39 protein-coding genes and 1 pseudogene (1 of these 40 running past the window's edge) are annotated in these 44,076 nt (G+C 38.6%); 17 read left to right on the forward strand and 23 right to left on the reverse strand.

Translation table 11 applies throughout. From position 1 onward, the window contains the following. Positions 1-17 carry the start of a hypothetical protein gene (locus tag FJR11_RS05475; RefSeq protein ID WP_168502701.1) on the reverse strand. The gene continues 415 nt to the left of window position 1, outside the view, so 17 of the gene's 432 nt are visible here — the first part of the coding sequence; its start codon is at positions 15-17; the stop codon falls past the left edge of the window. Positions 18-468: 451 nt separating this feature from the next. Here FJR11_RS05475 and FJR11_RS05480 point away from each other — a divergent pair, with 451 nt between their 5' ends. Beyond that, on the forward strand, positions 469-1,653 hold the full coding sequence (locus FJR11_RS05480) for an NAD(P)H-quinone oxidoreductase subunit H (RefSeq protein WP_168502702.1): 1,185 nt from the start codon (positions 469-471) through the stop codon (positions 1,651-1,653). A 186-nt stretch (positions 1,654-1,839) separates the two neighbouring features. Here the strand turns inward: FJR11_RS05480 and FJR11_RS05485 are convergent, their stop codons facing one another. From FJR11_RS05485 to FJR11_RS05495, 3 genes are all read right to left on the reverse strand, one after another. Beyond that, complete coding sequence (locus FJR11_RS05485) at positions 1,840-2,121, reverse strand: antibiotic biosynthesis monooxygenase (protein ID WP_168502703.1); 282 nt, start codon at positions 2,119-2,121, stop codon at positions 1,840-1,842. A gap of 107 nt (positions 2,122-2,228) precedes the next feature. Then, on the reverse strand, positions 2,229-2,483 hold the full coding sequence (locus tag FJR11_RS05490; protein ID WP_217358212.1) for an excisionase family DNA-binding protein: 255 nt from the start codon (positions 2,481-2,483) through the stop codon (positions 2,229-2,231). Between the two features lie 44 nt (positions 2,484-2,527). After that, the gene (locus tag FJR11_RS05495) at positions 2,528-2,728 is read right to left on the reverse strand and encodes a type II toxin-antitoxin system PrlF family antitoxin (protein WP_168502704.1); all 201 of its coding nucleotides are present in this window, start codon (positions 2,726-2,728) and stop codon (positions 2,528-2,530) included. A 177-nt stretch (positions 2,729-2,905) separates the two neighbouring features. On the opposite strand from FJR11_RS05495, the gene FJR11_RS05500 reads away from it, so the two are divergent. The 3 genes from FJR11_RS05500 to FJR11_RS05510 all read left to right on the forward strand — a co-directional run bounded on the left by FJR11_RS05500 (position 2,906) and on the right by FJR11_RS05510 (position 5,962). Further along, positions 2,906-4,285 (forward strand): AAA family ATPase, encoded by a 1,380-nt coding sequence (locus tag FJR11_RS05500; RefSeq protein WP_168502705.1) that lies wholly within the window; start codon positions 2,906-2,908, stop codon positions 4,283-4,285. After that, the gene (locus FJR11_RS05505) at positions 4,275-4,838 is read left to right on the forward strand and encodes a hypothetical protein (RefSeq protein ID WP_168502706.1); all 564 of its coding nucleotides are present in this window, start codon (positions 4,275-4,277) and stop codon (positions 4,836-4,838) included. Before FJR11_RS05500 ends, FJR11_RS05505 begins: the two co-directional genes overlap by 11 nt. Before the next feature lie 161 nt (positions 4,839-4,999). Then, the gene (locus FJR11_RS05510) at positions 5,000-5,962 is read left to right on the forward strand and encodes a DUF4365 domain-containing protein (RefSeq protein WP_168502707.1); all 963 of its coding nucleotides are present in this window, start codon (positions 5,000-5,002) and stop codon (positions 5,960-5,962) included. Between the two features lie 170 nt (positions 5,963-6,132). Here the strand turns inward: FJR11_RS05510 and leuS are convergent, their stop codons facing one another. The 4 genes and pseudogenes from leuS to FJR11_RS05535 all read right to left on the reverse strand — a co-directional run bounded on the left by leuS (position 6,133) and on the right by FJR11_RS05535 (position 12,297). Beyond that, a complete protein-coding gene (leuS, locus tag FJR11_RS05515; RefSeq protein WP_168502708.1) occupies positions 6,133-8,712 on the reverse strand; it encodes a leucine--tRNA ligase in 2,580 nt (859 codons plus the stop codon). Between the two features lie 218 nt (positions 8,713-8,930). Beyond that, positions 8,931-9,818, reverse strand: coding sequence for a DUF4351 domain-containing protein (locus FJR11_RS05520; RefSeq protein WP_168502709.1), 888 nt, complete (start codon positions 9,816-9,818; stop codon positions 8,931-8,933). Between the two features lie 20 nt (positions 9,819-9,838). Then, positions 9,839-10,393 (reverse strand): annotated as a pseudogene (locus FJR11_RS05525) (DnaJ C-terminal domain-containing protein); the annotation flags it as partial. 764 nt (positions 10,394-11,157) lie between these two features. Then, complete coding sequence (locus tag FJR11_RS05535; RefSeq protein WP_168502710.1) at positions 11,158-12,297, reverse strand: TRAP transporter substrate-binding protein; 1,140 nt, start codon at positions 12,295-12,297, stop codon at positions 11,158-11,160. A gap of 104 nt (positions 12,298-12,401) precedes the next feature. Here FJR11_RS05535 and FJR11_RS05540 point away from each other — a divergent pair, with 104 nt between their 5' ends. Continuing rightward, positions 12,402-13,025: a TRAP transporter small permease subunit gene (locus tag FJR11_RS05540; RefSeq protein WP_174762923.1), complete on the forward strand. Its 624-nt coding sequence runs from the start codon at positions 12,402-12,404 to the stop codon at positions 13,023-13,025. Positions 13,026-13,033: 8 nt separating this feature from the next. After that, on the forward strand, positions 13,034-14,377 hold the full coding sequence (locus tag FJR11_RS05545; protein ID WP_168502711.1) for a TRAP transporter large permease subunit: 1,344 nt from the start codon (positions 13,034-13,036) through the stop codon (positions 14,375-14,377). Between the two features lie 254 nt (positions 14,378-14,631). On the opposite strand, the gene FJR11_RS05550 is transcribed toward FJR11_RS05545, so the two are convergent. Next, the gene (locus FJR11_RS05550; RefSeq protein WP_254444688.1) at positions 14,632-15,111 is read right to left on the reverse strand and encodes an anti-sigma factor; all 480 of its coding nucleotides are present in this window, start codon (positions 15,109-15,111) and stop codon (positions 14,632-14,634) included. Positions 15,112-15,212: 101 nt separating this feature from the next. After that, positions 15,213-15,869: a sigma-70 family RNA polymerase sigma factor gene (locus FJR11_RS05555; protein WP_168502712.1), complete on the reverse strand. Its 657-nt coding sequence runs from the start codon at positions 15,867-15,869 to the stop codon at positions 15,213-15,215. Between the two features lie 345 nt (positions 15,870-16,214). On the opposite strand from FJR11_RS05555, the gene FJR11_RS05560 reads away from it, so the two are divergent. Beyond that, the gene (locus tag FJR11_RS05560) at positions 16,215-16,907 is read left to right on the forward strand and encodes a L,D-transpeptidase (RefSeq protein ID WP_168502713.1); all 693 of its coding nucleotides are present in this window, start codon (positions 16,215-16,217) and stop codon (positions 16,905-16,907) included. Positions 16,908-16,951: 44 nt separating this feature from the next. Here the strand turns inward: FJR11_RS05560 and FJR11_RS05565 are convergent, their stop codons facing one another. The 7 genes from FJR11_RS05565 to hemL all read right to left on the reverse strand — a co-directional run bounded on the left by FJR11_RS05565 (position 16,952) and on the right by hemL (position 26,177). Next, positions 16,952-17,488: a late competence development ComFB family protein gene (locus FJR11_RS05565; protein ID WP_168502714.1), complete on the reverse strand. Its 537-nt coding sequence runs from the start codon at positions 17,486-17,488 to the stop codon at positions 16,952-16,954. A 237-nt stretch (positions 17,489-17,725) separates the two neighbouring features. Further along, entirely contained in the window at positions 17,726-18,646 is a 921-nt protein-coding gene (locus tag FJR11_RS05570) for a M23 family metallopeptidase (RefSeq protein WP_168502715.1), read from the reverse strand. An 81-nt stretch (positions 18,647-18,727) separates the two neighbouring features. Further along, on the reverse strand, positions 18,728-19,693 hold the full coding sequence (locus tag FJR11_RS05575; RefSeq protein WP_168502716.1) for an AEC family transporter: 966 nt from the start codon (positions 19,691-19,693) through the stop codon (positions 18,728-18,730). 167 nt (positions 19,694-19,860) lie between these two features. Beyond that, positions 19,861-21,036 carry an ABC transporter permease DevC gene (devC, locus tag FJR11_RS05580; protein ID WP_174762924.1) on the reverse strand — a complete coding sequence of 392 codons (1,176 nt, stop codon included), beginning with the start codon at positions 21,034-21,036 and terminating at the stop codon, positions 19,861-19,863. 142 nt (positions 21,037-21,178) lie between these two features. Further along, positions 21,179-22,375 carry an ABC exporter membrane fusion protein gene (locus tag FJR11_RS05585; protein WP_168502717.1) on the reverse strand — a complete coding sequence of 399 codons (1,197 nt, stop codon included), beginning with the start codon at positions 22,373-22,375 and terminating at the stop codon, positions 21,179-21,181. A gap of 383 nt (positions 22,376-22,758) precedes the next feature. Then, positions 22,759-24,354 (reverse strand): serine/threonine-protein kinase, encoded by a 1,596-nt coding sequence (locus FJR11_RS05590; RefSeq protein WP_168502718.1) that lies wholly within the window; start codon positions 24,352-24,354, stop codon positions 22,759-22,761. Between the two features lie 524 nt (positions 24,355-24,878). Next, positions 24,879-26,177 carry a glutamate-1-semialdehyde 2,1-aminomutase gene (gene hemL, locus FJR11_RS05595; RefSeq protein ID WP_168502719.1) on the reverse strand — a complete coding sequence of 433 codons (1,299 nt, stop codon included), beginning with the start codon at positions 26,175-26,177 and terminating at the stop codon, positions 24,879-24,881. Between the two features lie 145 nt (positions 26,178-26,322). Between hemL and hisIE the strand changes: the two genes are divergently transcribed. Further along, positions 26,323-26,973, forward strand: a complete 651-nt coding sequence (gene hisIE / locus FJR11_RS05600; RefSeq protein ID WP_168502720.1) for a bifunctional phosphoribosyl-AMP cyclohydrolase/phosphoribosyl-ATP diphosphatase HisIE — start codon at positions 26,323-26,325, stop codon at positions 26,971-26,973. A gap of 356 nt (positions 26,974-27,329) precedes the next feature. On the opposite strand, the gene FJR11_RS05605 is transcribed toward hisIE, so the two are convergent. The 3 genes from FJR11_RS05605 to FJR11_RS05615 form a co-directional block, all read right to left on the reverse strand. After that, on the reverse strand, positions 27,330-29,159 hold the full coding sequence (locus FJR11_RS05605; RefSeq protein ID WP_168502721.1) for an iron uptake porin: 1,830 nt from the start codon (positions 29,157-29,159) through the stop codon (positions 27,330-27,332). A 311-nt stretch (positions 29,160-29,470) separates the two neighbouring features. Continuing rightward, positions 29,471-29,929 (reverse strand): hypothetical protein, encoded by a 459-nt coding sequence (locus FJR11_RS05610; protein ID WP_168502722.1) that lies wholly within the window; start codon positions 29,927-29,929, stop codon positions 29,471-29,473. A gap of 66 nt (positions 29,930-29,995) precedes the next feature. Continuing rightward, positions 29,996-30,688: a hypothetical protein gene (locus FJR11_RS05615; RefSeq protein WP_174762925.1), complete on the reverse strand. Its 693-nt coding sequence runs from the start codon at positions 30,686-30,688 to the stop codon at positions 29,996-29,998. A 272-nt stretch (positions 30,689-30,960) separates the two neighbouring features. On the opposite strand from FJR11_RS05615, the gene acs reads away from it, so the two are divergent. Genes acs through FJR11_RS05635 form a run of 4 tightly spaced genes read left to right on the forward strand, consistent with a single transcriptional unit; the run spans position 30,961 to position 34,496 of the window. After that, the gene (acs, locus tag FJR11_RS05620) at positions 30,961-32,931 is read left to right on the forward strand and encodes an acetate--CoA ligase (RefSeq protein ID WP_168502723.1); all 1,971 of its coding nucleotides are present in this window, start codon (positions 30,961-30,963) and stop codon (positions 32,929-32,931) included. A gap of 47 nt (positions 32,932-32,978) precedes the next feature. Beyond that, complete coding sequence (locus tag FJR11_RS05625; RefSeq protein WP_371417461.1) at positions 32,979-33,539, forward strand: DUF4365 domain-containing protein; 561 nt, start codon at positions 32,979-32,981, stop codon at positions 33,537-33,539. 4 nt (positions 33,540-33,543) lie between these two features. After that, positions 33,544-34,218 carry a DUF4365 domain-containing protein gene (locus FJR11_RS05630; RefSeq protein ID WP_168502724.1) on the forward strand — a complete coding sequence of 225 codons (675 nt, stop codon included), beginning with the start codon at positions 33,544-33,546 and terminating at the stop codon, positions 34,216-34,218. Continuing rightward, positions 34,215-34,496: a hypothetical protein gene (locus FJR11_RS05635; protein ID WP_168502725.1), complete on the forward strand. Its 282-nt coding sequence runs from the start codon at positions 34,215-34,217 to the stop codon at positions 34,494-34,496. Before FJR11_RS05630 ends, FJR11_RS05635 begins: the two co-directional genes overlap by 4 nt. 444 nt (positions 34,497-34,940) lie before the next feature. On the opposite strand, the gene FJR11_RS05640 is transcribed toward FJR11_RS05635, so the two are convergent. Then, positions 34,941-36,245 (reverse strand): serine/threonine-protein kinase, encoded by a 1,305-nt coding sequence (locus FJR11_RS05640; RefSeq protein WP_168502726.1) that lies wholly within the window; start codon positions 36,243-36,245, stop codon positions 34,941-34,943. 925 nt (positions 36,246-37,170) lie between these two features. Between FJR11_RS05640 and FJR11_RS05645 the strand changes: the two genes are divergently transcribed. Next, positions 37,171-37,962: an SDR family oxidoreductase gene (locus FJR11_RS05645; RefSeq protein ID WP_168502727.1), complete on the forward strand. Its 792-nt coding sequence runs from the start codon at positions 37,171-37,173 to the stop codon at positions 37,960-37,962. 64 nt (positions 37,963-38,026) lie between these two features. Here FJR11_RS05645 and FJR11_RS05650 read toward each other — a convergent pair whose 3' ends face one another. Both FJR11_RS05650 and crcB read right to left on the reverse strand, forming a co-directional pair. Then, the gene (locus FJR11_RS05650) at positions 38,027-39,427 is read right to left on the reverse strand and encodes a Rieske 2Fe-2S domain-containing protein (RefSeq protein ID WP_168502728.1); all 1,401 of its coding nucleotides are present in this window, start codon (positions 39,425-39,427) and stop codon (positions 38,027-38,029) included. 29 nt (positions 39,428-39,456) lie between these two features. Then, complete coding sequence (gene crcB, locus FJR11_RS05655) at positions 39,457-39,855, reverse strand: fluoride efflux transporter CrcB (RefSeq protein WP_168502729.1); 399 nt, start codon at positions 39,853-39,855, stop codon at positions 39,457-39,459. A 170-nt stretch (positions 39,856-40,025) separates the two neighbouring features. Here crcB and FJR11_RS05660 point away from each other — a divergent pair, with 170 nt between their 5' ends. The 4 genes from FJR11_RS05660 to FJR11_RS05675 all read left to right on the forward strand — a co-directional run. Continuing rightward, positions 40,026-40,889, forward strand: coding sequence for a zinc metalloprotease HtpX (locus FJR11_RS05660; protein WP_168502730.1), 864 nt, complete (start codon positions 40,026-40,028; stop codon positions 40,887-40,889). 119 nt (positions 40,890-41,008) lie between these two features. Further along, positions 41,009-41,389 (forward strand): hypothetical protein, encoded by a 381-nt coding sequence (locus FJR11_RS05665; protein ID WP_168502731.1) that lies wholly within the window; start codon positions 41,009-41,011, stop codon positions 41,387-41,389. A gap of 417 nt (positions 41,390-41,806) precedes the next feature. Then, positions 41,807-43,594 (forward strand): aspartate--tRNA ligase, encoded by a 1,788-nt coding sequence (gene aspS, locus FJR11_RS05670; protein ID WP_168502732.1) that lies wholly within the window; start codon positions 41,807-41,809, stop codon positions 43,592-43,594. A gap of 130 nt (positions 43,595-43,724) precedes the next feature. Beyond that, positions 43,725-44,076: winged helix-turn-helix domain-containing protein (locus FJR11_RS05675; protein ID WP_305765050.1), on the forward strand; the 352-nt coding region annotated here is incomplete at its 3' end.

The following is a 44,076-nucleotide window of genomic DNA, read 5'->3' on the forward strand; positions in this document are numbered from 1 at the left end:
TTTTGCAGATAATTCATAAATTAATCATATCCATTCAAAAACTCTGTTTCTCTTCCTCCGTGCCTCTGCGCCTCTGCGTGAGCTAAGATTTAACTATAGATATTAATTAGAGTAATTATAAATTAAATCTATCTTAACTACCAGCAAAATCACCAAGACATTGATACAATTTTAGTTTAGTCATCCGCACCACGCAGATTTCTCCCCATTCCCACACCCCCAGGTACATGAAAAAAATCCAGATTCTCAATCCCTGATATATCAAGCTTCCCTATAATAATTGAAGTAGCGGCACAAAATAAAACATCAAGTACAAAACCGACTCTGCTATTCTCTCTCCAACGTCACCCTGTAGAGATAATCTGGATATTATCCCTATCAGCTAAATTTTGGCAGACAATAACAATCGTGGCAAGTTAATCTTAGCGGGTCAATTCACAACATCCACAACGGGAGAACAGCAAATCTATGAGTAGAATCGAAACCCGCACTGAACCGATGGTGCTAAATATGGGGCCTCACCACCCATCAATGCACGGGGTTTTGCGTTTAATTATGACCCTAGATGGTGAAGATGTCGTTGACTGTGAACCAGTCATAGGCTACCTGCACCGGGGAATGGAGAAAATTGCCGAAAACCGTTCTACAATCATGTACGTCCCCTACGTTAGCCGTTGGGACTACGCTGCGGGGATGTTTAACGAAGCGGTAACAGTCAACGCACCGGAAAAATTAGCAGGTATCACTGTTCCCAAACGCGCCAGCTATATCCGGGTGATTATGCTGGAACTAAACCGTATTGCAAACCACCTCTTATGGTTTGGTCCGTTCCTCGCTGACGTGGGCGCACAAACACCCTTCTTTTATCAATTCCGGGAACGGGAAATGATTTATGATCTGTGGGAAGCCGCCACTGGCTACCGCATGGTTAATCATAACTATTTCCGTGTGGGTGGTGTCGCTGCGGATTTACCCTATGGTTGGGTAGATAAGTGTTTAGATTTCTGCGACTATTTTATCCCTAAAGTTGATGAATATGAACGCCTAGTTACCAATAACCCGATTTTCCGCCGCCGCATTGAAGGCTTGGGAACTATTACCCGTGAAGAAGCTATTAACTGGGGACTTTCTGGTCCAATGTTACGCGCTTCTGGGGTGAAATGGGATTTGCGGAAAGTTGACCACTACGAATGTTACGATGATTTCGATTGGGATGTCCAGTGGGAAACCGTTGGCGATTGTCTTGCCCGTTACATGGTACGGATGCGAGAAATGCGCGAATCTGTAAAAATCATTCGTCAAGCGATTGCTGGATTACCCGGTGGCCCCTACGAAAACCTAGAAGCCAAGCGGATAATGGCTGGGAAAAAATCTGAATGGGATGCTTTTGATTATCAATACGTTGCTAAAAAAGTTTCTCCTACTTTCAAAGTTCCTAAAGGTGAAATTTACTCCCGCGTTGAAAGCGGAAAAGGAGAATTGGGAATTTATTTAGTAGGTGATAATAATGTTTTCCCTTGGCGTTGGAAAATCCGCGCCGCAGATTTCAACAATTTGCAAATTCTTCCTCATTTACTGCGGGGAATGAAGGTTGCAGATATCGTTGTTATTCTCGGTAGTATTGACGTAATCATGGGTTCTGTTGATAGATAATTATCTTTCAATTTCAACAGTTTGTTGGGTTGACGCAAGGAAACCCAACATTAATCACCAATAATATATCTTTTTGGTTGCACTTTGTTTAACCCAACTTTGTATGTTGAAAGGATATACAATTTATAGCCATTTGCTAGAAATATATCAAAATCTCAAACGATTACAACGGAAATTAGTAATTACTTATAAAGTACCCAACTCCAGTTGATCTAAATATATAAAATCGGGAGATTTGACTCCAGCTTCTTGTCTAATTCTCACGAGTTGAGGAGATTCAAAAAACTGCTTTGCATCTTCTATTGATGTCCATGAGGAAAAATGCACTATTTTATTGGGATTATTTTCGTATTTTAAAACCTGATATGCTATTTCTCCAGCTTGCTTACGGATATCGGTAGCATTATCAAAAACCTTTTTCCATGATTCATAGTCTTCAACTTCATGGATAATCAATACATATTTCATGATTTTTCATGAGAAATAACCGTTGTTTGGACATTGGTATCAACATTTAACTTTTTCCGCAAAACATTAAAAATTGCGGTCAAATTATCCATTATCGGATTACCTTTTTAATATCCCATATTTAATTTTTGAGCTTGATTGGCTAATTCTGCTAAAGTTTCTCTACGTTTAGCATCAATTATATTTTTATACTCCATCAAATCTTGATAGAATATTTTGCGAAGATTTCCCACTTTATGACAAAGAATTTCACCAGAGTCTAATAATTGAATCAAATAAGGATGGGAAACATTGAGAATTTTAGCTGCTTCTTGAGTTGTTAATTGATCGGAAGTAGCAAGATTTTTCTTTCTGGTTTGCATTTTATTAACCTAACCTACAAATTTTAACGTCCACCCATTAACATTCATACAAATATCAAATCCTCTGGGAACTCTTCATCAAGATCAACTTCCATACCTTCAGTCAATATAGAAGCACAATGATACATATCTTCTGTAAGTGGTTCAGTAGTGCTAGGATTTTTTTTGATATCTCTAGCAAGAAAATCTAAGAACGCCTTTACAAAATAGTGCTTTTCCATAGTTGGGGACAATATTCTATTCATTCTTAGTGTTTCTCCCTTGTTGTGATAAACTATTACATAAATTTACCAGTAGTGATATATAACAAAGCAATAAACTTTGTTAATTACCCACACAAGTAAATATGGCTGCACCACGCAACCTATCAGAAATCACAGAGTATTATTATAATATAAACTGAAATTAGGGAAAGTCGAATTATGAATCAATCTGATTCCAATAATGGCAAACAAAACAAAAATGTCAGAGGAATTACAAAAATTTCTGTCAGTGGTTATAAGTCACTTTATGATGAATGCAGTATTGAAGTACGCCCGTTAACAATTCTTGCAGGTGCTAATAGTTCGGGAAAATCTAGCATCATGCAACCTTTATTGTTGATGAAACAAACTCTAGAAGCAACTTATGATCCTGGTGCATTATTACTTAATGGACCTAATGTTAAGTTTACTTCAGCAACACAATTATTTTCTAAAATATCTGGAATCAAACCTAATAATAAGTTTACCGTTGGTATTGGTATAGAGAATGATCAAATTATTAGTAATGTATTTACAACACATAAAAAAGAAGCCATAGAAATTGTTGAAATGATATATAAAGGAAATGAACAAGAGTTTTCCCTTTTACCAGATATGTTGCCAGGAGATGTAATGAATGTTTTACCAAAGCCATATATAGAAATATATAATGCCATTCAACATACAGAAGCATTAAAAAATAAAATGGCATGGGTTGTTGATAGAAATCGGTGTTTTTTAGAGTTTTCCTTATCAGCAAGTGAAAAATATATTATTTCTCAGAATCCATTCTTTAACTTCTTATATTCCAGTCCTTGGGAAGTTTTTGGTAATTATATCCGCCAAATAATCCATGTACCTGGATTAAGGGGAAATCCTGAACGAAATTATAAAATTACAGCTATAGGTGATGAATTTCCAGGTACATTTGAAAATTACGTTGCTAGTGTGATCAATTATTGGCAAAAAGGTAAAAATAATAAAACTATTAAAGAATTATGTGCTGCATTAGAAACACTAGGATTAACTTGTAAAGTACAAGCAAGACAAGTTAATGATACACAAGTAGAATTAATAGTAGGTCGTCTGCCAACACATTCTAAGTCTAAAGATGATATGGTGAATATTGCCGATGTTGGTTTTGGAGTTTCCCAAACCTTACCTGTTTTAGTTGCTTTATTAGTAGCAAAACCAGGACAATTAGTATATATTGAACAACCAGAAATTCACCTGCACCCCCGCGCTCAAATTGCTATGGCAGAAATATTATCTAATGCAGCAAAAAGGGGTGTTAAAGTAGTTGTAGAGACTCATAGTGATAGGTTAATTTTAGCAATTCAATCTTTAGTCGCCGAAGGTAATCTATCACCAGATTTAGTAAAACTGCACTGGTTTACACGCCAAGAAAATGGGATAACAAATGTCAATAGTGCTGATTTAGATGAAACTGGCGCTTTTGGAGATTGGCCAGAAGATTTTGGTGATTTATCTCTACAATTAGAAAACCGTTATTTAAGTGCTGCGGAAGCTCGTTTAATGCAGGGTGTACATGGTGGCTAAAGTAAATCTTCAACGTTTGGTAATTGATGCTTCTGTAGCTCGTTCTGCTGGTGATAAAAATGCTACTTATCCCCAGTCGGTTCACTGTCGTGAATTTCTATTAGCAGTTTTGAATACTTGTCATCAAATTGTGATGACACCAGCTATAAGAGCAGAATGGGATAAACATCAATCATCCTATGCCAGAAAATGGCGAATTCAAATGATATCCAGGAAAAAATGGAACTCTCCGAACATATCCATAAATGATAGTTTATGGAGTCAAGTAGAAAGTATTGCTGCCGATGTTAGTAATAAAAGAATTGCGGAAATGACCAAAGATTTATGTTTAATAGAAGCAGCACTAGCAACAGATAAAATTGTTATATCCTTGGATGATAATACTGCTAGGAAGTTTTTTAGTGAAGCATCTATTAAAATTGATGAACTCAAAAATATTGTATGGGTAAATCCAGATAAAGTAGAAGAAGAACAACCTATTGAATGGTTAAGAAATGGAGCTAAAGTAGAGAGCGATCGCCTACTAATGAATTATTCTGACAAAAAAATATAAAATCTGTAGGTTGGTTTGACGTAAGGAAACCCAACATTAATCAACAATAAATGGTTTAAATAGGATTAAATTTAATCCAATTAAAAAAATAAACATAAATCAATGCCATAATATTTAAAGCATAATAGGGATATAGTTTATCTGCATTTAGGAGTTTGCTTGTGGTTGATTCAACCATACAGGACTATAGAGGTGTTTCTCATGTTCACACAATTGTCCGAGTTGATTGGCATTCAAAGTGGGAAGAAATTGATCGCCTTAATGATGATGCGATTGACGGATTAATTTTTCTAAAACGTGGTCGAAAACCAACATCAGCTATTGTAGCTGTTCAAATAAAATGCGGACCAGGTTATAGAAAGGATGCGAAGATTAGACCAAATTATGTTGGAGTTCAAGTAGGCAAGTCCTATATAGAAGATCACCGCCCTAGATGGAATGCCTTGCCCTTTCCAGTAGTTTTAATATATGTAGATCCTTCAGAAAATCCTAAAGAACCTGATGCTTGGTGGACAGATTTGAGATCGCCTGAATCTTATACGGATGCTAATCAAAACATTATTCTTTTACCGCAAATACAAAAATTTGGACCCCATTCTAAAGGTGACTTCTTCAAGCTTTGTGGTCCAAAAGTTAACTACGAAAATTTTTATAATAAATTAAGTTTAAAACCGAATGATCTTAAACTGGGTTCATTTAGTGAAAGCTTAAAGAGTATTGCTCGTAAATATTATAGTGATTGGGGGAAGAGTTCTGCTGCAAATCGCACTAATCCAGACTTAGGTGAAGTCATCGTCAACCGTGTTGGGTGGCGACATATTACTCGTAGAGAACGACAATCTTTAGCTATTTCTCAATCCCTACAACTACTTCCAGTTGCATCTCGCATCATTCAGGAAGTAACTCCTGCAAAAACTTTACGCGCTTGGTCAGAAAAATTAGTGGATGGAAAGAGGGTTTTTGATGATCTTATTCGACTGGAGGCTAGAGTATACTTTCCCCATCGGCAGTCTACAGTAGTGCGTGTTGTGTTACAACGTAGACGCACATTCTGCGATTTAACTGGAGTAGGAGAATCTAGAATTTGGTTTCTATCAGTATTTGAGATTCATAGAACTTGGTAGGCAGGTACACACGCACGACGGTGTAGACCGAACGCTTTTCCAAAAGGCGCGCCAAAATTCCCACTATGTCGGCGTTACACCTACCCCCTTAATTATATCTTATCCTTCCATATTTTTCAACGAATATGTAGCGATCGCTTGATAATCAAGACAGTCGCTACAAACAAAAACTATCCCAAAACGAAATTCACCAACTTACCAGGAACAACAATCACTTTCTTGATTTCCTTCCCTTCAATATAACGTTGTCCAACTTCCGACTCACGCGCATATTTTTCCAACTCAGCTTTATCAGCTTGGGAAGGAACTTGAATAGAACCACGAGTTTTACCCATAATTTGAATCACCAAAGTAATTTCATCAGCTATCAAAGCCGCAGGATCAAAACTCGGCCAAGTTTGGGTATGTACAGAATTTTTATTCCCCAACAATTGCCATAATTCATCACCAATATGCGGTGCAAAAGGCGCTAACATAATCACCAAAGTTAGAATCCCTTCCGCGTAAATTGGGGAATTATGACAATTAGCATCAGTCAAGGCATTACTTAACTTCATTAATTCCGAAATTGCCGTATTGAATTGATATTCATCTACCACATCTTCCGTAATTGCTTGAATCGCAATATGAATGGCGCGACGCAAATCTTTTTCCGCTTTATTTAACTTATCAACTTCCGCTTTTTGCTTACAAACTCCCGCAGCCGCATAATCAGTAACCAACCGCCAAACGCGATTTAAAAAGCGGAATTGTCCCTCAACATCAGCCTCATCCCATTCCAAATCTTTCTCTGGAGGTGCTTTAAATAAAATGAACATCCGCGCCGTATCAATGCCATATTTATTAATTACATCTTCTGGGGCAACACCATTGCCTTTTGATTTGGACATGGTAGCATAGAGACGTTGTAAAGGTTCTCCAGTTTGTGGATCTACAGGATTATTAGCATCAACCAAATTAGAAGGAATCCATTTATCCTTACCACCTTTATTTGGGTTCATGTAAGTTAAACCCTGTACCATTCCCTGAGTTAATAACTTTTGAAATGGTTCATCAAAGTTAAATAAACCTCTATCTCTTAATACCTTGGTGAAGAAACGCGAATACAATAAATGTAAAATTGCGTGTTCAATTCCCCCCACATATTGATCTACAGGCATCCAATCATTTACTTTGCCAGAATCAAAAATCTTTTCCTCATTCTTTGCATCAGGATAACGCAAGAAATACCACGAAGAATCAATAAAAGTATCCATCGTATCGGTTTCCCGTTTCGCAGGAGTACCGCAAGTTGGACAAGGAACATTTACCCAACTTTCCAATTGTGCTAAAGGTGAACCACCACGACCACTTAATTCGATATCTTCCGGTAATTGTACAGGTAAATCTTTGTCAGGAACTGGCACAATTCCACATTCAGGACAGTGAATAACAGGGATAGGTGCGCCCCAATAACGTTGTCGAGAAATCAACCAATCTCTGAGGCGATATTGTATTCTTAATTTACCAAAGTTTTGTTTTTCGGCAAATTCGATAATGGCTTTTTTTGCCTCTATTGAATTTATGCCATTAAAGTCACCGGAATTAACTAAAATTCCCGCTTCTGTATAGGCTGATTTTAAAGTTTCTTCTGCACCAACTTCGGGAACAATTACCACTTTGATAGCTAAACTTTGTTCTTTAGCAAATTTGAAATCTCGGACATCATGTGCTGGTACACCCATTACCGCACCTGTACCATATTCATAGAGAACATAATCTGCAATCCATACGGGTACTTCTTCTCCAGTGAAGGGGTTAATAACCTTCCCACCTGTAGGAATACCCCGTTTTGGTTTGTCTTCTGCGGTTCTTTCTAACTCAGTTTGGTTGCTGACTTCCTTGATAAAGGCTTCTACGGCTGCTTTTTGTTCTGATGTAGTGACAACTTGAGTTAAGGGGTGTTCTGGGGCTAAAACGACGTAACTCACACCATAAATGGTATCGGGACGGGTGGTATAAACGCCGATTTTTTCATCTAACCCCACAATGGGAAATTCTAAATATGCACCTGTGGATTTTCCTATCCAGTTGGCTTGCATTAATTTAACTCGTTCTGGCCAACCTGTGAGTTTATCTAAGTCATTTAATAATTCTTCGGCGTAGTCAGTAATCTTAAAAAACCATTGACGTAGTAGTTTACGCTCAACTATTGCACCACTGCGCCAAGAACGTCCTTCGTTATCAACTTGTTCGTTTGCCAATACGGTTTGGTCAATGGGGTCCCAATTAACTGCGGCTTCTCTTTGATATGCTAAACCAGCTTGTAAAAATTGCAGAAAAATCCATTGTGTCCACTTATAATAATCGGGAGAACAGGTAGCAAGTTCAGTTTCCCAATCCAAGGATAAACCCAGACGCTGTAATTGTTGGCGCATTTGGGCAATATTTTGATAAGTCCATTTGGCAGGGGGTACACCTCTATCAATGGCGGCGTTTTCTGCGGGTAGTCCGAAAGCATCCCAACCCATTGGATGTAATACTCGATACCCTTGCATTCGTTTAAGGCGGGCAATTACATCTGTAATTGTATAGTTACGGACATGACCCATGTGCAAGCTACCGGATGGGTATGGAAACATGGAAAGCGCGTAGAATTTTGGCTTGTTTGTATCTTGAGGGGTTTTATCTAAGCCAAGTTCTAACCATGTTTTTTGCCATTTTTCCTCTATTGCGGCTGGTTGGTATGACGGTTTTTGGGGGGACTCCACAACTAAAACTCCTAATGCTTTTACCTAATCTCGCTATTGTGGCATAATTGTAGATATCAGACATTAAGAGTGAAAATTAAATAATTCAATCAGCTATAGCGATAGCTTCGCTCTCCGCAGGCATCGCATCCTTAACCCCAAGAATCACCCAGGAAATAAGATACAATGGGTAGGGCTATCGCTATTGTTAATAGTACAGAAAAATTAGGAAGTTGCAGCTAATTAATGGAATTATGTTCCAGCCAGGTTTCTAAATCTGTAACTGAAGTAAAATCTAATAAAGCCTCTCCTAATTGTTCCAGTTTCTCCACAGATAATGCCTGGACTTTTTGAATTAATAATGAGTCAATTTCCCCAATTAGGCGATTTAAGAGACGGATAATTAGACGTTGTTCTCCCTCTTGTTTAGCCAGTTCTCTGTCTTGTTGGTAAAGTGGTGCTAATCGCATAATCAACTCCTGATCTTCTGTTTGTGAACTTTGATTGATTTTTAAATTTTTCTGGAGGTTATAGAGTAGTTCTAAGGTGATTTTGACGTAAGGCTGATTTAATGGTAACGCAGCTAATTCATCAATTGCTCTTTTTTGAACTGTACCTCTACCTAAAAGTCTTAACCACAGTGTTTCTTGAGTTTGTGGTAATTGATGAATGACGACAATTGCAGTATGTAAGGATTTTGGTAAATGGTATATTCCGGGTAAGGAATCTGTTTGTATTGTACCGCTAAATCCTGAGATAATGTTCTTTGATGCGGTGGGGGTGAGAATCCACAATTTAGGAATCTCAATTTTTGCGGTGGTGGTTTGTTCCCGTTTGGCTGCTCTTCTTAATGCACCTCTGACTTCTAATGATTTTAACAGACAATCACAGATTTCTTCTGTTGATGCTGGATTACGAAATGGCTCAAAAATAGCTGGTGTTGTGGCTAATTTTCCTAATAATCCTAATAGTTCTACGTTAGTTGTTTGGTTGGGAAATGGTGTAAATAATACGTCTATTTCCCGGATTTCTCCAGCTACTTGACTGGCTGCTTGAACTTCTCCAAATGGTTTGAGTAATTCTTCTAAATAATCTTTTGCAAATTGGTCATGTATAAAGCGAGTCATTTTTTGTTGATTCAGTTTTTAACAATAATCGTAATCAAATGGTCGCCTCGACTACTGGGATTTCCTAAGCGAGGTACACCACGATTTTTCAGCTTCATGACCTGATTAGTTCGGATTTTAGGCGGAATGATAAGTTCCACTCGACCATCTACTGTATTGACTCCTAAGTGGCATCCTGAGATTGCTTGTTGTTGGTCAATTGTGATTTCTGAGAGGATGTTAATGCCATTTCGCTTAAATTCTTTATCCTGATTCACAAATAAGTAAATGTACAAATCACCAGGATTACCACCACCTTGTCGTTCATCTCCTTCTTGGGCTATCCGCAAACGCGTACCATTTTCTATCCCAGCAGGAATATTTATTTTCAATTTCTGGGTTACTGGATTTAGACCTTTCCCATCACAAAAGTTACATTTTCTGTTAGCAGTTACATAAGTGAGAGAGGTATATGTTCTACCAAATCCTTTACAGACTTCACAGGATTTTAAATGAGAAATACAAATTTCTTTTTCACCACCAAATATAGCCTCTCGGAAGTCCAGTTTTAAATCAAGCCGTAAATCATCTCCCCGAACTTTATCCAATAAAAGAGAATTTTCAGAATTTTTTACTTGTTCTTGATCTAATTTCTCTAATTCTTGCTGTTGATGTTCATATTCGGCCTGTTTCGGGGCAAGTATTTTTTGTTCTATTAAATTTATATCTTCATCTCTCAGTTTTAAAAATTGCTGAAATGTTTTTAATCCATTGCCAACATATTCATCTAATGGGTATTGCGCTTGAACTGCTTTTATAAGTTCTTGTTCATAACGCTGTAGATTATTTTCATATTCTTGTTTTTGTTTCTGTATCTGAAGCTGTTTTTGATATTCTGTTTTTTTGACAGATGTAATTTCTAGCTCAATTGATGCTACATCTTCATCTCTTAAACCTAACATATCCTGATAATCTTTGAGTATATTTAAGGTATGTTCATCCAGGGGATATTTTTGCTCAACTTCTTCAGCAAAATATTGTTTGTAACTTTGCAAATCTGCTAAATGTTTACGAACAGGTGCGAGAATTTCCGTTTCTATTTCCTCAGCTTTTGTATCTGTAATTCCCAAGGTTTTCCGTTTTTCCGTTAAAACTACAACAGCAACTTTTTTTAGTTCACCATTTTGGGCATATTTTTCTACTAATTTGCGATACTCCGCTTCTGGGTTAAAATCTTTCGCGTGATCTGCTTTCTCCACTTTATTCATATCTCCAAGTTATAGACTATACAGTAAAAATCTCCACGTTTATGTTGAAAAAGATGGAGATTTTTGGATTTAGAAGTCCATTAAACAAACTCTCAATTCCCCACTTTCAACTTCCCATAGGCATAACGGGTTAAACTACCTTCATTGAGATTATTCCACGCATATATCCGATCTCTAAAAGGTTTCCACTGTTGATAAACGGCTTTAAAATCAGCGTCTTTAGCCGCAAATTCATCATATAAAGCAAAAGAGGCTTTTTCCGCTGCTTCCAAAATTTCTTGACTATAACCACGAAGTTGAGTACCCGTTTTTAATAGTTTCTCTAATGCCTCACTATTGCGGGCATCATAACGAGCTAACATTGTTGTATTCGACTGATATGCAGCGGTTTCTAAAGCTGCTTGGTATTGAGGTGGTAGCTTTTTCCATTCGTCTAAATTCACTTGTACTTCTAGGCTTGGACCTGGTTCCCACCAACCTGGATAATAGTAAAATTTAGCGACTTTATTTAAACCCAATTTTTCATCATCATAGGGGCCTACCCACTCAGCCGCATCAATAGCCCCTGTTTGTAAAGCCTGGAAGATTTCCCCCCCTGGTAGATTCTGCACAGTTACGCCTAATTTAGCCATAACTTGCCCTCCTAAACCGGGAATCCGCATTTTTAGGCCTTTGAGATCATTGAGGGTTTTCACCTCATTGCGAAACCATCCTCCCATTTGTGTCCCCGTATTTCCCGCCGGAAATTGAATCACATTGAACTTACGTGCGTAAATTTCCTGAAGTTTGGCTAAACCTCCCCCTTCATATAACCAAGCATTTTGTTGTTGGGCATTGAGTCCAAATGGTACTGATGTACCAAATGCGAGAGCGGGACTTTTACCGATGTAGTAATAAGCAGCAGTATGTCCGGCTTGCACTGCACCCTGAGAAACTACATTGAGAACTTCTAAACCGGGGGCTATTTCTCCAGCCGCACGGGGTTCGATGATAAATTTTCCGTTTGTGAGAACTTTGACACGCTCTGCCAATACCTGCGCTCCACCAAATATAGTTTCTATGGACAATGGCCAACTTGTCGCCATTTGCCATTTGATTGTCGGTAGGTTACTGGTATCTGTCTTACCATTGACAGCTTGATTTTCAGCCTTTTGACAACCGCCAATAATTGCTACTCCTGTGGCAGCGATCGCACTTTGAGATAATCTGTTAACAATAGCCCGACGTTTCATAAAACTTAATACTATTTACTAACTGTAAGATTTTCCTACAATATCATAATGATGCAACAATTCAGGTAGAATAAGGTGCTTTTAAATTTATAAATTGCTTATGTATGCGTGAATCAAGAAGATTTTCTTTAATCAGCAGGCTGTTAAAATTTTCCCAGTTTATTGACAATTTTGCTGATAAATTAGGATGGTTATCGAATTGGTTAGTTTTACTAACAATTGGAGTCGGTTTCTTTAATGTTGTTGCCCGTTATATGGGTCGCTTTATTGGGGTGCAATTGTCTTCTAATGCTTTATTAGAAATGCAATGGTATTTATTTTCGTTAACTTTCTTATTCGGCTTTGTTTATATTTTACGTCATGGGGAAAATGTCCGCGTTGATTTTCTCTATACGAATATGAGTGAAAAAAACCGGGCATTAATTGATTTTATCGGCACGATTTTATTTTTGATTCCCTTTTGTTTAATTGGCATTTGGGTAACATTTAATCCTGTTTTGCAATCTTGGGGAAGGTTAAGCGACGGTAGTTGGGGAACTTGGGAAATATCTTCTGATGCTAATGGTTTACCTCGCGCACCAATCAAAACTATGGTTCCTGTAGCCTTATTATTTCTACTTTTGCAAAGTATTTCCCAAGCAATTAAATATTTAGCCGTATTATTAGGCTATCAACAAGTAGCGGAACAAATTCGTTTAGAAACTTCAGAAAATATTAATGTTGAATAGAGGAAAATATGGGTTTTGAATGGTTAGCAGTTTTAATGTTTGTCGGCTTTTTCTTTGTTTTAATAAGTGGCTATCCTGTCGCTTTTTCCTTTGCCGGCACAGCCATTATTTTTGGAATCATTGGCACAGCAGTCGGGGCTTTTAATCCTAGTAGATTACTACTATTACCAAACATCTGGTTCGGCACAATGTCGAACTTTACTTTATTAGCTATTCCCTTTTTTGTCTTTCTGGGTGCAGTTTTAGAAAAGTCAGGATTGGCTGAAGAGTTATTAGAAACCATTGGCATTGTTTTAAGTCGTGTCCGGGGAGGATTGGCTTTAGCAGTTGTTTTGGTGGGAACTGTTTTAGCAGCCACAACTGGAGTCGTGGCCGCCACAGTAATTATTATGGGAATGTTATCATTACCTGTCATGTTACGCTATGGCTATGATAAAAAATTGGCTTCAGGAGTAATTATTGCTTCTGGTACTTTAGCCCAGTTAATTCCTCCGAGTTTAGTTTTAGTTATTCTGAGTGATCAAATTGGTGTTTCTGTCGGAGATTTATTTTTAGGGGCATTAATTCCGGGATTAATGTTATCTACTTCCTATATTCTCTATGTTTTAGGACTAGCTTTTTTTCAACCGGAAAAAGTGCCACTTATTCCTGATGATGTGGTAATTCCTCAAGGTACTCAATTAATTAAACAAATTTTTAAAGCAGTTGTTCCCCCGATAATTTTAATTTTTGCGGTGTTGGGAAGTATTTTCTTTGGTGTGGCTACTCCCACAGAAGCTGGGGCTGTTGGGGCTGTTGGTGCTTCTATTCTCGCTGCTTTTAATAAACGGTTAACACCACAACTAATTCGTGATGCTGCTCATTCTACCGCAGTAATTACCGCTTTAGTGGTGATGATTTTATTCTGTTCTTCGATGTTTAGTTTGGTGTTTGATGCTTTAGGTGGAAAAACTCTGATTACTAATTTATTAACGGGTTTACCTGGTGGATATTGGGGATTTTTAATCGTTAGTAATATAGCAATTTTTATTTTAGGAGCATTTTTAGAATTTATTGAAATTTGCTTTATTGCTATACCTTTATTTGTACCAGCAGCCCAGGCTTTAAATATTGATATGGTATGGTTTGGGGTGGTAATGGCAGTGAATTTACAAACAGCATTTATTTCTCCACCGGTGGGATTTTCTTTGTTTTATTTACAAAGTGTTGCCCCTAAGGAAGTGAGTACCTTGGATATTCATAAAAGTGCAATTCCTTTTATGGTGTTACAGTTTATTGTGTTGTTAATTGTGATTATTTTCCCGCAAACAGTTCGCTGGTTAATTGATATTTCCGCAATAACTGGGGTTTGACAGGGTTGAAATTTTTGATTTACAGCAACCGGGTGGTTAGGACATCAATTGATAATGAAACTCTTTCCACGACCGGGTTTTACTACTGACTCCTAACTCCAAATACATCAAAAAACCTCTATAATCGCCAGTATATAGAGGTTTACAAGCTAATCTGCTTATCCTTGGGTGTATTTGATGACATCAGAAAAAATTTACCAGCTAGGCGGCATACTGCTTGATGGCTGGTGGAGTGGTTGCAGTTTACCTATTAATTAGTTGAGGTTGTTAACTAGCTTTTGAGTAGGGGCTATTGCCGTTTTGGGAATTTCAATGACTGGGTTATTTAAAGCCACCATTAAAGGCTGTTTAGCCTGTGATATTAATTCTGTCCCTGGTTGTGTTTGTGCCATTTCTAGCATTCTGGATGAATTACCTGAGAATACACCAGAAATTGCTCCCAGAATACAAGCCGCTACAGCCGCACCTCCAAATATCCAGCCTAACTGGTAACGGCGGTTAACACGCGCCAATACTTGCTCAACAGTAGTTTCTGGTGACTGATTACCTGCGGTCACAGGTATATTCCGCAAGCCTTGTCTGAGATTTAGCAGTCTCTTATACAAGCATTTGATGGAGGCATCCGTTGACAACCATTCTTCTACTTGCCTACGTTCAGTAGCTGTAACTTCGCCATCTAAGTAAGCACTTAATAACTCGAAACAATCGCGCTTCTCCATATTTCTAGTACCCATTGATTCATTTTTGCTTTTCAATGGCAGAAAATATATATTTTCGTTGACAGTCCTTAATATTTCTTAAAATCTGCCATAGGATTGAGGAAACATGATGTAGATTATATATCTAGATAGCTTTGCAACTGAGTTTGTAATCTTGATCTGGCTCTGGCTATTCTAGATTTCACCGTTCCCAGGGAAACTCCGGTGATTTCGGCAATTTCTTCATAAGCCATCCCTTCAATTTCTCTCAGAACAATAGTAGTCCGAAAAACCTCTGGTAAATCCGCGATCGCTTCTCGCAACTGCTCATAAAATTCTCTCGTCGTCATCTCCTCTTCTGGACTTGGCGTATCACCGGCAATTTCCCAATCCATTTCCCCGTCGTTTAACAGTCGCGGAGCATCCAGTGATAGGGGACTGGCTACCCGTTTGCGTTTCCTTAATTCATCATAAAACAAATTAGTGGCAATCCGACTTAACCAACCTCGGAACTTAGCAGGTTCTTGTAATCGGTTAATATTTCGATACACACGAATCCATACTTCCTGAGCTAAATCGGCTCTGTCAGACCAATCAGGAGCTAAATGATATAAAACTCGATCAACTTGAGTCTGATAGCGACGTAATAGTTCTGCAAAGGCAGCCCGGTCTGGACGCAATCCGACTTGACAGCGCAAAATAAGATCGTGATTTGAGAGTTTGTCAACTTGCACCGATGCTGCTGGGTAGGTGGCATCAACTGTTGACCAAGATACACTAATGGATTGACTCATAGATTGGACTGGCGTTAAATCACTCCCTTCTATTAGACTAGAAGATTGGACAAAAGTTCCTCAGTAAGGTGACGGATTTATAATCGGAACACGGAAATATAAATTATTGGAGTTTTCGGTATTTTAGTCATCGTAGAGTAGGTATGGGAAAGGAAGGCAAAAATAACACACGGATCAGGTCTTGGTTAAATTAGGAATAGTGATCAGATTAACAACTGTCCACTAAGCACTTGACTGGTAATGGTTAATAGGTCATAGGTAAAAAGGTAATTGGTAATTGGTAAAATTTTCACCCCCAGTCACCAATCAGCCAAATATGTCAGGGATAAATAATAGGCTCACGCAATGGCAAGAAATGAATCTGTAGCGAGTATGGTCATGTTTCTCTGTTTTGGTACAGCAATTTTATCTCTGGCTGTCCATTGGCACAATTTGAAAGCAACAGAGCAGTTAAATTCTGCATCCACAGAAGTTTATCCACAGGGTTCATCAGTAGAAATTGGGGCTAGTGCAATTGCGGCTTCTGTACCGACCTCGCCCCAAAAATCTGCCGTGATTAACTTGGATTCTCCCTGGAAAACACAGAAGTCACGTCGGGCTACTGTTACAGATCCAGTTGAAAATACAAAGCAGCCAGTCCGAGGATCACAGACAACCCAAGTGGTGGTGGATTTAAGCGATCGCCGTGTCTATGTGTCTCAATTTGATGAGATCATAGCCAGTTACCCAATCGCTATTGGTAAAAAGGGTTGGGAAACACCAACAGGTAATTTTAAAGTTATCCACAAAGAACACCATCCCATTTGGCGACATCCCATTACAGGTGCTATTTTTGAGGGCGGTACTGATAGTCCTTTGGGAGATAGATGGATTGGTTTTTGGTCAGATGGCCGCAATGAAATTGGTTTTCATGGTACACCAAACGTTGACTTAGTGGGCGCGGCTGTTTCTCACGGTTGTCTGAGAATGCGTAATTCAGATGTGAGAATGTTGTATGAACAAGTAGGTATAGATACACAAGTATTGGTGCGTAAGTAAAAATTTTTGGTAATTGGTAAATTTTTTCCCTACACCCCTACACCCTATTTTTGCTCAAAATTAGGTGCATAAACCTGAAGTAATGTACTAACTTGAACTAATACTTCATTTCCTGTGTTCTTATTCAGAGCTTGACGTTCTGGGAAGAAATTAGGTCTATCTAAATACGCGGATATAGCTCCGCTGACTTGTTCCGATATGAGGGTATCAAGTTCTGTTTTAGCTTTTTCCCGCTGATATTTCGCACCTTCTTCTGTAGTCGCATATAGAGGAGGTAGACGATTGAGAGCATAAGCTGTGATATCTCCCACATCTAGAGAGCTTTCACTTGTGGCTTCAATTGCTGCTACTTTGGCGATTACGTCAGTTAGTACCAACTCTTCCATGACGTTAATAAATTGTTTGCGGGGTACTGCTACTACCTCACCAGTCAATAATGAACCCATGAGGCGATCTAAAGCCATGTATTCCTCAATGGACAGTTCGGAAGCATTATCGCAAATGCGCCCAACTTCTGCCTCCATCGCTGGTGTCAAATGACCATCTAGAAGAGCTTGTTCTACTATTTTTGCAATACTCATAAAACCTCGTAGGTAGTGTGGATAAAAGTATTTCTGGAGAGAAACATAAAATTTCCGATAGCCAAGTTAAACAGGGACGCTATCAATCACCCAGAATACAATAGCAGAATCAGTACATATTGTGGATAAACAAGGGGCTTCAGCCCCCTATTTCTGTATTACTGAATGAATTACTCTGCTAGATTGTACTATTTATATACAGGTATTTTGGCCTAAAGCCGTAACAAAGTCAGAAACTTAATCAATTTGCTGAGATTTCCAAGGTATTGGATCAACAGATAGTCCGTTTACGTACAAACCCCAATGTAAGTGGGGTCCGGTAGATGCACCAGTTGAACCGACTGCACCAATTTTTTGCCCTGCTTTCACAAAATCACCTTCTTTGACATTAATCCGACTTAGGTGCATGAAAATGCTGATTACACCTTGACCGTGATCAATGCCTACTACGTTACCATGAACCCGGAAACCTTGGGATACTGTACCAACTAAAGCAACTCTTCCCGCTGCTGGGGTAACAACCGATGAACCTGCTGCTCCTGCGTAGTCTTGTCCACGATGGTAATAGTCATTGGCAAATTTGCCATTGTAGTAGCGACGGACACCATATCTAGTGGAGGTTCGCCCAGCATTGGGGGTGAGAAAAATACCATTCCAATATTTTTCCGGTGTTTGTAGGGCTTTCAATTCTTTGACTCGCTTGAGTTCATACGCTGTTGCGCCAACTCCAGCTTTTCCAGGTGGTAAGGTAATGCGTTGGACGGGAAATTTGCGATCGCGCACATACACTGCAAGGTTTCGATCTTGCGCTCCTTCTCCCGTCACAGTCACCTTTCTAACTCCAGACTTTTCTAAAGGAGTTGTGGGAATGAAAGAACGGTATTTACGAGGTGAAATTTCAAAAGCTGGATAGGTTTTCTCCCCAACTGTTACCGTAGGATTACTAGTTTTTTCCTGGTCATCTGCCTCAATTACTACCGAAATTGTATCTCCCAGTTGAGGATTTTTAGGTATTACCTGCACATCTAAAGCCTTTGCAGGTAAGCCTAAAGCCATGGGGACAGCGGCAATTATGCCTATGAATATTTTGGCACGGTTGATGATACCAATACCTCGCAACTTATTCTGTGGATTAATAGCGTCAGTCATGGTAATCATAAGTTTATAAACAAATTTTTGGCTGCTGCTAACCAACAGACTATTTTATGGTGGTTAGTGTTTCCCAGCTAAGTTAACAGATTAACCAAACCAAATCAACCATAGGGGTAGTGCTAAAAATAAGCCAACAAAAGTCAAAGCAATGCTGCTGGCTAACAAGTTGCGATCTAAATCATAAACTTCCGCTAAAATCAGTACGGAAAGCCCCGTGGGTGTTCCTGACATGAGTACCAATACTAACCGCTGTTCGCCAGTTATACCAAAAAAAGTTGCCCCTAACCCTACGAGTAAAGGGACAATAAAAACTTTCAGCACACTGGCAATTACAGCAATATCGAGATTTTTATATTCTTTGATTGTTCCTAGTCGCAAACCAACCAATAATAAAGCCAAGGCAATTACTACCCACACAGCTTGTTCTAAACCTGATTCAATTTCCACTGGTAATTTTACAAATTGGGTATTTAAACCAATGAAAAATGCCCACAGACTGGGAACAGTGGCTATATCTCGCAATTGTATCCACCAATGATTTTCGGTTTCTCTGAAGCCAAAATAACTAGCAATTAAGACGGCAATGCCATAAGTACCAAAAACATTATTTGTTAAGCTAAATAATACTGCCCAATCAGTATTTTCTGGGCTAGTTAGCACTTGTGTAAGTGTTAGTCCGACAAAACCTGTATTTCCTAAAATTGTTGCTAAAATAAAACTGCCTAAACTCGCTCGCTTTAATGAGTCTGAGACTTCTATGCTTTGTTCTTCTGACTTGGTTTTCTGACTCATGAACCATTGCCAAACCCACCAAGTTAACAATGCTAAAGTTAAACTGAGTAGCACTACTGCCACTCCTATCTCCGGTATTAACAGACCAATAGAAGCATTAGTATGTCGTGCCAATACTAATAATTGTAGTGGCACTCCCACCCAGTATAGTGACTGTCCTAACCACTTAGCTAATTTATCGGGGGTAATTCGGGATAATACCAATCCTAACCCTATCCAAATAAATAGAGGCGTGTAGGCTTTAAATAGGCTTTCAATCATGGTGAGGTGGTTAGTTATTTTTGCCGCGCTGCATTAGTAATTGTAGTGGCAAATAATCACTTATTAATGATGAAATTCAAGGTTGGTTTGAAGGAAGTAAAACCCAAGATATCCTAGATTTTGTGAAATTTTCTCAACCCAATCTACATCTGACTCCTCTATTTTTCCTAAAACATATCCGCAGGATCAGCAGATTGAAGTTTATTAGTAGCAATTACCCCAGAAATAGCACACATAATTATAGTTAATAATAGGACTTGTAAACCACGAATTATCGTCATATACATCGGCAAATTTGTCGCTGTTCGGGTTAGCTGATAAAGCCCTAAAGATACAGCTACCCCTGGAAAAAATCCCAAAGCTGCTAAAATTAAAGCTTCTTCAAAAATAATAGTGAGTAAATAAAAATGACGATATCCTATGGCTTTGAAAGTTGCATATTCTCGTAAATGGGCATTAACATCTGTGGAAAGAACTTGATAAACAATAATTACCCCAACCACAAATCCCATGGATACACCGAGATTGAAAATAAACCCAATGGGAGAATTGCTACTCCAAAAATTATTTTCAAATTCAATAAATTCATCATGGGTGAGAACCCTAACATCATCTTTTAAATAAGCCTTTAATTGGGCAACAACTTGGTCAGTTTTATAACCTGGTTTGATTTTAACTAAGCCGATACTCACACTACTTGTAGGCTGCCTGGCAAAAATTTGGGAGAAGTTATTAGCACTGGTAATTAAACTACCATCAGCCGCAAAAGAAGCACCAAGTTTAAATAAACCCCCAATAGTAATTGTGCTGCCATTAATTTCAGTTGTAACAGTTTTACCTTCTTGAATTTGCTTAATTGCTTGTTGATATTCTCCTCTAGCTGCCCGATCAAATAAAACTGTATTTGGTAATTTAATCTTGTGCAATTGTTGATTAATTTCTGGTAAATTAAAAGCTGGTTGATCTGGATTTACGCCAATAATTAAAACCCCCGTTTCTAAGCGTGTTTGGGGATTCTTCCAAATAATATGATTACAATACATAGCTTCAGCCGATTTTACCCCTGGAACATCCATTGCTTGATAAAGTCGTCTCCGGGAGAAAATAGACATACTTTGTAAACTACGGGCTTGGGGACTAATGAGAATAATATCAGCCTGTAAACTCCGATGTAATCGAGTATTACTATCATATAAAGCCGTTTGAAAACCTAACTGCATAAACATGAGAACATCAGCAAAAGCAATACCTGAAACTGCTACAAATAAACGACTTTTTTCATGAGTAAGTTGTAACCAACCCAAAGGAGTTCGTCGTCGCAATTGTTGAAAAATATTAATCATAGGAGTCAGAAGTCAGGAGTCAGGAATCAGGAGTCAGGAGTCAGGAGTCAGGAGGTAGAAAGAAAGGAAGAAGGAAGAAGGAAGAGAGAATAGTTTTTAACTAATCACCAATAACCAATAACTAATACACAATAACTAATAACTAAAGAGAAATAATTGCCTTAACTTGCATATTAGTAAATTTAGCGGCTTGCTGACTAGAAGCTTGATTTAGTCGGATATGAACTTTGACTATTCTGTTATCAATATTGCTAGAAGGATCTGTATTAGTGAGATTTTGCTTGCTTACTTGTAAACCGATTCGTTCTACTTTTCCCTGTAATTCTCTAGGAAAAACATCACCAACTATCCGTACCTGTTTTCCTTGCAGGATTTTAGTAATATCACTTTCGTAAACTTCAGCAACTACATACATTTGACTGGTTTTACCAATGTTAACAATACCATTATTAGTAACTAATTCTCCTGGGTGAGTATGAATTTCCAATACTTGTCCATTTTGAGGAGATTTTACATAAGCTTGTTGCAGATTAATAGTAGCTTTTTTTACTAATACTTCCGCCCGATTTAATTCAGCTATTGCAGCTTCTACATCTACTTTCCTAACTTCGGAAATCTGATCTAGTGTTGCTGAAGCTTCCTTTTTTCGTTGTTGACTACTTAATTCCAGCTTTTTCAATTGTGATTGTGCAGCTTGAAGACTTTTTTTAGCAGTTTCTACATTCAAACTTTTACTATCTTTCTGAGAAGCGGAAATTGCCCCTTCTTTATATAATTCCTGATAGCGATTATTTTCGGTTTCAGCATTGAGTAATTCAGCTTGCAATTTTTCTAGAGTTGCTTTTTGAGTATCAATATCACCTTGACTTTCTACGGCTAATCTGTCAATTATGGCTTTTTGCGCTGTAATTTCTCCCCGTTTAGCACCTGCTTGAATTTGGGCTATTTTAGATTGAATTACTTTGACTTCTGCTTTGGCTTCGGTTAATTCTGCTTGCAAGCGATCGCTATTATCTAAAATAGCAATTACCTGTTTTGCTTTTACCATATCTCCCTCCTTGACTAATATCTTTTCGATTCGACTTCCTTCTCCAGATATAGCTGCTGATAATGTAATCACTTCTCCCTGGGGTTCAATTCTACCAAGGGCTGTGACTGTTTTAATCTCTGGCATTACTACTTTAGAATCTACTGGTTTCTGATTATCTACATCCCGAAACTTGAGGACAATAAAAATACTAATACTAGCCACAGATAAAGATGCCAGCACAGCAATAGCGATCGCTAATCGGAGAATAGACTGAGAAGATAATGAACTTTGTAGCTTGTGGTTTTGCACAACTGCATACCTTTTCAGTGCTGTTTCAAAATTAGTTAATGAAAAATATGAGGTAGAAAACGAAATCCTGAAAAACCTAAAAATGTATATCTAGACAAAACGGTTTAGTCAATTTATTGCATTACAGATGACAAATCAATTCTAGGTTTTTGACAGAAACGAACATTTAGAGATGATATGCCAAAATAGAAAGTCAGATGGTTAACCAATGACAGTTTTAGTAAAATTAGTATGTTTTAGACAAAATGATTTAATTTAAACTTACTCTTAATTTCTCTCTGCACCTGGATTGTCTTTGCATGACACAAAAAAATATGGTTCATTTACCTAAAAATGTCCATAATAATTACAATTCCAGTTTTTTCCCAATTCCTAATTACCTATTAAAACAAACCCCGTTTACCATTAGGACGCACAGTTAGCCAATTAACCTTAGCTAGTGCTAATTGCTCATCAGTCACCTTAGCACCAGTCAGATTAGCACCGGATAAATTAGCCCCCCGAAGATTAGTTTGACTCAGATAAGCTTGGCTAAGGTCTGCACCTCTGAGGTCTGCTCCTTCTAAGTCCGCATTGCTAAAATAGGCTTTGCTTAAGTCCGCATCTTTAAGATTCGCTTCTTTTAAATTCGCTCTGCCAAAGTCGGTATTGTGAAGATTACTTCCTTGAAAATTAGCTTTATAAAATTGAGCCGCATGAAAATTAGTTCCTGATAAGTCAACACTAGGTAAACTCAACCGGATGAAATTGTAGGAAGCAAAATCCCGTCTTCCTTTCTCATAAGCTGCTAATAGCCCTTGGGAATCTAATTTTCGCACTGACGAACCATTACTATTATTTGCCTCTCTAGAAGGTGATTTAGAGATAGATTCTCCACTGTGAGTTATTCCAGGTTTCCATTCCTTTCCTCCTGATGTCTTATCCCTTCTCGCTCGAATAGATGCAGCTATCCTAGATACACCATCATTGTTGTTCCGGGGAGAATGAATGGAGTCAATCCCAAAATCTCGACCGCTCTGGGTTTTTTCTGGTTGCCCAACCGAGGGTTTAGAGAGTAAACCTTGGGCTAAACTATCTAAATATGGTTCCATGTCCAAGGCTCTGAGTACGTCTTGTGCTATATGATAGCGATTGCGTACTGATACATCCAACATTTTTTTCAATACTGTGGTCAAGTGGTCACTGATGTTTACCAGATGCTCCCACATCATGTCCCCCGTGCTGGGATTGTATTCTAAATCTTTGGGAATTTTGGCAGTCAGCAAATAAATACAAGTCACTCCCACAGCGTAGATATCGCTGGCATAGACCGGACGCATGGCCATTTGTTCTGGCGGTGCAAAACCAGGAGTCCCAATTGCATAAGCGGTTAAAGCAGTTTGTCCTGATTGACTGGCTGGGATTTGGCTAACTTGGTTTTTGACAGCACCAAAATCAATTAATACCAATCTGGCATCTTGAGAACGACGGATTAAGTTAGCTGGCTTAATATCACGGTGAATTACCTGTTGCTCGTGGATATATTGCAGCAATGGCATGATTTCACTTAAAAACTGCCTCACTCCTGCTTCACTATAAACCCCGTTTTTTTTCACCTCTTGTTGGAGAGTAAAACCGCTCACATATTCTTGAACTAAATAGAATTGCTCACTATCCTCAAAATAGTCCAGTAGCCTGGGTATTTGGGGATGATTACCAATTTTACCGAGAGTTTCCGCTTCTCTTGCAAACAGTTCCCGTGCCATTTTCAATATGTACGGAGTTGTCCCTGATGGACGTAGTTGCTTAATCACACAAGGAGGTTTTCCTGGCAGGTGTTCCTCTATTGCTAAAAATGTTGCACCAAAACCACCTTGACCTATTGGTTTCATCGGCCGAAAACGATCGCGCAACAATAATTGTGAGCCACAAGCCTGACAGCTTTGACTAGAGCCTGAATTTTTGGGATTTGGACAAGTGGGATTTACGCAATAGCTCATGCACTGTCAACTCGCTGCACGATGAATAACGGGACTAATTATGCTCTTATTTATTATTGAGAGCAAATTCAAATTTCTGCTAGGTTATTTAAGCGGGAATTTTGTGAAAAATTTTCCCAAGTCATATTCATACTACTAAAAATTGTAGTCATTAAAGTAAGTATTGACCATATTTAGCTCTATATAAAATAAACATTGTTATTTCTATAGATTATCTCACTAAAGTAATACAAAAACAGCAAATATTGTTAAGTATTTCTCGGTAAATTTTAATTGTAAATATATACATATAGTAGGAGTTAGGAGTCAGGAGTCAGGAGTCAGGAGTCAGGAAGAAGAAAGAAGGAGTCAGGAAGAAGGAGTCAGGAGTCAGGAAGAAGAAAGAAGGAGTCAGGAGTCAGGAGTCAGGAGTCAGGAGTCAGGAGTCAGGAGTCAGGAAGAAGAAAGAAGAAAGAAGAAGAAGAAGAAGAAGAAAAAAGAAAGACATTTCTTCCCCCTAGACCCCTAGACCCCTAGACCCTTACCTACAAACTAGATAGTACATCTTTGGCAGCGGCTAAGGTCTGTTCAATATCTTCGGGGGTATGTGCTAAAGAAGTGAAACCAGCTTCAAATTGAGATGGTGCTAGGTAAATACCATGCTCTAACATTCCCCGATGGAAACGACCAAATTTAGCTGTATCGGCCTTTTTGGCATCTTCATAGTTATGAACAGGCCCAGCGGTGAAGAACAGCCCAAACATACCGCTGATATTGCCACCACAAGCAGCATGACCAGTATCTGAGCAGATTTTTAGTAATCCATCAGCTAACTGTTTAGTAATCTTTTCTAAATAGTCATAAGTACCGGGTTTGCTGAGGAGTTCGAGGGTTTTAATTCCCGCTGTCATCGCTAAAGGATTACCAGATAGAGTACCGGCTTGATATACAGGGCCTGCGGGGGCAACCATAGACATGATTTCCCGGCGACCACCGTAAGCACCTACGGGTAAACCACCCCCAATAACTTTACCCATAGTGGTTAAGTCTGGGGTAACACCAAATTTTGCTTGTGCGCCACCGTAGGCAATGCGGAAGCCTGTCATCACTTCATCAAATACTAATAATGCGCCATGCTCTTGGGTAAGTTCCCGTAGTCCTTCCAAGAAACCAGCATCAGGGGTAATAAAGCCAGCGTTACCAACTACGGGTTCGAGAATGACACCGGCGATTTCGTTGGGGTTTTGTTCAAATAGGGCTTTTACCGCTTCCAAGTCATTGAAAGGCGCAGTTAGGGTGCTGGCTGTTACGGATTTGGGTACTCCTGGGGAGTCGGGTAAACCCAGGGTAGCCACACCAGAACCAGCTTTGACCAAGAACATATCAGCGTGTCCGTGATAACAGCCTTCAAACTTGATGACTTTTTCTCGATTTGTAAAGGCTCGCATTAACCGTAATACGGCCATACAAGCTTCTGTTCCAGAATTGACGAATCTCACCATTTCGACGCTAGGAACAGCATCAATGACCATTTCGGCCAAAACGTTTTCCAGGACGCAGGGAGCGCCAAAGCTAGTTCCTTTTTCTAGGGCTGTGTGCAGTGCGGAAATGACTTCTGGATGAGCATGACCACAAATAGCTGGACCCCAAGTTCCAACATAGTCAATGTATTTGTTGCCGTCTACATCCCAAATATGTGCGCCATTAACCCGATCAAATACGATGGGTTGTCCACCTACGGATTTAAAAGCGCGAACGGGCGAACTCACTCCTCCGGGCATGAGATTTTGAGCAGCCGCAAAGATTTCTTGGGATTTTGTGGTTTTAATTGAGGTATTTACCAAGGGTTTCTCCTAACAAGTGGTGATTAAAATCGAGCTTCTATCTTAGGATAGGGTGAAAAGCTGCTCAGAATTTCTATGGTATAGAATTAGCTGAAAATGGTATCTTTAGTCAAAGAATTATTGTTATAAGAGTAAATTAACTGGTATGTCTTCTTCCGAACCGCTATCGCTTCAATCTGCTATCCCTGTGGAAAAAATTCGCTACGATGATCACGGTTTAGTGCCGGCAATTGTCCAAGATTATTTGGATGGTACTGTGTTAATGATGGCTTGGATGAATCGGGAATCGTTACAAAGGACTTTGGCAACTGGGGAAACTTGGTTTTGGAGTCGTTCCCGTCAGGAATTTTGGCACAAGGGCGCGACTTCTGGACATATTCAGAAGGTACAAACTATTCGTTATGACTGTGATAGTGATGCTCTCTTGGTAGGAGTGGAGCAGTTGGGTGATATTGCTTGTCATACTGGGGAACGCAGTTGTTTTCATCAAGTTGATGGCACGGTGACACCACCACCGGGGGATAGTTTATCACAATTGTTTGCGGTAATCTGCGATCGCCGTGATCACCCTAATGAAGATTCTTATACCTGCAAGTTATTGGCTGGTGGTGATAATAAGATTTTGAAAAAGATTGGTGAGGAAAGTGCCGAGGTAGTTATGGCCTGTAAGGATAATGATGCCGATGGGATTGCTGGTGAAGTTGCGGATTTGTTTTATCATACCCTTGTAGCTTTGGCTCATCATCAAGTTGATTTAAAAGCCGTATATCGCAAGTTGCAGGAAAGAAGGAAGTAGGGGAATTTATTAATAATTGTCTGATAGCGAAGCGTGGCGTTAGCCATATCAGGATAACCAGGATTAAAGGATTTACAGGATGTCATTGTTTATTAGAAAATTGGAAATAGAGATTTTTTCATGATAGAAAATATCAACATTCACCAACAATTAATAAATCACAATCCTGAGAATCCTCAAATCCTGGAAATCCTGATTCAGACAGTGAAAATATTAACATTCACCAACAATTAATAAATCACAATCCTGAAAATCCTCAAATCCTGGAAATCCTGATATGGCTACGCCACGCTATCAGACAAAGTTTATAACTGTAAGTCCTTTTTAGGACTTACAACAATGAATTACCTCTTAACCTAGAAAGTAAAGGTAGTCCGCAGAACCCCTATAGTTGTGGTTTCATTGGCACTATTTCCTTCAGGATTAAAGAGGACAATTGCACCTGGAGTAATACTCACATTGTCATTAACACGGAAACGGTAATAACCTTCCAAATGATAAGGAACGGCTCTATTTACCCCCGCGTCAGCAAGGGTGGCAGTTCCACTAGCATCAGTCCGATAAAGAGGTTGTCCAAAAATCAAACCAGCATTGTTACCCTGTTTGATCAAATCGTTGAAGTGTAAACCTACCATCCAACTGGTAAAGGTTGTAGAAGCATTAATAGTGGTAGAAGAATCATCCACAAACATGGCTGCACCATAACCAGATAAAGCCACTTTGGGAGAAAACCGTAAATTAACAGTTCCACCAAAAGAGTTAAGTTTTACGGGTGTTCCCAGCGGCACACCTGCCATAGCACCGCTATCAAAACCTGAACCAATATCACTGCTAGTTAATCCCGTACCCAAAATATTGATTTGGTGATAACTATTGGCATAGTTCAAGCCAATATCTATGGATTTGGTGGGTTTAAAAGTTAATTGGGTAGCTACAACACTACTACCACCAAATACCCCAGATCCCAAAGGTGTACTAGAAACTCCAGGTGCGTTCACAGGATCTATCTCAGCACCAGTTTGAGGCAGATTCGCATTCACACTACCGTATAAAGCTCTCAAATCCAGTTGAGGGGATATGCTGTAAATAAACCCAGCCGCAGAGGCTAAACCAGAACCAGAAGTGCCTCCAGAAACCCGAACAACAGGGTTTAAATTCCCAAACCGAGAGATAGATTCCTGTCCCTCTCCATAGAAGGGTGTAACGGCTGGGAAAGCATCAGATACTTCGGCACCAGTTCCCGCAAATAGGGTTAATTTGTTAGCAACAGGGAAGATATACAGCAATTTATAAAGCTGAACAGAGTTTGCCCCAATAGGTGATAAATTTTTCGGATCAACTCCGGGAAATTGCGGTTCAAACCCGGTGCGGGCGCTACTGGCACTTAGGATGGATGAGGATAACCCTAAATTGCCTTGGACACTATTAGCACCATCCAAGAAATTATGTGCTTGCAACCCAGTGATCAGTAAATCTTTACCTGTAAAACTGGTGGTCAGGTTTAAGCGAACTCGGTTATTTAAAACTATGTTTGGATCACTGCCACCAGGAGCGCCACCTGTAGCACCAATAGCCGAAATAATCGCTTCTCCACTTAATTTAGTGGTTGTGGAAAATTGATTTTTTTCTAATTCTGTTGTCCGTGCTTCTACTGCATCTACTCTTCCCCGTAATGTTGCTAATTCGGCGGAAAAGTCTTCTTGTAGTTTTTGCAAGGTCATGATATCTTGCTTTGATGGTAAATCAGCAGTTGCTGTAGCAATTAACTCATTAACTCTATCTAAACAAGCATTTAAACCAGCAGCAAATTCGTAGCGACTTAAAGCCCGATTCCCGCGAAATGTCCCATTGGGATATCCTGCGATACAGCCATATCTCTCAACTAGAGATTGTAATGCTCCAAAAGCCCAGTCATTAGGCTGAACATCGGAAAGTTGAGATACAGATGTTACCTGTCCTATTGATGAATCTGTCTGTGTCTTGTCTTTTGTTGATGCAATAGTAACTTTCTGATTACTTAATCCTTCTTCACTAATTTCGGAAGATTTGATAGTTTGAATATTACTAGTATCTTCACCTAAACTAGCAAAACCTTCGGCGAAGGCATCCGCCGCTTGTGCGGGAAATATTCCAGCGAATAAGTACAGAATACCTATACCGCAAGCAGTAGCTATTTTTATGTTCATTTAAACTCCTCACAGATTAATCATGAAAATCGAGAATCAATAGAGATATCTCAGGAACTATGGTTGAACCTGATCATGTATAACTACTGATTTATGGATACAATTTGTGTTTCTAATGACCTGTTGTATCTAGTTTAATTTACTGATACACTAATCGTTAGTATAGCAACAAAGGGTAGTAAATTATCTTGTGGTTAAGAATTAATTATTAAAATTTATTATCTTTTATATACCAAGCCTAAATTAGTTGTGATAAACAAAACAAGATACCCGACTTCTCTAAGAAGTCGGGTATCTGAAACTCTCGAAAACTAGACCTCAATAATTCTAGTTTCTGAATTTTTGTGACAACACCTATCTACAAAATTATGAGCTATATCTAATAATTCCAGATCATCAATATCATTATCATTATCATTCGCTAAGACATCTTTCACAGCAAATGTTTTGTCATTCTCTCTAGAGATTCTCAAGCATTCTTCTAAGTCTACTGCTAAATCAAACAATGATGTGTCTCCTACATAGTTTCTAAGTTTGATAGCAACATCATCATCACTAACTAAAAAGTCTTTAATAGAATCAAATAAAGGATTAGATATTTCATCATCTTCCCAAGTTTCTAGCCAATCACCTTCCACATCTTCTACATAAATATGAACAAAATTCAATCCATAATTTAGCCAATCTTGCTGCATATTCCGGGCTGCTGCTAACGCTTCTGTTAGGCTTTCAAGTTGGGTGCTATGATTAGTCTGTTGTTGGTTAACCATAAATGGTGTTTTCAGCGGATTAATGATGTTGGCTAGGACACAGATTTCGATTTCAATATTTGGGAATCAGGAAAAATTCACATACTTCCCTTCCGCAAGATGATCACTGTTATACAGTGCGACATTGACTAACTGATGAATAAAATCATTTTCCTTGGGATTGTAACTTAAGAATAATCCTCTTTCTATTTCCCACAATTGCAGTGCATTTTCCCACTTTTGATACTTAGTGTTATGAAATTCTTCACTGACACTGGTAACTTGAATACAGAGTGGTTTATTTTGATGATTGCTAACAATTAGGTCTGTTGCCATAGAAAGGTCAGCTATATAACGCCGCCAAAAATCCCCTTCTCGATGAACAACATCCTGAGCTATATATTTAATGATATCACTATCAGCCTGATTAAACTCCCCCGCCATCATTTTTTTCTTCCAAATATAAAATTTGGTGTCTGTGGCGTTTATCCATTTAGGAAACAGATAACCGTACCAATACTTTTCATTGGCGGTCATTTGCTCAAACTGTAGTTTTTGGTCTGCCTCTGAAGGTAAAGATTTAATTGCTAACCAAACCTTAGAGTCCGTAATTACTTCTAATAAAAAAGCAACAACGATGGGTTTGGATATCAGTGAACCAAGCTTGATATGTTTAATCCAACGGTCTATCTCTCTTAATCTTATCGTGAGATTTGGATCTATGCCAGAGGCTTGCTCAATTAATAAATTTAGTTTATCCTTAATTTCTTTTGCTTGCAAACTATACCCTATTGTAAAACACTAACACAGTACCTAAAGATTGATATTGAACTTGATCAGTAAATAAGGTTGTTAAAAACATTATCATTATTTTATCTGACTACTGCACTGAACAAATCAGCGTTAATTAATTTTCGTACTAGAGTAAGACTAGATGAGTAGATCGGTAAATAATCTTTACACTCATCGCAACTTCATGGAAATCTGAAGTTTTTTTTGCACAACTTCGTTAAAAATAGTTTTAAGTCACAATATCGTTTGCATCCATCATTATGTCTCAACCAACTATAGAATCCATTTTACAGGAAAAGCGGCTATTTCCGCCTACCAGTGAATTTTCAGAAAATGCCCAGATCAAAAGTTTAGCAGACTATCAGCGTCTTTACGACCAAGCAAAAGCCGATCCTCAGAAATTTTGGGCAGAATTGGCAGAAACTGAGTTGCATTGGTTTCAAAAATGGGACACCGTACTAGATTGGCAACCACCTTTTGCCAAGTGGTTTGTCAACGGTAAGATAAACATTTCTTACAATTGTCTTGACAGACATCTCACTACTTGGCGGAAAAATAAAGCTGCATTGATTTGGGAAGGAGAACCGGGAGATTCACGGACTCTGACTTATGCCCAATTGCATCGGGAAGTGTGCCAGTTTGCAAATGTATTAAAGCAGTTGGGAGCAAAAAAAGGCGATCGCATTGGTATTTATATGCCGATGATTCCCGAAGCTGCTATTGCTATGTTAGCCTGTGCGAGAATTGGCGCACCCCATAGCGTTGTTTTTGGTGGTTTTAGTGCTGAAGCTTTGCGCGATCGCTTGAATGATGCCGAAGCTAAGTTAGTGATCACAGCCGATGGTGGTTGGCGCAAAGATGCAATTGTACCTCTTAAAGAACAGGTAGATAAAGCTTTAGAAAATAATGCAGTTCCCAGCATTACAGATGTGCTAGTTGTCAAACGCACAAATCAACAAACACAGATGGCAGCAGGACGTGACCATTGGTGGCACGATTTACAAAAAGGCGTTTCCGCTGATTGTCCCGCTGAACCGATGGACAGTGAAGATATGCTGTTTGTTCTCTACACTTCTGGTAGTACGGGCAAACCGAAAGGAGTTGTCCATACCACAGGCGGTTATAACTTATACAGCCATATCACGACCAAATGGATTTTTGATCTCAAAGATACAGATGTATATTGGTGTACTGCCGATGTCGGTTGGATTACGGGACATAGCTATATTGTTTATGGACCACTTTCCAACGGGGCAACTACTCTGATGTATGAAGGTGCGCCCCGTGCTTCTAATCCTGGATGTTTCTGGGATGTCATTGAGAAATATGGTGTAACAACTTTTTATACTGCACCAACGGCAATTCGCGCCTTTATCAAAATGGGTGAACATCATCCTAACAAACGTAATCTTTCTTCTCTGCGATTACTGGGAAGTGTGGGTGAACCTATCAACCCCGAAGCTTGGATGTGGTATCACAAAATCATTGGTGGTGAACGTTGTCCGATTGTGGATACTTGGTGGCAAACGGAAACAGGTGGGATTATGATTACACCTCTACCTGGGGCAATTGCCACTAAACCAGGTTCAGCTACTCTCCCCTTCCCCGGTATTATTGCGGATGTGGTGGATTTAGACGGGAATTCTGTCCCTGATAATGAGGGTGGTTATTTAGCCATTCGTCATCCTTGGCCGGGAATGATGCGGACTGTGTACGGTGATCCTGATCGTTTCCGTCGTACCTATTGGGAACATATTCCGCCCACAAATGGTAATTATACGTATTTTGCGGGTGATGGTGCAAGAAAGGATGAGGATGGCTATTTCTGGGTAATGGGGCGCGTGGATGATGTCCTGAATGTGTCTGGACACCGCTTAGGAACGATGGAAGTGGAATCGGCTTTGGTATCTCATCCGGCAGTGGCTGAGGCTGCGGTGGTGGGTAAACCGGATGATTTGAAGGGTGAGGAAGTTGTGGCTTTTGTGACTTTGGAGGGAACTTATCAAGCCAGTGAGGAGTTGAGCAAGGAACTGAAAAAGCACGTTGTCAATGAAATTGGAGCGATCGCTCGTCCTGGTGAAATCAGGTTTACTGATGCTTTGCCAAAAACCCGTTCTGGTAAGATTATGCGGCGTTTGTTGCGGAATTTGGCATCAGGACAGGAAATATCGGGGGATACTTCGACTTTGGAGGATCGCAGTGTTTTGGATAAGTTGCGGGAAGGGAATTAATTTAGGTTAGTTTCGCGCAGAGACGCTAAGAAGCAAAGTAATTTGGGGTGGGCAAAATTGCCTACCCTATATTGTGTGAAGAAAATTATAACTTGAATTATGATAGGGGTATATACAAGAAAATGAGAGATGCACTAGGACAAAGAGGTGAGTGGCTATTTAATATCTTAATAACAGAATTTGACTCTGATGCTGGTCCAATTTTTAAACCGCAGTTTTTAGGAGATAAATGGCAGTATGTTGATTTTATTGTGGAGTTAGTGGGTGCTGTTTCTTGTGTTCCCTATTTCTTTGTACAAGTCAAAACTACCAGACGAGGTTATACTAAACAAGATAACCGTCTTAATGTGAAAGTAGAAAAAAAATCTGTAATTGGTATAGCATCTTATCCAGCACCAACTTATATAGTTGGAATTGATGAAATTCAAAAAACAGGTTATATAGTTTCTGCTAATGGAGAAAATTTAAAATCTCTCTCAAGCCTATCTACTGAGTTTCCTATTAATAAACAAAATAGAGAAATCCTTTGGAATGAAGTCAATGATTTCTGGAAACCTTATACACAGAATAAACAAAAAAATTTAAGTTCCAAGTTCAAATGGAGATGAAACAATGCAAACAGAACAACCTTGGTATATTGGTTTACGTTCAAAAGCTTTAGCAATAGTATCTTTAACTGAACGTAATGATTTGATTGTTTATAGAGATACAAAAGATTATGATTTAGATGTTCTAGTTTCCATTAGCAAAAATGGTGAGGATATTAATAGGCTTTTCGGTGTGGAAATAAAAGCTGTAAAATCCACACCTAAAATAATTCAAAATGATGCTGTTTTCAATATAGAAGGAGCAGATGTAAATGTTCTGCAATCACGATTCAAAAAGTGTAATTTTCCAATATGTCTATTTTTCTTTACACTGGATAATGATAATGGATACTATAAATGGATTAGCAAACCAATTTTTGATAACGAAAACAGTAACAAATTAGAATTTAATAGAAGTCCAGAATTTAGAAAATTGACCAAGGAAGCAATAAATGATATTGTTTCTTTGATTAATCAATGGTATGAGAATCAACGTGATGAGAATCAACCAACTGCTCATATAAGTTATGTACGTCCACTACGTAAACGTTATCATGCAAGTGATGATATAAATTACGAAATATCTCAAATTTCACAACGTGAACGTCGCAAGGTATTTGGTGATCTTCAACAAAGAATTAAACAAAATTATGCAGCTAAAGATGATATAAATCATGAAGTAAACAAGGTGAAATCATGACAACAAAAGAAGAACTAATCAAAGAAATTACTCAATCACCGGATTTTGTAATTGAAGAAGTTTTAAATTTCTTACTCTTCATTAAAAACAGGTTTAAGCAAAGAATTTCCGAAAGTCAAACTGGAGATGTTAGCAATAACTTATCATCTCCATCTTTTTTAAATTTCATTGATGATATTACTAGCCAAATTCATCAAACAGAATGGGAAAAGCTACCATCTGATATGTCAAAAAATTTAGATTACTATTTATATGGTTCACACAAAAGTGAAGAATGAAAAAAGTATTTGCTGATACAGGTTATTGGATATTTTATTATTTGTCAGAATCAGGATATTCAGGATTTACAGGATTTTGATTTTATTTGTGGTGTACTAATATTTTAATTTGTCAGAATCAGGATGTCCAGGATTAAAGGATTTACAGGATGTTGTTTGAAAGTATCATGTTTTGATTTTTGATTGTCCATCTTTATCTGTGTTTATCGGCGTTTATCTGCGTTCAATTATTCTTGATATTACTGTTAGATTACTAATTTTTTTAAACGAACCACAGAGGACACAGAGAAAAAATATCAGTTATCTTTGTGTGGGAAGGGAGTAATTTTCTCATTTATCTAATTAATTATGTCAGAATTGGGGGAGCTTTCATCAGAAAATAAAATCCTGTAAATCCTTTAATCCTGGATATCCTGATTCTGAATTAATAATTTTATGTAATCTTTAAATGTTACAGTTTACAAGTCTCGATGCGAGAGAAGAAAGAGAAGAGAAAGCCCTATAATCAAACAAAACTTCTGCCGGGAGGTGTCCTTCTGGTGCTTTTTTATCAAAAGTAATATCTTTATAGTACAACCAGTTGCTTCCTTTTCTCCATCCTACTTTATCTCCAAAGGTTTCCCAAATTTTCTTATCGTATTTTCTCGTTCCACCCAAACCTTGATAAATCTTTTTCTGAACAGAAAACCCAAAACATCCATCACTGTATTTTACCCATAACTGGTCAATAGTGCGGAGGTCTTTACAGGGAAAATTATCAATACTTGCAACATCTAACCAACCTTCCTGTTCTCGCTTTACAACCGCTAACATTACTCGTACAGTTTCCGCATCAGCTTCTTTCCAGTTCCCTGCTTTAAGGTAGTTTTGCAATTTCGTGTAGTCCATTCCTACGGCTGATTTTAATTCAGCGTCATTACCATTATTCTCACTATTTAGACTAGGAAATAAAGCCACCCATTCCTTCATACTTTGCGGACGGTTTTTAGGTTCTAATTCTAGACCTTTAATAATCGCTTGATTTAACCTATCACTAATCTTTGAATTTATCCTTTTTGGTTCTATGAAATCATTATTTAACATCTTCCTTGCTAAACAAGGTGTGGGAGTATCTCCAGTCAGTAAATAAAATAAAGATGCAGCTAAAGTATAAACATCTATACTTGCTGATTTTTCTGTTTCTAACATTTGTTCCCAAGGTGCAAAAGCTAAATTAGCAGCTTGGTTAATACTTTGACTATTCACATTTCCTGCTAAACCAAAATCTATTAAAATTACAGTATTGCTATTTTCTCTTAATATCATATTCCCTGGATGTGCGTCCCGGTGAATAATCCTATTTTCATGACAGAGAGATAAAGCATCAGCGATTTGTTTAATATAATCAATCGCAAATTTTTCTGATAAACTGCCCTTGTCTTGGATTAAATGATATAAATTTTCACCCTTAACAAAATCCATGACTAAACATGGTAAATTATCTTCTTCAAAAAAGTCTATAATTCTGACTATATTAGGATGATGATTTTGAGAAATTTTGGCTAATGTTCTTCCTTCCTTGCGAAAACCTTCCACAAATCTAGGATAATTAACATCTCTACACAACCGACTATTAGGAGTTTTAATAACAACGGGAAAATTCAAATCTTGATGTCTAGCTTTATAAGTAATTCCAAAACCTCCTTCTCCAATTACTTTTTCTATAACATATTGGGGACGTTGTTTTAATGGTTTTCCTGGTTGTAACATGATGAAATAGTATTTTGTCTGAATCAGGATTTACAGGATTTAAGGATGAACAGGATTTAGATTCTCAATTTCTAGGATAATTGATTTTGATACAGAATGATTGGAACAAAGAAATTAGGGATATTTTAGATATGGGTAAAAATAATGATGTTAATAATGCAAAATTTTACTATATATGCGCGGACAGATTCCTACTGATAACATAAGTATAATGTAAATTTCGCGTCTTGTCAAGTCTTAAAATATTCAAATTCTTGATCAATATATTCATGTTTAATTTCACTAGATTTCTCAGCTTCTAAATATTCTGAGAGAGAGAAATATAGTATTCACTTTTGCTAATAATTATTTTCCTATGTCTATAAATTGGTGCTGATAGCGTGACGTTAGCCATTATTTTCCTGAAAAATATAACTAATACTTTATAAATGCAACAGATTAATTATCTTGAACAAGTTAAAAAATGTGTCTGTTGTAACAAAAATTAACCAATTGTGAGGGGATCAAGATATTACTTGCCCAGTATTAATAAAAACTTATATAAATTCAGATTGCCATATATATACTTTAGGAAAACGACTGTTCAGAAATCCTGATTAAAAAATATTGCAATAACTTGATTTAGTTGCTAATGTGTGTAGGTACGACAGCACTGGTGAATGCTCGGATCATTAGAGAGGTGAAATCAATGAGCTTTATCCATCCTGCCAAAAGTCTTTTATGTTGATTAAACAATCCTGACAACGAGGAATTTCTGCTTTCAACAAGCAATAAAGGGGTATTGCAAATGAGCAGAAAAAGTAGCTCGAATCTTGTCACTGAATGGAGATTTGATTTTTGTTTACCGTTCATTAATCGTCTTCCCTGTTGATTGCCAAGAAGGCAAAAGGAAGACGAAAAATGAAGAATTTGGAGGTGAAAACCGATGAAGATTCAAGGAAAAGTTGCACTCATTACCGGGGCTTCCCGTGGCATTGGTAAAGCGATCGCTTTAGAATTAGCCAAACAGGGCATGAAAAGGCTAATATTGGTAGCACGCGATCGCCAAAAGTTAACCGAAGTAGCCGCAGAAATCGAAGCTTTGGGCGTAGAAACTACAATCATGGCCTTAGACTTAACTCACTCAATCAACGTCAACATCGCCGTAGCCCAACTTTGGCGCACTCATGGACCAATTCATCTACTCGTAAATTGTGCCGGAGTCGCACATCAAAACTCATTTCTGCAATCAAAACTTCCCCAACTGCAAGAAGAACTCTCCGTCAATTTGTTGGGAATGTACACCCTCACCAGCTTGATAGCCAAACGTATGGTGAGTCAAAGACAAGGGATCATTGTTAATGTCTCCAGTCTAATGGGGAAAGTTGCCGCCCCGACAATGGCCACATATTCCGCCACCAAATTTGCCATTGTTGGATTTACCCAGGCACTACGTCAAGAACTTGCCCAACACAATGTCCGTGTTATCGCCCTACTCCCTTCCCTCACCGAAACAGACATGGTGCGTGACTTGCAATCATTCCGGGGAGTGATCCCCATGACACCCGAACAAGTCGCCCAAGCCCTCGTTATCGGCATAGAAAACGATACCGCAGAAATATTAGTAGGCTGGCAATCTCACCTAGCCGTATTATGCCAACGTATTGCCCCGTGGTTACTAGAAATCATCCTGCAACTAGCAACACCCAAAAAACCATTACCTGATGCTGCCGGATAAATTTCAAATCCTCTTAATTCCTCTGGAGTGCCTCTGCGCCTCTGCGTGAGAAAAAGTAATTAATTCACTCATGTAAATTACGAGGGGGGATCATTCTCCCCTCATAAAACTCCCTTTCCAACTGACTTAATTTCCACCATCCTGCACCTAACAACAGAGGGATCAATGTTTCTACCATCACCAATAAAATTGATTTTGTTTCTATCAAAAAAGCTAATAAAGGACTACTAGCTAAAGCAACAATAGTAAGAACACCACACCAAAATTTTAACTGTTGAACTCTTTTTAAAGCCTGACGACAACTAGCACATTTTTCTGTATGGGAATGATATCTTTCTAGCAATCCTTCCTTATTCAATAAAAGTGGTGGTAAAGATTCTTCTGGAAATGTTTCCCCATGATATTGATTTACCCATTTACGTAACTCAGCCACAAAAGTATCTGCTTTCGTCGCTAGATAAAAGGCTTTATTAAAATTAGCACTACCACCTTGAGCCGCTAAATAACGTTCTTGATAATGGAGAAAAATTTGATCATCTTCCAAAACGCCATTTTGTCCAATATGGACATACCAACGAGGGCGAATTTTAATAAAAAATCCTGGTAGTTTAGACTTGAACTTAAAAGGAAAACGGGCAATAATCCGACATTCACCTTTGCGAATGGGGACAGCATAAACAACGGTTAAAATTCTGCCTTTTTCCGCATTAATATCATGCCACATCAACCCAGGGGCAATAAATGTTGTGGAAAGTTTTCCCGATTGTCCCGCTTTTAATCCTTGTTTCCAAATCCCTTCAAAACCATGTTTTCCTGATTCAACTATTTCTAATTCTAAGGGTGCAGCATTGGCACGATTCCCCACTGTCAGATGATGGGTAAAGGCAATATGACTAGGATCAAGGATATTTTCTAATAATGTTAAAGCATCATAAGGAACATCTCTAAAAGTGTTCATAATTACCCATCCATCCGGCGCTGCTTCTATGGGTTCAACTACAGGAACTTTTGTATTTACAGCATTCTCTGGATTACCAGCATAGACAAATAATAATCCTTGTCGTTCTGTTGTTGGTAAAGATGGTACACAAGCCCTGGGAGAAGTTTCCGCTTTTCCATCTGCAACCTGTTGGGGAATTTTTTGACAAGTTCCATCTCCAGCAAAAGACCAACCATGATAAGGACATTCTAATAGTCCCTCTTCATTAATTCTGCCTTCGGAAAGGGGTGCAAGACGGTGAGGACATTGATCTATAAATACTTGCCAAAATGAGTTTTTTTGATCCCACCAAATCACAATGTCTTTACCCAAAAGAGTGAAAGGAGTGGGTTTTGATTTATCTAAATCTTGAAGATAGTGAACTGGATACCATGCTTCTGCTAATTGGAAAGAATCGGGGTTATTTCCTCCAGGTAATATTTCTGTGATAGAATTTTCGTTGAGAAGAGATTGTGTTTGCACCATTTTCTGTATTGATTAATTTTCAATAACTTTTAATTTAACATTCTAGCAATAATCATCCCTAATTGAACACTGATAATTCCTAAAATTGTACTACCTGAAAAATAACCAGCAGCAGCTAACCAATTACCACGTTGTAACAAGCCAACTGTATCTAACCCAAAAGTAGAAAAAGTAGTATATGCCCCTAAAAATCCTGTAGCAACAATCAACTTAATTTCTGGAGAAATCATCGCTGTTTTTTCCATAGCTAAAGTTGCGAAAAAACCCATTGCTAAACAACCACTAATATTAATAAAAAAAGTTCCATAGGGAAAACCAAAACCAAAGCGGTTTGTAAACCACAAAGTTAAATAATAGCGACTTAAAGCCCCAGCTATTGCCCCTAAACTAATGGCAATGGGAACACGAATTTCTGCCTGTTGTAACATTATTAATCTTTTCTTAAATCGGCCTCAAACGGAAAACCGTACTTTGGGGATAGGTTTTCATCACTGTACCTCAAAGTTGAACTCGATACAATCAAGGAGTGGCTAAAAGGATGCTGTTGTCCAGACAAAGTTACAAAAATTAATACAGCACAAGTAGGAGAGTTATCAAGATGGGAAATCAACTGAAAACTGCTATTTTACTAGCTACTCTTAGTGGCTTATTGATAGCAATTAGTTATTGGGTGATTGGTGGTACGGGGGGCTTAGTTATCGGCATTGGTTTAGCCGCAGCGACTAATCTATTCTCATGGTATCAATCAGATAAGATTGCTTTAGCAGTATATAACGCCCAACCTGTCAGCGCAGCAGAAGCACCAGGACTGTATCACATTGTCCAAAAATTATCTAGCCGTGCCAATATTCCCATGCCGGGAGTATACATTGTTCCTAGCCCAACCGCCAACGCTTTTGCTACAGGACGAGATCCCGAACACGCCGCTGTGGCTGTCACTGCCGGGATTTTAGACATCCTCCCAGAGGATGAATTAGAAGGCGTAATTGCCCACGAACTTACCCACATTATCAATCGTGATACCTTAACTCAAGCGGTGGCGGCTACTGTGGCTGGGGCTGTTTCCTTCCTCGCGCAAATGCTCAGTTATAGTATGTGGTTTGGTGGCGGTTCACGGGATAATGAAAGAGGTGGCAATCCTTTGGGCGTATTAGCTACAGTTATATTTGCCCCCATTGCTGCGACGGTGATTCAGTTGGCTATTTCCCGAACTAGAGAATTTTCTGCTGACGCTGGTGCTGCAAAATTAACAGGTAATCCTCGCGCATTAGCTAGGGCTTTGCAACGGTTGGAATCTACAGCTAGACAAATGCCTTTGAATGCTAACCCAGCTTTTGAACCATTATTAATTATTCATCCCATTTCTGGGCAGTTTTTGGGTAATCTTTTCTCTAGTCACCCAGCAACTGAAGTAAGAGTAGAAGCTTTATTACAATTAGAACGGCAACTTATTAGTCGTTAATTATCTATCTTTGGTCATAAGTATATTGATAAATCCCCAATTAACTGATGACCAAATTATGATCATTACAGGTGCAATATTCATCCACAAGTAAACTTTACCAATAGGATGTGGCAACTATGACTACTAACAATATTGAATCTATAGAAATCGTAGAAATTAGTCTTCATACCAGTGAAAATGGCGAGACAGATGAAGTTAAGCAGGAAACTACGGCATTATTGGAAGCAATTAAAAACCGCGCCCAAGCTGAAGCGGAATCTGCCGGTACTCTCACCCGTGAAACTTATTTAAATGCGGTGCGTCAGGCGCGGGAAGCTATTGAAAGAGACAAACTTATTGAGCGGGATCGCTTAGAATATTCTTGGGCGAAAATTCAAGAAGAATTAGAGTATAACTGGAATTTACTGTCTAAGGATGTGACAGATTTAGGCGAGAGATTCCAAAATGCTGCTAAGGCTGCTTGGGACGCTTTTAATGCTCCTCGTGATCAGGATTAATAATAACAATATAGCGGTTCTATTTGATTTGTAAACGAATTTTTTTTAACTAACCGCTCCAGGCGCAGAGAGCGCGGAGGAAGAAAAGAAGGAGATGTTTACATATTATTTAGAATCGCTATATTTAGGGATATGAGACGATTGTATCCCTGATCTGAGAATTGATGGTAAATCTCAAATAAAACCTGATACAACATCTTCATAGATAAGTTTTTCAGAGATTAATCAAATTTTTATAAGTATATATTTTGCTAAAATAAAAACATAGTGTTCTAGAGATCGAGACTGAAAATGATTGGTTTCTTGATTTTTGCTGATTTTTTTTCAACTAAAACTACTACAATGACTGTTGATGCTAGATAATGGGAAAGCCTTGACATTTACCCAACCTAGCCCGGAACCAAAGAACTAACAACTATGCGAACTCACTATTGCGGCGAACTCCGAAAAGAACATATTGGTGAAACTGTTACCTTTTACGGATGGGTAGACCGTCGCCGCGATCACGGTGGTGTGATATTCTTAGATTTGCGCGATCGCTCTGGTATTGTCCAAATCGTCAGCGACCCCCAGCGCACCCCAGACTCCTACGAACAGGCTAACTCACTCCGAAATGAATACGTTGTCGCCATCACCGGTACAGTTAGCCAACGTCCCCCAGAATCCCTAAATCCCCGTCTACCCACAGGCGAAGTCGAAATCTATGCGGATAAAATAGAACTACTCAACGCCGTCCGCAAACAGTTACCTTTCCAAGTTTCCACCGCAGACACGGAAACAGTTCGGGAAGACTTGCGGTTAAAATATCGTTATTTGGACTTACGACGGGAACGCATGGCGCAAAATATGCAATTGCGTCATCAAGTTATCAAAGCCATGCGTCGCTACCTGGAAGATTTAGAAGGTTTTATCGAAATCGAAACCCCCATTCTCACCCGTTCCACCCCCGAAGGTGCGCGAGATTATATTCTTCCCAGTCGCGTGAATGAAGGTGAATGGTTTGCTTTACCGCAATCTCCCCAACTATTCAAACAATTATTGATGGTATCGGGAATGGATAGATACTATCAAGTTGCGCGATGTTTTCGGGATGAAGATTTACGCGCCGACAGACAACCGGAGTTTACCCAATTAGACATGGAAATGAGTTTCATGTCTGAAGATGAAATTATTGAACTCAACGAAAAGTTAGTTTGTCATATTTTCAAAACCGTGAAAGGAATTGATTTACCTCGTCCTTTTCCTCGGCTTCCCTATGCGGAAGCAATGAACCGTTACGGAAGTGATAAACCAGATACCCGCTACGATTTAGAATTAGTTGATGTTTCCGACGTTTTAAAAGATTCCGGTTTTAAAGTTTTTCGAGAAGCTGTTGCTAACGGTGGTATCGTCAAAATTCTGCCCATTCCTAACGGTAACGATGCAATTTCTAATGTTCGCATTAAACCAGGTGGAGATATTTTCCGAGAAGCCGCAGAAGCTGGTGCGAAAGGTTTAGCATATATTCGCGTTCGAGAAAATGGCGAAATTGACACCATTGGCGCAATTAAAGATAATTTGACACCGGAACAAAAGCAGGAAATTTTAACAAGAACAGGTGCAAAAGCTGGACATTTGTTATTATTTGCGGCGGCTGATACAGGGACTGTCAATAAAACTTTAGACAGAATTCGTCAATTTGTGGCTAAGGAATTTAAGTTAATTGCAAAAGACAAAATTAACTTCCTGTGGGTGACAGAATTTCCCATGTTTGAATGGAATGCAGGTGAAAACCGTCTAGAAGCATTACATCACCCATTTACAGCCCCTCATCCTGATGATATCAGCGATTTAAAAACCGCCCGCGCTCAAGCTTATGATTTAGTCTTAAATGGGTTTGAAGTTGGTGGTGGAAGTCTGCGAATTTATCAGCGAGAAGTTCAAGAACAGGTGTTTGCAGCTATTGGTTTATCAACGGAAGAAGCACAAAGTAAATTTGGCTTTTTGTTAGAAGCTTTTGAATATGGTACTCCTCCTCATGGTGGTATTGCTTATGGTGTAGATCGTTTGGTAATGTTGTTATCTGGAGAAGAATCAATTCGTGATGTTATTGCTTTTCCTAAGACTCAACAAGCTCGTTGTTTGTTAACAGATGCTCCCGCAAATGTGGACGCAAAACAATTGAAGGAGTTACACGTTGCTTCCACTTTTAAACCGAAGGTTTAAGGTTTGATTATTCCCTCTGCTTTTTTTGCAGGGGGTTGAAATATGATTTTTTTCACGCAGAGACGCGGAGGCACAGAGAAGAGCGCAAGAGTATGGTATAAAATTTAATATATTGATTGATTTGGAAAAGATGACTATTCCTGATTTTCAAACTATTATGCTCCCTTTATTACAATATGCAGGTGATGAAAAGGAACATTCTTTAAGAGACGCTATTACATTTTTAGCTGATGTTTTTAATTTAAGTGATGAGGAAAGAAAGGATTTATTACCTAGTGGACAACAAGCGGTTTTTGATAATCGCGTAGGTTGGACTAGGACACATTTGAAAAAAGCTGGTTTAGTGGAATCTCCCAAAAGAGGATTTTTTCAAATTACAGAACGGGGAAAGGAGATTTTAAGTAAAAATATTACAGCAATTAATGTCAAATTTTTAGACCAGTTTCCAGAGTATATTGAATTTAGAACTACTAAAAAAGATA

This window comes from Anabaena sp. UHCC 0187, from assembly GCF_009712035.1.
Classification (GTDB): Bacteria; Cyanobacteriota; Cyanobacteriia; order Cyanobacteriales; family Nostocaceae; genus Dolichospermum.

Excerpts from the sequence above, each read along its gene's own strand:
- FJR11_RS05495 (WP_168502704.1), bottom strand. The coding sequence starts at position 2,728 with ATGAATAGAATATTGTCCCCAACTATGGAAAAGCACTATTTTGTAAAG.
- FJR11_RS05485 (WP_168502703.1), bottom strand. The coding sequence starts at position 2,121 with ATGAAATATGTATTGATTATCCATGAAGTTGAAGACTATGAATCATGG.
- FJR11_RS05505 (WP_168502706.1), top strand. The coding sequence starts at position 4,275 with ATGGTGGCTAAAGTAAATCTTCAACGTTTGGTAATTGATGCTTCTGTA.
- FJR11_RS05520 (WP_168502709.1), bottom strand. The coding sequence starts at position 9,818 with ATGACTCGCTTTATACATGACCAATTTGCAAAAGATTATTTAGAAGAA.
- FJR11_RS05550 (WP_254444688.1), bottom strand. The coding sequence starts at position 15,111 with ATGGGTACTAGAAATATGGAGAAGCGCGATTGTTTCGAGTTATTAAGT.
- aspS (WP_168502732.1), top strand. The coding sequence starts at position 41,807 with ATGCGAACTCACTATTGCGGCGAACTCCGAAAAGAACATATTGGTGAA.
- hisIE (WP_168502720.1), top strand. The coding sequence starts at position 26,323 with ATGTCTTCTTCCGAACCGCTATCGCTTCAATCTGCTATCCCTGTGGAA.
- FJR11_RS05535 (WP_168502710.1), bottom strand. The coding sequence starts at position 12,297 with ATGAAACGTCGGGCTATTGTTAACAGATTATCTCAAAGTGCGATCGCT.
- crcB (WP_168502729.1), bottom strand. The coding sequence starts at position 39,855 with ATGTTACAACAGGCAGAAATTCGTGTTCCCATTGCCATTAGTTTAGGG.
- devC (WP_174762924.1), bottom strand. The coding sequence starts at position 21,036 with ATGATTAATATTTTTCAACAATTGCGACGACGAACTCCTTTGGGTTGG.
- FJR11_RS05590 (WP_168502718.1), bottom strand. The coding sequence starts at position 24,354 with ATGAGCTATTGCGTAAATCCCACTTGTCCAAATCCCAAAAATTCAGGC.
- FJR11_RS05605 (WP_168502721.1), bottom strand. The coding sequence starts at position 29,159 with ATGAACATAAAAATAGCTACTGCTTGCGGTATAGGTATTCTGTACTTA.
- FJR11_RS05565 (WP_168502714.1), bottom strand. The coding sequence starts at position 17,488 with ATGAGTATTGCAAAAATAGTAGAACAAGCTCTTCTAGATGGTCATTTG.
- FJR11_RS05660 (WP_168502730.1), top strand. The coding sequence starts at position 40,026 with ATGGGAAATCAACTGAAAACTGCTATTTTACTAGCTACTCTTAGTGGC.
- FJR11_RS05480 (WP_168502702.1), top strand. The coding sequence starts at position 469 with ATGAGTAGAATCGAAACCCGCACTGAACCGATGGTGCTAAATATGGGG.
- FJR11_RS05610 (WP_168502722.1), bottom strand. The coding sequence starts at position 29,929 with ATGGTTAACCAACAACAGACTAATCATAGCACCCAACTTGAAAGCCTA.
- FJR11_RS05560 (WP_168502713.1), top strand. The coding sequence starts at position 16,215 with ATGGCAAGAAATGAATCTGTAGCGAGTATGGTCATGTTTCTCTGTTTT.
- FJR11_RS05645 (WP_168502727.1), top strand. The coding sequence starts at position 37,171 with ATGAAGATTCAAGGAAAAGTTGCACTCATTACCGGGGCTTCCCGTGGC.
- FJR11_RS05490 (WP_217358212.1), bottom strand. The coding sequence starts at position 2,483 with ATGCAAACCAGAAAGAAAAATCTTGCTACTTCCGATCAATTAACAACT.
- FJR11_RS05575 (WP_168502716.1), bottom strand. The coding sequence starts at position 19,693 with ATGATTGAAAGCCTATTTAAAGCCTACACGCCTCTATTTATTTGGATA.
- FJR11_RS05640 (WP_168502726.1), bottom strand. The coding sequence starts at position 36,245 with ATGTTACAACCAGGAAAACCATTAAAACAACGTCCCCAATATGTTATA.
- FJR11_RS05665 (WP_168502731.1), top strand. The coding sequence starts at position 41,009 with ATGACTACTAACAATATTGAATCTATAGAAATCGTAGAAATTAGTCTT.
- FJR11_RS05545 (WP_168502711.1), top strand. The coding sequence starts at position 13,034 with ATGGGTTTTGAATGGTTAGCAGTTTTAATGTTTGTCGGCTTTTTCTTT.
- FJR11_RS05630 (WP_168502724.1), top strand. The coding sequence starts at position 33,544 with ATGCAAACAGAACAACCTTGGTATATTGGTTTACGTTCAAAAGCTTTA.
- FJR11_RS05650 (WP_168502728.1), bottom strand. The coding sequence starts at position 39,427 with ATGGTGCAAACACAATCTCTTCTCAACGAAAATTCTATCACAGAAATA.
- FJR11_RS05540 (WP_174762923.1), top strand. The coding sequence starts at position 12,402 with ATGCGTGAATCAAGAAGATTTTCTTTAATCAGCAGGCTGTTAAAATTT.
- FJR11_RS05555 (WP_168502712.1), bottom strand. The coding sequence starts at position 15,869 with ATGAGTCAATCCATTAGTGTATCTTGGTCAACAGTTGATGCCACCTAC.
- FJR11_RS05500 (WP_168502705.1), top strand. The coding sequence starts at position 2,906 with ATGAATCAATCTGATTCCAATAATGGCAAACAAAACAAAAATGTCAGA.
- FJR11_RS05570 (WP_168502715.1), bottom strand. The coding sequence starts at position 18,646 with ATGATTACCATGACTGACGCTATTAATCCACAGAATAAGTTGCGAGGT.
- FJR11_RS05635 (WP_168502725.1), top strand. The coding sequence starts at position 34,215 with ATGACAACAAAAGAAGAACTAATCAAAGAAATTACTCAATCACCGGAT.
- acs (WP_168502723.1), top strand. The coding sequence starts at position 30,961 with ATGTCTCAACCAACTATAGAATCCATTTTACAGGAAAAGCGGCTATTT.